Below are 57,671 nucleotides of genomic sequence, written 5' to 3'. Positions count from 1 at the left end.
AGGGAATAATCCTGGCGGTAGTGTAAAAGATAGAGCCGCTTACAATATGATTAAATCTGCTCTAGATTCTAAAAGAATTGATGCCAATTCTAAGCTAATTGAAGCTACAAGTGGAAATACAGGTATTGCTTTAGCAATGATTTGTAGTGTTTTTAAGTTGAATATTGAACTGGTAATGCCAGAAACAGCTACAAAAGAACGTGTACAAACTATGCGTGCTTATGGTGCTAAAGTAACATTACATCCCGATGGAATTGAAGGTGCTAGAGATTATGCCACACATAAAGTTGAAAATGAAGGTTACTTTTCATTTAATCAGTTTGCAAATAATGACAATTGGAAAGCACATTATAAAACAACTGGTCCTGAAATTTGGAGAGATACAGAGGGTACAATTACCCATTTTGTGTCTTCAATGGGAACTACAGGAACCATAATGGGAACCTCTACGTTTTTGAAAGAACAAAATGCAGACATAAAAATTGTAGGTGTGCAACCAACAGATGGTTCTAAAATTCCAGGTATAAGAAAATGGCCTTTAGAATATTTACCTAAAATATTTGATGCCTCTAAAGTCGATCAAACTATTGAAGTCAGTAAAGATGAAGCTGTAGAAATGACAAGACGATTAGCTAAAGACGAAGGCATTTTAGCAGGTATGAGTAGTGGAGGAGCTACAGCTGCTGCTTTAAAATTAGTGAAAGATTTAAAAAGCGGAATCGTAGTTTGTATTATTTGTGATCGCGGCGATCGGTATTTGTCCTCGGACTTATTCGAGTAGGTATTAATCTATCTCAATTCATTGGTGACGCTAAGAGGTTCTACTGTTTCTAGAAATAAAATCCAAAACTGCCTGTAATACCAAAAGGCCTCGCATCTGGTCGGTCTAAGTAGTTTCCTCTAAAGTTAAAATCTAATCGTAGAACTTTAAAAATATTAGCAACTCCAAAGCTGTATTCGTAGTAAATTTGCGAATCTGGTGCAATTAGTGGAATTTCTGCCGGATTTCCTGTAGTATTTAAAGCAATGTTTTCATCTGAGAGTTCTCCCCAAACTCCTCTAACGCCTACTATAGCTCTAAGGTTTTGTTTTTTTAAGAATGGTATTCGTGAAAATATGCGGCCATTAAAATTGTGTTCTACATGCACAGAACTGTATGTGTCAGTGACAAATTCGTAAAAATCTAACTGAGAAAATGTATTGTAAATAGAGAAATACGATTGGTTACCAGGAACAACACTAAGTAAACCAAGCGGAACTTCACCAAAGGTTTTCCCTAATTCTACTGAGGTTGTTAACCTTCCAAAACCACCGAGTTGCCATGGCTGTATATACGAAAACTGTACTTTTGTGTAATCAAAATCACTATCAAACAGGTTTTGATATCCTTGACTTATTTGAGCAAACAAGGTAGCAAATTTGTCGTTCTTATTTCTTCGTTCTACTCCAAAACCTGTCATCTGTCTATTTGGGAAATAGGAAAGAGACAATCGAGATTCAAATTGTTTAATCTCAGACGAAATACCAGAAGGTGAATCGGGATCGAGATAATCTAAACTAAAGGTCGGTGACGCTGAACTCAATTTACGAACGCTACCATCTACGCGAATTTCAAAATTCCTTGCAGGCTCTATAGAAAACCCAAGATTGGTGAGGTTGATATTTGATAATTTATCATTAGTACTTGTACCAATTACGGCAGAAGACGCCAAACTACGACCCAATACATCCGATGAGCTTGTTAAACTTGCCCCAATTTGCTCTATATCTCGTCTATGACCACCAAAAATTGTAAATCGAGAGCGTTTATCCAATAGCCATTTACCCGAAATACCATGTTTTACTTTATCATCTTTAAATCCATAAGCCAAAAAGCCTTCTAGTCTCCACATATCATTTTGACCAAAGTAGGTTCGTCCTCCTCCACGGACTCTAACACCTTCGACGTCATTATATCCAAAAGTTGAAAAAATAGGACCGTAATCTAAATTAATAGAAGGAAACTCTATATAACCAGAAGCTAGAATACTTCCTAAGTTATATAAGCGTTTAAATTTTTTCACTGTTTTTAGCGTATCCAACATTTTGTAAACGCCTTTTTCATCTTTGCTTAAGGCTTCAAGTCTATTGGTTTGCCAAAAATTATCTTCTCGGTTGTATACGTCTTCATTGTAATTATAAACAACCTTTTCATAAAACTTAGGGTCTTTTGGTTGATTGAATTCGTAATTATCATAGATTGTGGTTCGTTTCCCATAAACACCTCTCGATTTTTCTTTTTTGTTCATGGCAAAATCAGAAAGGAAATAATCGCGTTTAATAAGAAATACGGAATCGTTTAAGACCTCAAACTCTTGTTCAATATAAATTTCCTTAACCCAGTTTATATTGGCACTTTTAGACGCCTGAAGATTAATTTCTTTAATAGCATAGGTTGAGTCATTTACCCAGAAATCCCCTTTAAAGGTCAATTCGTTTTTTCGTCTTGGGTAATACACAATGTTATAACACCATTTATCGTCTATAAAAGCACTATCTGATAATACGTAATTATAAGTTTGAACTCCAGTTCTACTCAATGGACTAACAAAACTTTTATCGAAGAACTCTAAATAATTATCATACACATTATATTCGGAATATAAATCGTCTATAAAGTCTATAATAATCTGATTATTACTAAATCCTGAGTTTTTATTTCCTTTTAATTCTTCGTGTTCTTTATTAAGGCTATTATCTCCAGAAATTTTCTTTACGGATTCATTTAAGAAAATGGGTAAATAGGTTTTTCCGGTAACCTTAGAGGTGTCTACTTCATTAAATACAAACTCCATACCTTTAAAAAGTTTGCTCTTTATGAGAGCACTATCAATAGTGTTCAGGTCAAATTCAACTTTTTCGTATTGGTCGTACTGGTATTGTTTAAACTGGCTTAAACCATTTTGTCGTTTGCGTTCCCATATTTTTTTAAGAATACGAATTGCGGGATTTTCTGAAGCTTTCTTAGACTGCTTACCAGTAACAATAAGCACTTCATCTAAGGAGGATTCCTCTTCTTTAAGTGTAAAATTTAGTTCGTAGTTAACACGTTTAGTTAAAGGTGCTTCTAACATTTCGAAGCCTACGAAAGAAATTATTAATGTGTCCCAATTGTTATCAGATTCAAGGTAGAATTTACCATCTTCATTGGTAATGGTGCCTTCTGTAGAACCTTTAAATATAACATTGGCAAATGGAATTGGTTGGCTGTTTTCATCAAAAACATGACCGCTAACTTTGGTCTGCGCTAAGGCAGAAAAAAATCCAAGAACTAGAAATGGAATAAGTAGGTTTTGTCTCATATTAAAAAATAAACTTCATCAATAACCATGCTAAAAATAAGTTAGAGGGTTACTAATGAAGTTTACTAAACGCAGAAATCTGCAATTTATTTACTTGTACATAACTTTTTTCACTGCTTTAACAACATCGTCACTGTTAGGTAACCATTCTGCCAATAAAACAGGTGAATAAGGTGCAGGTGTATCTGCTGTATTTATTTTAACGATTGGTGCGTCTAAATAGTCAAAAGCTTCAGATTGTACTAAATACGTGATTTCTGTAGCCACATTTCCAAAAGGCCATGCTTCTTCTAATATTACTAAACGATTTGTTTTCTTAACAGATTCTAAAATCGCTGCTCTATCCATTGGACGAACGGTACGTAAATCGATTATCTCACAAGAAATACCTTCTTTTTCTAATTCGTCTGCAGCTTTGTATGCTTCTTTAATGATTTTACCAAAAGACACAATGGTTACATCTGTACCTTTTCGTTTAATATCTGCAACTCCAAGTGGTAATACATATTCTCCTTCAGGTACTTCACCTTTGTCACCATACATTTGCTCACTTTCCATAAAAATAACAGGATCGTCATCTCTAATAGCTGCTTTTAATAATCCTTTTGCATCATATGGGTTTGATGGTACAACTACTTTTAATCCTGGTGTATTAGCAAACCAATTTTCAAAAGCTTGAGAGTGTGTTGCACCTAACTGACCAGCAGAAGCTGTTGGACCTCTAAAAACAATAGGACACTTAAATTGGCCACCAGACATTTGTCTAATCTTAGCCGCATTATTTATAATTTGGTCAATACCAACTAAAGAGAAGTTAAACGTCATATATTCTACAATCGGTCTGTTTCCAGTCATTGTAGATCCAATAGCTATACCTGCAAAACCAAGTTCTGCAATAGGTGTGTCAATAACGCGTTTTGCGCCAAATTCATCTAACATACCTTTAGATGCTTTATAAGCACCATTATATTCTGCTACTTCTTCACCCATAAGATAAACGCTTTCATCTCTGCGCATTTCTTCGCTCATAGCTTCACAAATAGCTTCTCTAAATTGAATTGTCTTCATTATTTTGTTTTTAATCGAATAGCAAAAATAATAATTCTATACTATATAACCCCATTAAAAGTAGTGTGAAAACATAAAAATTTGTGAAGATTTATTTTTTATAAGATTTATAGGAATGCGAATTGGAGCATTTTATTTTTAGGATGATAGAATTGTCGGATAATCATCAGAATTTCTGAGTTTTTTTGAAAAATTGACAGTTTTATCGAAAAATATTGAGTTTTTACAAAAATTACTATGCGTGCATAGTAAAATTCAAATTATTATTTTTATCTTCGTACTCAAGAAAACAGACGTTTAAAATAAATCATTTATATATGAAAATATTAGTATGTATTAGTCATGTTCCTGATACAACCTCAAAGATTAATTTTACAGATGGCGATACAAAATTTGACACTAATGGTGTTCAGTATGTCATTAATCCAAATGATGAATTTGGTCTAACACGCGCCATGTGGTTTAAGGAAAAACAAGGAGCAAGTGTAGATGTTGTTAATGTTGGTGGGGCAGAAACAGAACCAACTTTAAGAAAAGCTTTAGCGATTGGTGCAGATACTGCAATTAGAGTAAATACACCTGCAACAGATGGTTATGCCGTTGCTAAGCAATTGGCAAAAGTGGTTAACGATGGTGGTTATGACTTAGTAATTGCTGGAAGAGAATCTATTGACTATAATGGAACTATGGTTCCTGGTATGTTAGCTGCAATGGTTAATGCTAATTTTGTAACTAACTGTATTAGTTTAGAAGTCGACGGAACCAACGCAAAAGCGGTTAGAGAGATTGATGGAGGTAAGGAGACAGTTAGCACATCGTTACCATTAGTAATTGGTGGACAAAAAGGATTGGTAGAAGAGAGCGATCTTCGTATTCCAAATATGAGAGGGATTATGATGGCGCGTAAAAAACCATTAAATGTTGTTGAGCCAACTGATGCAAATGCAGAAACTAAAGTAGTGAGTTTTGAAAAACCAGCACCAAAAGGAGCTGTTAAATTGGTTGATGCTGATAATATAGACGAATTAGTAAACTTACTTCATAACGAAGCTAAAGTGATTTAGTGAAACTAAATTATTCCGAACTTGTTTCGGAAGCTCATGGAGTTAAAAGGAAATAATAATAAGTTCCTGAATCAAGTTCAGGAAAAATTTTATAAATAAAATTTTATGTCAATTCTAGTATATACAGAATCCGAAAACGGAAAATTAAAAAAGGCGGCTTTAGAAGTTGTCTCTTATGCTAAAGCTGTTGCGGACCAAATGGGAACAACAGTAACGGCAGTTGCTGTTAATGCAGACAACACAGAAACGCTTGGAAACTACGGAGCATCAAAAGTACTTTTGGTAAAAGACGAGTCTTTAAACGTATTCAACGCACAAAAATATGCCGCTATTTTAGAAGGTGCTGCTAAAACTGAAGGAGCAAAAGTAGTTGTGGTAAGTGCCAGCGCCAATAGTAAATATGTAGCACCATTGTTGGCGGTTGGGTTAGATGCAGGTTATGTATCTAATGTGGTAGAAGCACCATCTAGCGTGTCTCCGTTTACAGTAAAACATTCAGCATTTACAAATAAAGCATTTGCGAACACAGAAATTACAACAGAGGTAAAAATTGTAGGTATATCTAATAACTCATTTGGGTTAGTAGAATCTGGTGGTAGTGCTTCGGTTGAAGATTTTTCACCTTCAATTCCAGATTCTGGTGTAACTGTTGAGTCTGTTGATAAAGCAACTGATAAAGTAAGTATTGCGGATGCCGAAATTGTGGTATCTGGAGGAAGAGGATTAAAAGGTCCAGAAAATTGGGGAATGATTGAAGAGCTTGCTGAAGTTTTAGGAGCAGCAACCGCGTGTTCTAAACCAGTTTCAGATTTAGGATGGAGACCACATGGCGAACACGTTGGACAAACAGGAAAACCTGTAGCATCTAATTTGTATATTGCCGTTGGTATTTCTGGAGCGATTCAGCATTTAGCAGGTATTAATTCGTCTAAAGTAAAAGTAGTCATCAATACAGATCCAGAAGCACCTTTCTTTAAAGCTGCAGACTATGGAGTGGTAGGTGACGCCTTTGAAGTGGTGCCGAAATTAATAGAAAAGTTAAAGGCTTTTAAAGCTGCTAACGCATAATTTATTGAAACGCTAATTTAAATCGTTACGTTATGACGCATTTAAATTGGGGCGTTGAATACAAACATCTTAGTTTAAAAAAAACCTCTCGGCTTGCTCAGAGGTTTTTTTTTACTACCTTTAAAGTTCAATGCCAAATCAATAATTAGATCGATGAGGTATAAATAGGGACTGTTTAAATTTAGAAGCACTCTTGTTCACTTGCGTTTTATCGAAAGTATCAGGAAAATTAACCAAATCTGCACAATGCAGTTGGTAAAGTCCAAATTTAAACAGTTCTTTGTGTTTTATAAATTATGAGTTTAGTACGTTTAAATATAAAGGGGATTTCTTACAGTCAGACCCAAAATGGTGCCTACGCTTTAATACTTAACGAAGTAGATGGTGACCGAAAATTACCAATAGTTATTGGTGCATTTGAAGCCCAATCCATTGCAATTGCTTTGGAGAAAGAAATTCGACCTCCGCGTCCTTTAACTCACGATTTATTTAAAAACTTCTCTGATCGTTTCGATATTGTTGTTAAGCAAGTTATTATTCATAAGTTGGTTGATGGTGTTTTTTATTCGAGTTTAATTTGCGAACGCGATAAAATCGAAGAAATTATCGATGCTAGAACTAGTGATGCTATTGCGTTAGCTTTACGTTTTCAGGCACCAATATTTACCTATAAAAATATTCTAGATAAAGCAGGAATCTACCTTAAAGTCAACCCAAAAAAGGAAGACGAAGAAGAGCAAGATAGTATTCTTGTCGATGATCTTATTGTTGAAGAAATTGAAGCTGCATCAGCAGAACAAGAAGGTTATAAAAATAAATCTCTCGAAGAACTCAATACACTTCTCGAAGAAGCCGTTAATAATGAAGATTATGAAATGGCTGCTCAGTTAAGAGACGAAATTTCCAAACGCTAACTAACACATCTTTTTATGAATCAGTTTTTCAAGGCTTTTCTGGCTATTTTTATTAGCCTTTCATCAATAACAGCACAAGAACTTGAAAAAACATGGGAGTCAACAACTTCTGAAAACAGCTATTCTACTTTAGAATTTAAAAAGGGAGAATTCAACTTTTCTTCAAACACGGTAGATGATTTAACAGGAGATTATATGTACCAAAATAATTTGTTGGTACTGTATCACAATGATTCGTTAAACTCTATTAAGCGATATAAAATTACAGAACTTACAGATTCTACTCTGGTTTTCTCTGGAAATGAGATGCGTTTTAATTTAGTGTCAAAACAAAATAAAACTATAGTTACACCTGCGTCTATTAAAGGAGAAATTATTCCAAATCAAGGGTTTTCTTTTAGCAGTTTATGGCGAGGCATATTAGGAATGGTAACCTTAATTTTTATTGCTTTTTTATTTAGTAGTAATCGAAGAGCTATTAATTGGAAAACGGTTGGTATTGGGTTAATTTTTCAATTAGTAATTGCTATTGGAGTTTTAAAAATAGATTTTGTAAAAACAGTTTTCGAATTTATAGGGCAAGGTTTTATAGCTATACTTGGATTTACGCAAGCTGGAAGTGAATTTTTATTAGGAGGCATGTTAGATGTAAACTCTTTTGGTTACATTTTTGCTTTTCAAGTATTACCAACAATTATATTCTTTTCGGCTTTAACTTCAGTGCTATTTTATTTAGGACTAATTCAAAAAGTTGTAAAAGGGTTGGGCTGGTTATTATCGAAAGTACTAGGTATTTCTGGTGCAGAAAGTTTAAGTGTTGCGGGAAATATTTTCTTAGGTCAAACAGAAGCTCCTTTATTAATAAAAGCCTATTTGGAGAAAATGAATAAGTCTGAAATTCTCCTAGTAATGATCGGTGGAATGGCTACTGTAGCAGGTGCTGTTTTGGCTGCTTATATTGGGTTTTTAGGAGGGGAAGACGAAGCGTTACAATTGTTTTATGCTAAACACTTATTAGCAGCGTCAGTAATGGCGGCACCGGGAGCTATTGTAATTTCTAAAATTTTATTTCCACAAGTAGAAGATGTTAATACAGATGTTGCCGTTTCAAAAGAAAAAATAGGTTCTAATATATTGGAAGCAATAGCTAATGGAACAACAGAAGGTCTAAAACTAGCTGTAAACGTTGGTGCTATGCTTTTAGTATTCGTAGCGTTTATTGCTATGATTAATGGAATTTTAGGTGGTCTTGCTGGATTTGATGGTATTGTTATTGAAAAGTGGAATGTGAATTGGCATTTTACATCACTTAATGAAGTCATTGCAGCAAATACACCATACCAGAGCCTGTCTTTAGAGTTTCTTTTAGGCTATTTGTTTGCTCCTTTAATGTGGCTTATTGGTGTAGCAAAAGAAGATATGGCTTTAATGGGGCAGCTTTTAGGAATTAAATTAGCTGCAAGTGAATTTATTGGGTACATTCAACTTGCAGATTTAAAAAATGTAGCAAACGCCACACACCTTACTTATGAGAAGTCGATTATAATGGCAACGTATATGTTATGTGGTTTTGCGAACTTCGCATCTATTGGAATTCAAATTGGTGGTATAGGTTCTTTAGCACCAGGTCAACGTACACAGTTGTCTAAATTTGGTATGAAAGCCTTAATAGGAGGAACAATCGCTTCTTTAATATCTGCTACTATTGCTGGGATGATAATAGGGTAACAAATTCCTGCGAAGGCAGGAATCTAAAAATTATAGTTAATAAGTAATCATAGATACTCAAGCATCAAAATATAATATTTGATGCTTTTTTTTTATTTTCGCTTCAAGCCATGTTGAATTTATTTTCAGCATTCAATTACATCAATATTTTAGTTTAATTTAAAGAGATTCCCACTTTCGTGGGAAATGTTATGAAACAATATCACGACTTAGTAAAACACGTTTTTGCAGAAGGCAACGAAAAAGGAGATAGAACAGGCACAGGAACTACAAGTGTTTTTGGTTACCAAATGCGTTTCGATTTAAGTGAAGGTTTTCCAATGGTGACCACTAAAAAGTTACACCTAAAATCTATTATATACGAATTACTTTGGTTCTTAAAAGGAGATACTAATACCCAATATCTAACCGAAAATGGTGTTAGAATTTGGAATGAATGGGCTGATGAAAATGGTGATCTTGGCCCTGTTTATGGTCACCAATGGAGAAATTGGGCAAGTGAAGAAATTGACCAAATTAAAGAGGTTATTTCAACTTTAAAAAATAATCCAAACAGCCGTAGAATGTTAGTTTCTGCGTGGAACCCTTCGGTATTACCAGATACATCAAAATCGTTTTCTGAAAATGTAGCTAATGGAAAAGCAGCATTGCCTCCATGCCACGCGTTTTTTCAGTTTTATGTTGCAGATGGTAAATTATCTTGCCAACTCTATCAACGTAGTGCAGATATCTTTTTAGGTGTGCCTTTTAATATTGGTTCTTATGCTTTGTTTACTATGATGATGGCGCAAGTGTGTGGCTATGAAGCAGGTGATTTTATTCATACGTTTGGTGATGCACATATTTATAACAATCATAAAGAGCAGCTAGAATTACAATTATCGAGAGAAATTAGACCATTGCCTAAAATGATTTTAAATCCTGAGGTAACCAATATATTCGACTTTAAGTTTGAAGATTTTACGTTGGTCGATTACAACCCACATCCACATATAAAAGGTAAAGTTGCCGTGTAAGATTATTTATGAGAAATAGTATTTTAGCTGTTGTTTTTTTTTGCGGCTTGTTATTAAATGCCCAAGAAAAGGAAGATGCTACATACCCTGTATATAGAGGTTGTGGTAAGGATTTAAGCTTTGAGGAGACTAAAAAGTGTTCTACAGATAAGATACTAGATTATATTAAAGTGAGTTTTAATTATGAACTCGCAGATAAAGTCTTTCCAACGGAATTAAACACTAATTTTCAAGTAGAATTTACTATTAATAAAAAAGGTAAAACAGAACAAATCAATGTAAAGGCGCATCATAAAGCTATTGCTGTAGATGTGATTCAGCTTATAAAACGTATGCCAAAATTTAAAGCACCAGGCACTCGAAATGGTGAAGCTGTTGAGACGCATTTTAGGGCGTTAATAACGGTAAGGTTGTTAGGGTAAAATATAAAAAAGCGTTCCGAATTACATCAGAACGCTTTATTTATGTCGTGTTTGTATTGAAATAGCCTATAAATTGATGACACAGTTTTCTTCTCCTGCAAATTCGTTGAATGCATAAGAATCCGCTTGATCATCATTAGTGTAAATACCATCGACTAGGTATCTAAACTCATAAGAGTTATCTTTCTCTAAATCAACAGTCCCTTTAAAAGTACCGTTTTTTAATTTCTTTAGTTCAGTAGCTTCAGTATTCCACTCGTTAAAGTTTCCAACAACTGCTACACTTTTTGCCTCTTTTGCAGGCACAGAAAATGTTACCTTACAAACTGGCTTACTTTTTAAATACTGCTTTTTAATTGCCATAATAATATGAAATATGAATTTATATATAGGTACAAAAATATAAAAGAAAAGTGCAAAATATATTTATTAAACCTCTAAAACCTAAAGAATTATCAATTTCTTAATATTGGAAATGTTTTTTATTATTCCGTGTAATTTAAAACCTTTAAACTATAGGATTGATAACAAAGAATAGATTTGCTTGATTGCTGATAATCAGTTATATCGTTTTTACGTGTTGAGATATGTGAAACTCTTGAAATCACAATACAAATTTTGTAAAAAAACAAGTATCTTTATCTTTATTAAATGACGATTATGTTTGGTAAAAAAAAGGAAGCTACGACTATAGATAGAGATCAGTTAGAGCTTATTGAAAATGCTCAAAAACGCATAAAACAAAAGAAGCGTTTGTATATTCATTTTGTGATTTTTTTAATAGGATCAGTGTTTTGTATTGTAGCAAACAACTTTTTAGGGATTGGAGATACATTAATAATTGCTGGTCAAGGTTGGTGGTTTTATGTTGTATTAGCTTGGCTACTCATTCTTATATATCATTTTATAAGTGTTTTTATTACTAATAAGTTTATGGGTAAGGATTGGGAAAAACAGCAACTCGAAAAATTAGTTAATAAGCAACAAGAACGCATCGATAAGTTAAAACAGAATTTTGAAAAAGAAGAATCTAAGATAGCTCAAAGCCAGGTGTATAAAGAAACCAAAGAAAACGCGTTGGCTAAAGAAAAAAAAAAGGCCTCTGAGTTAACTATTATTGTTGCGGCAGGTGAAGACAACGCTATTGGCAAGGATAATGATTTAATATGGCACTTAAGTGACGACCTCAAAAGGTTTAAATCCTTAACAAATGGTCATCATATAATTATGGGAAGAAAGACTTTTGAGAGCTTTCCGAAGCCACTACCAAACCGTGTACACGTTGTAATTACAAGACAAAAAGATTACAAGGTTCCAGAAGGTGTTATTGTAGTTAATTCATTAGAAGATGCTCTCGATGCTGCAAGACGCGACAAACAACCATTTATTATTGGAGGTGGTGAAATCTATAAACAAGCTATGACTTTAGTAGATAAGCTTGAAATAACACGTGTTCATGCAGAATTTGAAAATGCTGACACCTTCTTTCCAGAAATTGATGAAACATTATGGAGTGAAGTCGATAGAACTTCGCACGATGTTGACGAAAAACACGCCTATGCATTTTCGTTTATTACGTATTTACGGAAATAGAATAATGTTATCACGCTGTATAAAAAAACACCCTAACTACTTTATAAGTTAGGGTGTTTTCATTTATCAATAGTATTGAAGCTTACTAAATTTCGAAAGCTGCTTTTACTTTGTCAACATAATCCAATTTCTCCCAAGTAAACAATTCTACATCTAAAGTAATAGGTTCACCATTGACTTGCTGAAATGATTTGCTTACCACTTCATGTTGTCTTCCCATGTGGCCATAAGCAGCAGTTTCGCTATACATTGGTTGACGCAATTTTAAACGATCTTCAATTGCTGCAGGTCGCATATCAAATAGCTTTTCAACTGTTTTAGCAATTTCACCGTCGGTTAAATTAAAATGACATGTACCGTAAGTATCTATAAAAATTCCCATGGGTTCAGCCACTCCAATGGCATAAGAAACTTGCACTAAAACTTGGTCACATAAACCTGCCGCAACTAAATTCTTAGCAATATGTCTTGTAGCATATGCAGCACTACGGTCTACTTTACTTGGATCTTTTCCTGAGAATGCGCCTCCTCCATGTGCACCTTTTCCACCATAGGTATCAACAATAATCTTACGACCAGTTAAACCAGTATCTCCGTGTGGTCCTCCAATTACAAATTTTCCTGTTGGATTAATATGGTAAGTAATATCATCATTAAATAAATGCTGAATATGTTCTGGTAATTTAGCTATAACCCTCGGAATTAGAATTTTAACAATATCTTTTCTAATTTTAGCCAACATAGTGTCATCTGCATCAAACTCATCATGTTGTGTAGATACCACAATGGCATCGATGCGTTGAGGGACATTATCATCACTATACTCAATAGTAACCTGACTTTTAGAATCTGGTCTTAAGTATGTTATGTCTTTGTTTTCACGACGAATTTCGGTTAATTCTTTTAAAATTCGGTGTGATAAATCTAAAGCTAAAGGCATAAAATTTTCAGTTTCGTTTGTTGCGTAACCAAACATCATACCTTGATCTCCTGCGCCCTGTTCTTCTTTAGATGTTCTATCTACACCTTGATTAATCTCTGGAGATTGCTCGTGGATCGCAGATAAAACTCCACAAGAATTACCATCAAACATATACTCACTTTTAGTATAACCTATTTTGTTAATCGTGTCTCTTGCTATCTTTTGCACGTCTAAATAGGTTTGTGACTTTACCTCACCCGCAAGTATAACCTGCCCTGTAGTTACTAAAGTTTCGCATGCAACTTTAGATTCAGAATCAAAAGCTAAAAAATTATCAATTAAAGCATCACTAATTTGATCTGCTATTTTGTCTGGGTGGCCTTCAGAAACACTTTCTGAAGTAAATAAATATGGCATAATTCCTTTTGTTTAGATTAAAAAACTTTAGATTGCTGGGTCGCTAGAGAAGTAGAAAACTTACTGCTTTAGCATTTTTTATTCTGAAATAATTTCAGAATCTGCTCCTTAAGAACAGGTACTGAATCGATTTCAGCACTAGAGGTTGCAATCAGATCAAATTTTTCCTCTTAATTTTTGATGGTACAAAAGTAGAAAAATTATATGGAATGAAATTTTATTTTAGTTTTTTTATGTTTTTATTCCTAAATATGTCTTTTTTTAGATGTTATTTTGTAAAATAGAATTATCAAATCATTACCATTTGTTTTTTCACTAGTAATTGTTTTTATTACTAACGCGTTGTACGACTTCAAACCCGTCAGGTGGTATTAAACAAGAGAACCTGTTTTAGCAATAGACGTAATGATGTTGGTGATAATTTTTATTATTAGAGTAGGAAAAAAGTGATGTTGTAAACACTTTAAATATGGTTAACCGTGGCTATAATGTTGGTGGACAATACATATATTTTAAAGCTGGAATTCTTCAAGGAAAATATTCTGGTAATGATGATTATAAACAGGCAACTTATTATGCTGTAAAAAAATTGCATACTACAAATTAGCATTTAGCTTCTAAAATACTTATAATAACATAATGCTTTCAAAGAAAACAAAATACGGAATTAAAGCTTTAGTGCACTTAGCACGATTAGAAGATCGTTCACCTGTGCAAATTTCTACAATTTCGAAAACAGAAAATATTTCTCAAAAATTTTTAGAAAGTATATTATTGACCTTAAGAAAAAATGGGATTTTGGGTTCTAAAAAAGGTAAAGGTGGTGGCTATTACTTATTAAAGGATCCTAAAGAAATCCCGATGACAACTGTAATGCGATTGTTAGAAGGGCCAATTGCCATGGTGCCTTGCGTAAGTTTAAACTTCTACGAAAAATGTGCAGATTGTAAAGACGAAGACGCTTGTGCTGTAAATAAATTAATGCTAAAAGTACGAGACAATACCTTAGAAATATTCCGGAATACAACCTTGGCCGATCTGTCTCATTATTAAATTCTAATTTTTTTAATCTTTTTTTTTCGAAATTATTACAGCCTTAATTGGAAATAATTTCTATGTTTGCATTACTCTAGTAAATCTATAGGGTAAAAGGATTAAAATTAATAGCAATTTATGAATAGAGTAATACAAGCAGATCTAAATTTGGAAAACGACCAGCAAGTTTCTACTGCACCTAAAGAAAATATAAAAAGAAGTATTGTAAAAACAATTAGTTGGAGGATTGTCGGAACAATTGCAACCGTAACTATTTCTTATCTCTTAACTGGCACATTAGCACTAGCATTTTCAATTGGAGGTATAGAATTAGTGTCTAAAATGGTGCTTTATTTCTTTCATGAGCGTACGTGGAATTCTATTAAATGGGGAAAATGATACAAATAGATATAGACGTTTGGAATAAAAAATTACGGGATAAAACTCCTGTTGAGATAGCAGAATGGGCGTTAACCTTGTCCAATAATAACATTGTAAGCACAAGCTTTGGAAAGTATTCTTCGGTTTTATTGAGTACGATGTCTAAACTAGATAAAGATATTAGAGTGGTTTGGTGCGACACTTTATACAATCAGCCAAGCACATACGAGCACGCTTCTAATCTAATAAAGAAGTATAATCTAAATATGCTTAAGTATCAAAGTTTATATACTAAAGAAGAAATTGAGGCGAGTATTGGGTTACCAAGTTTAGAAGATGATAACCATGCGATTTTTTCAGAAGCAGTGAAACTCGAACCCTTTAGACGTGCCTTAAAAGAGCAGGATCCAGACATTTGGTTTACGAACATTAGAGTGAGGCAAACGGAATATAGAGATAAGAAAGATATTTTAAGTTTTAGTAAAGATGGAATTCTTAAAGTGAGCCCATTTTACTATTGGAGCGATGCCGATTTAGATGCCTATATAAAAGAAAATCAGTTAACTAAAAACAGTTATTACTTCGATCCAATTAAAGCATTACTTAACAGAGAGTGCGGTATTCACTTTCAATAAATATTAATAAAACCCTTACTTGGCCCAAGTAAAGGATCTTCTCAAACTATGTTTATCATATTAACATAAAGGGAAGTTAGAAGAGGCTTTTAGCAGTGAAAAGTTTTAGAACAGAATTAGAAAACCCGGTCGTAGAAAAAGATATCATAGACTTAGCTAATAAAATTGAGCTATTTAACAATGGTAAAGTAGATGAAGAAAAATTTCGAAGTCTGCGATTAGCCAGAGGGATTTATGGTCAGCGCCAAGAAGGTGTACAAATGATTAGAATTAAATTGCCTTATGGTAAAGTTTTAAGTCACCAATTGCGTCGTATTTCTGAAGTTTCAGATACATATTCTAGAAGTCGCTTACATATTACAACGCGTCAAGATATCCAGATTCATTATGTAGATATTAACAAAACTCCAGAACTTTGGGCAGAATTAGAGCGCGATAATGTAACCATAAGAGAAGCGTGTGGAAACACGGTAAGAAACGTTACTGCAAGTGAAACGGCAGGTATTGATGTTAACGAACCATTTGATGTGTCACCTTATGCAGATGCATTATTTAAGTTCTTTTTACGAAATCCTGTTTGTCAAGAAATGGGTCGAAAATTTAAAGTATCCTTTTCAGCTTCAGATGAAGATACAGGATTATCATACATGCACGATTTAGGTTTTATTGCGAAAATTGAAAATGGTATAAAAGGTTTTAAAGTGATGTTAGGTGGAGGATTAGGTTCTCAACCAAGACATGCCGATGTGTTCTATGAATTTTTACCTTCAGATAAAATTATTCCATTAATGGAAGGTGTTCTAAGAGTTTTTGATCGCTATGGTGAACGAAAAAGTAGAGCCAAAGCACGACTTAAATTCTTGATAAAAGATATCGGTTTAGAAGATTTTAAAGGTCTAGTTGAAGAAGAACAAAATGCCATAGAATTTAAAACTGTAGCGATAGACGAAGCTAATTACAACGTTTCAAAACCAGTTTCTGTAACAGCACCAAAAGTAGAAATAGAAAATACTAAAGCGTACAACTTATGGAAATCTACTAATGTAGTGCCTCAAAAACAAGAGGGTTATGTTGCTATAGGAATTAAGGTGCTTTTAGGAGATTTTTATACAGATAAGGCGCGCAAATTAGCAGATTTGGTTGAGAATTATGCTGCTGGTGAATTACGATTGAGTTTGCGTCAAAACATTTTAATTCCCTTTGTAAAAGAAGAATTACTGCCTTTTTTCTATACCGAATTAGAAACGTTGGGTTTTGTTGAAGCAGGTTATAATAAAGCTGTCGATATCACAGCATGTCCTGGTACAGATACATGTAATCTAGGAATTGCAAATAGTACCGGAATTGCAGAGGAGTTAGAACGTGTTATTAAATCTGAGTATCCTCAATATTTAGAAAATTCTGATTTAGTAATAAAAATCAGTGGTTGTATGAATGCATGTGGACAGCACAATATGGCAGATATTGGTTTTCAAGGCATGTCAATTCGTACAAAAGATAAATTAGTTGCTCCAGCACTACAAGTACTATTAGGTGGAGGAAACTTAGGAAATGGAAGTGCATATTTTGCAGATAAGGTGGTTAAAATTCCAAGTAGAAGAGGACCAGAAGCCTTACGCAGAATATTAGATGATTTTGAAGCAAATGCAGATGGCAAACCCTTTGTTGACTATTATAAAACTCAAGGTGAAAAGTATTTTTACCACTTACTAACCGATTTGTCTAATACAGAAAACCTGACTCAAGAAGATTTTATTGATTGGGGAACTAATGAACAATACGTTAAAGCCATCGGAATTGGTGAGTGTGCAGGAGTTGTTATCGATTTAATCGCTACACTTTTTTTAGAAAGCGATGAAAAAATTGAAGAAGCAAAAAAAGCGTATGCTAACCAAGTGTATTCTGGAGCTATTTACGAAGCGTATCGCTCAATGGTGAATTCGGCAAAAGCCATTTTACTGTCAGAAAACATAAAAACGAATACGCAAGCGGGTATCATTAAACAATTCGATGAACTTTTTGTAGAAACGAAACGAATAGATTTAGGAACCTCTTTTTCTGATCTTATTTATCAGATTAAAGTATTTCCTCCTTCAAAAGAATTTGCCAAAAATTATATTAACACAGCACAACAATTTTTAGGAAGCGTAAGAGCTTTTAGAGATGAACAAGTTGTAGCATAACACTAATATTATGACACCAAGATTAACCATAGTAGGCGCAGGTCCAGGGGATGCAGACTTAATTACTTTGAAAGCAATAAAAGCTATTAAGTCGGCAAACGTCATTTTGTACGATGCATTAGTTAATGTAGAATTGCTAAAATACGCTTCACCAAAAACCGAATTTATTTTTGTTGGAAAACGTAAAGGATGTTATGCTTATCAACAAGAACAAATAAATGAGTTAGTCGTACAGCGTGCCTTAAGATTTGGCCATGTCGTTCGGTTAAAAGGTGGAGATCCTTTTATTTTTGGTCGTGGAGCAGAAGAGTTAGATTATGCCAAGGAATATGCAATTGAAGTTGCTGTAGTTCCTGGTATTTCATCTTCAGCTGCTGTACCAGCATATCAAGGTATTCCATTAACAAAACGAAATGCTTCAGAAAGTTTTTGGGTAATTACAGGAACCACAAAATCACATAAAATTTCTGGAGATATAGCACTCGCAGCAAAATCCACAGCAACTGTGGTTATTTTAATGGGCATGAGTAAGTTGTCAGAAATTGTTCAAATTTTTTCTAATGAAGGACGCTCTGGTACAGCCATTGCTATTATTCAAAATGGTACACGGCCAAATGAAAACGTTGGTATCGGAAAAATCTCAAACATTGAATCTATTGTTGAAGAAAAGCAATTAGCTAATCCTGCAATTATAATTATAGGTGAGGTGGTTAATCAACGTGTAGACCTTTCTAATATTTATTCGCAAGCAGATTTGGCTCTGGCGAGTTCAAAAAAACAAGTCGCTTAAGTATGGAACGAAATAATTTGTATCCCATTTTTCTTAAAGCAAAAAACCTCAATGTCTTAATAGTTGGAGGAGGCCATGTGGCAGAAGAAAAATTAACCTTCCTGTTAAAATCCAGTCCAGATGCCAATGTCACTATGGTAGCACCATTATATAGAGATGGCACTATAGCTGTGGCTAATACAGGGCATGTAACTCGCGTAGACGACACTTACAACGATGGGTATTTAAAAGGTCATCATATCGTCATTGCAACAACAGATAATCCAGATGTGAATATGAAAATATATCAGGATTGTCGCTCACAAAACAAGTTAGTTAATGTGGCAGATAATCCACCGTATTGCGATTTTTATATGGGAGGTATTGTTACCAAAGGCAATGTAAAAGTGGCCATTTCTACCAATGGACAATCGCCAACTACAGCAAAACGATTACGTCAATTTTTTGAAGATGTCATTCCAGAAAATATAGATGATTTAGTAAAGAATCTCAATATATACAGAAAAACAATAAAAGGTGACTTTGAGCAAAAAGTCGAAAAGTTAAACGAATTCACTAAAGGTTTAGTCGAAAAAATATGAATTATGATTAAAACAGATATACTTATTATAGGAGCAGGACCAACAGGTTTATTTACCGTATTTGAAGCCGGATTGTTAAAATTAAAGTGCCATTTAATTGATGCCTTACCACAACCTGGTGGTCAGTGCTCTGAATTATATCCTAAGAAACCGATTTATGATATTCCAGGATTTCCGGAGATTTTGGCTGGCGATCTAACTTCAAATTTATTGGAACAAGGGAAACAATTTCAGCCTGGTTTTACCTTAGGTGAACGTGCCGAAACGATTGAAAAATTAGAGGACAGAAGCTTTATTGTGACGACGAATAAAGGCACACAACATCATGCGCCTATAATTGCAATTGCAGGAGGTTTAGGGAGTTTTGAGCCAAGAAAACCACAATTAGAAAATATAGAAAAATATGAAGATAACGGTTTGGCATACTTTATAAAAGATCCAGAAGTATATCGCAATAAAAAAGTGGTGATTGCAGGTGGTGGAGATTCTGCTTTAGATTGGAGTATTTTCTTAGCAGATGTGGCTTCAAAAGTAACTTTAGTGCACAGACGAAATGAATTTAGAGGTGCTTTAGATTCCGTAGAACGCGTGCAAGAATTAAAACTAATTAATAAAATTAACATCATTACACCAGCAGAAATTACAGAATTACATGGCGAGAATAAAATCGAAGGAGTTTCTGTGACTAAAAATGGTGAAACAGAATTTATAGAAGCTGATGAATTTATTCCTCTTTTTGGATTGTCGCCAAAATTAGGTCCAATAGGTAATTGGGGACTTGAGATTGAAAAAAACGCCATAAAAGTAGATACATTAGATTATCAAACTAATATTCCGGGTATTTATGCCATTGGAGATGTCAACACTTACGAAGGGAAATTAAAACTAATTCTTTGTGGTTTTCATGAGGCAACTTTAATGTGTCAGTCAGCATATAAAAGATTAAATCCTGGTAAGAAGTTTGTTTTAAAATACACAACTGTTAGTGGAATAAATGGTTTTGATGGTTCAAGAAAAGAATCACCAAAAGCCGTAGTTAAAGCAATTTTATAAAAAAGTAAAGCTGTTTGATTTTCGAAAATTCTATCTGCTTTAGAGATTAATTAGATAACTATTTCTTAGGCTTTAATTAACAAAAGAAAATTGATTTAATCTGATATTTGCACTTTATTATTAAGCCCTTAATCATGAAATTAATAAATAAGTATAAATCAGATTTTAAGTTTGTGTTACAGCTTTTGGCGTTAACAGTGATATCATTAATCGCGACTTTATTTGTGTAAAGTCTTGTAGGTTAATTCACTAGTGAATTGTAATTATTGACTATTTTTGCAGCTCAATAATTGCCATGCGACATCTATTATGTTTAATTGTATTACTACTATCTATAGGACTCTATGGACAAGAAGAAACGAACAGTTCATATTTTGATCTCAATTATATAGGAGGCAATATAGCACTTCATAATAACAGTATTCTTCATTTAATTAAAGGGCATCCCGAAGGTTTTGTTTTTAGCTGGAATAAAAAAACATTTGGAAACGAAGCATGGGAACATCGATTTAATTATCCAGATTATGGAGCGTCTCTAATTTATCAAGATTTAAAGAATGAAACATTAGGAAACACCATTGCCCTATACGCACACTATAATTTCTATTTTTTTAAACGGCGTGTCATGTTGCGTCTTGGTCAAGGGTTAGCATATGCCAGCAACCCTTATGATAAGATTGAAAATGCAAAAAATGTGGCCTTCGGATCAGATATTTTAAGTTCAACATATATCATGTTGAACTATAAGAAAGACCGTCTTTTTAATCGTTTTGGTTTTCAAACAGGATTGGCTTTAACGCACTATTCTAATGCTAATGTTAAAGCGCCAAACACAAGCGTAAATACTATAAATTTTAATTTAGGTCTAACGTATCATTTAGATACTGAAGATCCAGAATTTAGTGAACCTATTGCTGAAGAAAAGTACACGGAAAAGGTGAAATATAACTTAGTATTTAGATCTGGAATTAATGAAAGTGATGTTATTGGTAGTGGCCAATTTCCATTTTATGTGTTGTCTGGTTATGCCGATAAGCGTTTAAGCCATGTTAGTGCTATTCAGTTTGGTGCAGATGTGTTTTTTTCAAAATTTTTAAAGGAATTGATCTACTTTCAATCCGTTTCGTTTCCTGAGGAAAATGTAAGTGGTGATGAAGATTATAAGCGTGTTGGCCTTTTTGCTGGTCATGAATTGTTTATAAATAGAATGTCTATTGAAACACAGTTAGGTTATTATGTTTATTATCCATTTGATTTTGAGGGAAGAACCTATATTAGAATAGGTTTAAAACGGTATTTTGGTAAAAAACTATTTGGAGCTATTACCTTAAAATCACATGGAGCAAAAGCTGAAGCTGTAGAATTCGGTATAGGAGTAAGATTATGAGAAAATTAGTTTACATATTTAGCTTGTTTATATTAGCTTGTAATAGCGAAGATGCCTACGATTGTTTTCAAACCTCAGGAAGTATCATTCAGCAAGAGGTTTCGGTATCTAATTTCAATCGCATGCTTGTTCATAGAGATATTGAAGTAATTATAAAAGCATCGCCAAATTATAAAGTAACCATTGAAACAGGTGAAAATTTAATTAACGATGTAGCGGTTGAGGTCATCGATAATCGTTTGGTTTTAACAGATCATAATTCATGTAATTTGGTAAGAGATTATGGTATCACCAAAATATATGTTGAAACACCAACACTTACAGAAATAAGATCTTCTACACAGTATGATATTTCATCTGATGGTGTTTTAAATTATGACTCACTAACCTTACTTTCTGAAGATTTTAACGAAACAAATGAATTCACTGTTGGCGATTTTAGGCTCAATATTAGTTCTGAAAACCTTTCCATATCATCTAATAATCTGTCGTTTTATTATATAACTGGAACTGTAGACAATCTATTCGTTGGCTTTTATGCAGGTGCAGGCCGTTTTGAAGGTGAAAATTTAAGTGCTCAAAATGTACGTGTTTATCATCGTGGTAGTAATGATATGGTTGTAAATCCGCAACAAACCTTAACAGGTCAACTTTATGGAACAGGTGATTTGATTTCAGTTAACCAACCAACCACAGAAGATGTTGAACGTTTTTATACTGGAGAATTACGTTTTCAATAATTATTAATATTTGAACTTTATGAAAAACACATCCTTGTTAGTATTGCTTTTTATAAATGTTCTGGTTTGTTTTGGGCAAAACGAAAGAGATATCGTAATTCACGATTCAATTTACCCAATACTTTATCAAGCTGATAAATACCCTCAGGTCAAAAAAATGGTTTTAAATCTCGAAAAACAATATGGATTTGAACCTGAGCTAAAACACACATTAGTCAATCAAAGTTATAAGAATAATGATATTGAATTTTTTAAAAATGAAATAGCCATTCTAGTAAAGGAGTATGGGTTTCAGCTCATTTATTTAGACGGTAATGAATCTTATTACGATGCTATAGTTAGCGGAGAATTATCCGAATGGTTTAAAGATATGTTTCTAACAAATCATTTTATTTGGCTCAAAAACAATTTTGAAAAACAAATAGATTTAAAGAAACTCAACGAATTAAAAACAAAAGACCAAATCGTTAATCGTTTTGCAATTAAACTAAGAACTGAAATTGCATTAGATTCACTTCAAATGGTAGCACATTCCAAACTGATTAATAATTTTTTCTTTGAAAACATTTCAGACCTTAATCAAATAACGGTTAAATATCAAAATTACCCAACCGGAAAAACTTTTGCTTTAGTTCAAAATAGTTTTGGAGTTACTGAGTTTCATAATATGCAAGTGAAAGAAAATTTGAAGCGTTTTTGGGTGTTATTTTATCCATATTATAAAAAAGCATATTTAAATAATGAGATTTCATATATCTATTTTAAAAATTATGATAACTGGAGTTTCGTTAATTTTAAAACACAACGCTTCGGATTATTAGCTATAGAAAGTGTTCCAGAACTGTTTAATAAAGACGGATTAACAGAAGCACCAATTGAAGATTTAGATTTCTATAAGCGTATAAAAACAGAATTTAATTGGGATTAAATAACCCACAAGTACAAGAATTCCTTCCTTTTGGGATGGCTAGGATGGGCTTCTATTTACTGGTCAATTCCCTAAATAAACTTTCTAAACTTGCATTCTTCTGATTCAGTTGTAAAATTTTCAACTCATTATCATGTGCAAAATCAAACACATGAGAACGCATGTCTTCTTTTGTAGAAAATGTAATTTCGTAAACAAAACTATGTGTGTTTTTTACCGCTTTTACTTTTGGTAATTTTAGCAAAAAGGCATCTTCCACTCTAAAGTCAAATTCAACAATCACAATTTGTTCTTGGCCATCACGCAAATCTTTCAAATATTTATCAGCAACAACTTCTCCTTTATTGATGATAATAACACGGTCGCACATGGCTTCAACTTCTTGCATAATATGCGTCGATAAAAACACCGTTTTTTCTTTTCCTATGCTTCTAATTAAGTTTCTAATGTCTACTAATTGATTTGGATCTAAACCGGTTGTAGGTTCATCTAAAATTAAAACGTCCGGATTGTGCAGTAAAGCATTGGCCAAACCAACACGCTGTCTATAACCTTTAGAAAGCTGACTTATTTTTTTGTGTGATTCAGGTTGTAAACCCGTAAGTTCAATAACGTCTTCTATTCTAGATTTAGAAGTGCCATAGACATTCGCGTTAAAATTCAAATACTCTTTAACGTACAAGTCCGTATAAAGCGGATTGTGCTCCGGTAAATACCCAACACTAGTTTGTACAGCCTTCTTGTCTGAAGTAATATCAAATCCATTCACACTTGCAGAACCTTCTGTAGCATCAATATACGTGGTTAAAATTTTCATCATAGTAGATTTTCCGGCACCATTTGGTCCTAAAAAACCTACAATTTCAGCATCATTTACTTTAAAAGAAACATTGTTAAGTGCTTTCTGATCTTTGTACAGTTTGGTTATGTTTGAAACTTCGATTGACATACAATTAGAATTTATTCAAAAATAGGTATTTCCGAATATTGTATAGCAATTATTAATAATTCTTTAAATTTTTGAAATTTTTTCCAAAAAAACAATGCAACAATTTTGATTTGTAAAAATAATAATTACATTAGCCACATAATTAAAAGATTTCCACGGATGTGGAGAATAAATATGAACATATCTAGAACATATTATAACTGGTTTTATTTCTTTTTTAGCTAAAGGAACGAGACTGAGTATGTTTTATTTAAAATATAGTTTTAAAAGTCTCGATTTAATCGAGACTTTTTTTATGCCAATTTTTAAGGAGTTGATAAATAAGAAAGATAAATTGTGAATAAACCAATAGCAATACAAGGAATTAAGGGATCATTTCATCACGAAGTTGTTCAGCATTATTTTAATGTTGATGCAGACGTTGTTGAATGTATGACGTTTGATCGTGTGATTGATACCTTACTCGAAGGGCAAACCGATGAAATTGTAATGGCGTTAGAAAACTCTATTGCAGGCTCAATTATACCTAACTATGCTTTAATCGATACACATCAATTAAGTATTGTTGGTGAGTGCTATTTAGATATTCAGCATCATTTTTTGGCTTTAGAAAATCAATCTATTGGAGATATTTTAGAAGTGCATTCGCATCCTATGGCATTATTGCAATGTAAGGAGTTTTTTAGAAGTTATCCGCATATAAAACTTGTAGAAGCTAAGGATACAGCAGATGTTGCTAAGCAAATTTCTGAACAGAATTTAAAAGGTATTGCAGCCATAGCTAGTAAAAATGCAGCACAATTATACGGTCTTAATGTTTTGGCAAAAAGCATTCAAACTATAAAACACAATGAAACGCGTTTTGTTATTGTGAGGCGAGAAAGTAACAGAACAGATAATAATGATATTAATAAGGCATCGTTAAAATTTGAATTAGATCATAAACGAGGAAGCTTAGCAGCATTGTTAAATGTGTTGAGTGACTGTAAACTTAACCTTACTAAAATTCAATCGTTGCCAAAAATAGATACACCTTGGAAATATGCCTTTTTCGTGGATGTTACTTTTGGAGATTACAAAGATTACGATAAAGCCAAGTCTATTATAAGTTTAATGGCTGAGAATTTTAAAGTATTAGGAGAATATAAAAATGCAAGACTATGATAGAAGTTGCAAAACGTTTACAAAAAGTTGAAGAATACTATTTCTCTAAGAAATTGAGAGAAGTCGCGTTTTTAAAATCGCAAGGTAAACCTATTATTAATTTAGGAATTGGTAGTCCAGATTTAGAACCTCCTATTAAGGCCTCAATGTTACTTCAAGATAGTTTAGCTGAAGAAAAAGCACACCAATATCAAAGTTACCAAGGCTTACCAGAATTGAGAGATGAGATTGCAAACTTTTATAAAACACATTATCAGGTTAATTTAAGTTCAAAAGCTGAAGTATTGCCATTAATGGGTAGCAAGGAAGGCATAATGCACATTTCTATGGCTTTTTTAAATAAAGGTGATAAAGTGTTAATTCCTAATCCTGGTTATCCAACCTATGCTTCAGTTACCAAACTTTTAGAAGCAAAACCTGTGTATTACGGTTTAAAAGAAGACAATAATTGGGAGCCAGATTTTGCCGCTTTAGAACGTTTAGATTTAAAACGTGTAAAAATAATGTGGATTAATTATCCGCATATGCCAACAGGTGCAAATGCCACCAATAAGTTTTATGATAAGGTAATTGCGTTTGGGAAACGTCACGATATTTTAATCGTAAATGACAATCCGTATAGTTTTATTCTCAATGAAAAACCTATAAGTATTTTGAGATACAAGGATGCTAAAGACGTCTGCTTAGAGCTAAATTCTTTGAGTAAAACATTTAATATGGCTGGTTGGCGTGTTGGCATGTTAGTAGGTAATTACGATTTTATAAGTGCCGTTTTAAGAGTGAAAAGTAATATGGATTCTGGTATGTTCTATGGCATACAAAAAGGAGCTATTGAAGCTTTAAGATGTTCAGAATTGTGGTTTAAGAGTTTAAACAGTGTGTACCAAACACGTAGAGAATTAGTGTGGAAATTAGCCGAAAGACTTAAATGTACTTATGATGAACATGCATCAGGGCTGTTTGTTTGGGCAAAATTACCACCAAACTTAAAATCTGAAGAATTTACAGATTTGGTGCTAAAAGAGCATTCAATATTTATTACGCCAGGAACTGTTTTTGGTAGTAATGGTGAAGGTTATGTGCGATTTTCGTTATGTGCAACAGAAGAAGTTATTGAAGAAGCTATAGCGAGAGTTTAAAAAAATAATGGTTACAAATTGAGGTAACTCGTAAAAAGAAAAAATTAAAAGTGAATACTATTTTTATCATAGGAGTTGGGTTAATTGGAGGAAGCTTCGCTTTGGATATTAAAAAATTACACCCAGAGAGTACTATTTTTGGTATAGATAATAATGAAGCGCATCTCGATGAAGCAATTGAGCTAAAGATTATAGACCAAAAAGCTAAATTTGAAGATTTAGAAAAAGCAGATTTGGTCATCTTAGCCATTCCTGTAGATGCAACTTTAACAATTTTGCCGAAAGTTTTAGATCATGTATCAGACAACGCTATTGTATTTGATGCTGGTTCTACCAAAGAAGATATTTGTTTTTCGGTAAAGAATCATCCAAAACGTCGAAATTATTTAGCAGTGCATCCTATTGCTGGTACAGAACATTCTGGTCCAAAAGCAGCGATTCATAATCTATATAAAAGCAAAACCAATATTATTTGCGAAGTTGAGGACACAGCCTTTAAACTTCAAGAAAGAGCATTGGAATTGTTTTCAGAATTAGGAATGCGTATTCGTTATATGAATCCTAAAGCACACGATAAACATATTGCTTATGTGTCGCATTTATCGCACATCAGTGCATTTATGTTAGGAAAAACAGTGATTGATAAAGAAAGAAACGAACGCGATATTTTTGATATGGCTGGTAGTGGATTTGAAAGCACAGTACGATTAGCAAAAAGTTCACCAGCCATGTGGGCACCTATTTTTAAGCAGAATAAAACGAATGTTATTGAAACATTAGATGAATATATTTCCAATTTAAAACATTTCAAAACATTGATGGAAGACGGTGATTTTGATGCTGTGTTTGAAGAAATGGAAACCACAAATCATATAAAAGACATATTAAACGGAATACAATAAATAACTAAAAAACAAATTTCAAAATCCACATTCCAAGAACTTTATAAGTAAAAACCATTGGAATTTAGGTTTTGATTTATTGAAATTGATTTAAAAATTATGGAAAACAAAAAAGAAATGAGAACCTGGTTAGATGATATGAAATTAGATCATCCAATAGTAATTGCAGGTCCATGTAGCGCAGAAACAGAAGAGCAAGTGTTAAAAATAGCACACGAGCTAAAAGATACAGATGTTAATTATTATAGAGCTGGTATTTGGAAACCAAGAACACGTCCTGGTAACTTTGAAGGTGTTGGAGCTTTAGGTTTAAAATGGTTGCAAAAAGTAAAAGAAGAAACAGGAATGAAGACCTGTACGGAAGTTGCCAATGCAGCGCATGTGAAATTAGCATTAGAGCATGATGTTGATTTATTATGGATTGGTGCACGTTCTACGGTAAGTCCATTTATAATGCAAGAGATTGCTGATGCTTTAGAAGGAACCGATAAAATTGTATTGGTTAAAAATCCAGTAAATCCAGATTTATCCTTATGGTTAGGTGGTATTGAACGTTTATACTCTGCAGGAATTAAAAATTTAGGAGCTATCCATAGAGGGTTTTCAACATATGAGAAATCTAAATATAGAAATATACCAGAATGGCAATTAGCCATTGAGTTTCAAAATAGATTTCCAGATTTACCTTTAATTAATGATCCATCGCATATCACAGGAAATAGAGATATGATTTTAGAGGTTTCTCAAACAGCCTTAGATCTTAATTTTGATGGCTTAATGATAGAAACACATTTCGATCCTGAAAATGCTTGGAGTGATGCTGCACAACAAGTAACACCAAGTAGTTTGGTGCAGATAATGAAAGATTTAAAGATCAGAAAAGAAACAGATCCTGAAGCAGAGTACAATGCTGAACTCAACAATTTAAGAGCTCAGATTGATGTTGTTGATAACCAAATTATTGAATTGTTAGGAAAACGCATGAAAGTTGCTGATGGTATCGGAACCCTTAAAAAACAAAAGAATGTTGCTGTTTTACAAAGTAAACGTTGGAATGAAATTTTAGGAAGTATGGTGCTAGAAGGAGAAGAAAAAGGACTAAGTGAAGAGTTTATTTTACGTATGTTTAAAGCTATTCACCAAGAATCTATTAATCATCAAGAAAAGATTATTAATAGTTAGAAGTGTATTACAAGTATGAAAAAAGGTTCGCAATTTTTGCGAGCCTTTTTTATTTGGTGCGTTTACTAATTGAAACGTATCGTTTACGAATTGGTTGTTTTTTAAGTTTTGGTTTCTAGATAGGTTTGGTCTATTATCCAAAACCAATCACTCATGAAAAAAATGACTTTATTTATCCTAGCATTAAGTTTAAGTGCAATTGCTTCTGCACAAATTACAGTAACAGGAATTGTTACCAATGATTCCATCCAATTAGAATCAGCAAGTGTAATGATTAAAAATTCAACCAACGGAATTGCTACGAATAACAAAGGCGAATTTAAACTTGAAGCTAAAAAAGGAGACACATTATCTGTGTCGTATTTAGGGTATGAAAGTAAAGAACTAGTCGTAAATTCTGATAAATATTTAACTGTTAAGTTAATAGAAGGTGGTAGCCTTGAAGAAGTTGTTATTAATGGTTATTTTAATTATCGAATAGGTTGTTCAGGAATGTTTAGTGAAGTCAAACAAATTGTGGATATCTCGAATGAGAAAAAACTAAATCTCTTCCCAAACCCATCATCGAACGGAATTTTTCAATTAATGTTGGTCAATAATTACAGTAATGTATCTATTTCAATAGCAGATATGTCCGGAAAAATCATTCAAAATACAACACAGCAAAAGTTTGGTAAAAAAGGAACTATTGATTTGTCAACGTATCCAACAGGTATCTATATCGTAAATATTATAGCTGACGGAAGTCGATTAGAACCTATAAAAGCCATAAAAAGTTAAAAATTGGCTCGTATATTTTGCGCGCTTTTTTGTTCCATTAAACAATAATGACCATCTTTGTTGTAATGACAGGAACAGTATATAAATCTACAGGCAGTTGGTACACTGTAAAAACCTTAAACGGTAAATTCTATGAATGTAGAATTAAAGGCCGTTTTAGGTTAGATGGTATTAAAAGTACCAATCCAATTGCTGTTGGCGATAAAGTAGAATTCGATCTTGAAACAAAAAATAATACTGAAACAGGTGTTATTAATCGTATTGAAGAGCGCAAAAACTATATTGTTCGTAAATCAGTTAACCTTTCTAAGCAAACGCATATTATTGCAGCTAATATCGATCAGGTGTTTTTGTTGGTAACCATAGATAATCCGCCAACATTTACCACGTTTATTGATCGGTTTTTAGTTACTTCTGAGGCATATTCTATTAATACAGTTCTATTATTTAATAAAATAGATAGCTATGATGAGGACACCTTACTCGAAGTAAAATATCTAGCCAGCATTTATAGAGACATAGGTTACGAGTGTATTGGGATTTCAGCAACCACAGGGAAAAATATAGACAAAGTAAAAGCGTTAATGAAAGGTAAGGTGAGTATGTTCGCTGGTCATTCAGGAGTTGGTAAATCGACTTTAGTTAATGCTATTGAGCCATCCTTAGACTTAAAAACAAAAGCAATTTCTACACAACATAGTCAAGGACAGCACACTACCACATTTGCAGAAATGTTCGATCTTAGTTTCGATGCTGTCATTATTGATACACCAGGCATTAAAGGTTTTGGAGTTGTTGATATGGAACGGGAAGAAGTTGGTGATTATTTTCCTGAATTTTTCGCACTAAAGCAAGATTGTAAATTCAATAATTGTATTCACTTAAACGAACCAAAATGTGCCGTTAAAGATGCCTTAGAAGCTAATGAGGTGTCTTATTCTAGGTATAAAAGTTATCTTCAAATTTTAGAAGGCGAAGATGAGCATTACAGAACAGATAATTGGGAAGAAAATTAGTATTTAGTGTAAATCCGCTAACCTGCAAGGTTTTCAAAACCTTTTAGGTTTAAAAAACGATTCCCATTTTCAAGGGAAATGATATGAAAATAGTAATACAAAGAGTTTCTGAAGCTTCGGTTGTTATAAATAATTCTGAAGTAGCAGCTATAGAAAAAGGATTGGTAATTTTGTTAGGTATTGAGCATGACGATTCTCAAGAAGACATCAAGTGGCTTTGTAATAAAATAACAAATCTTCGTATTTTTCCAGATGAAAACGATGTAATGAACACCTCTCTAAAAGCTGTTAATGGAGATGTTATTTTGGTGAGTCAATTCACACTTCACGCCAGTACAAAAAAAGGAAATCGCCCGAGTTATATTAAAGCAGCAAAACCAGATGTTGCTATTCCGATGTATAATGATTTTATTAAAACACTTCAAGAGCATTTAGGGAAACCGATACAAACAGGAGAGTTTGGAGCAGACATGAAAGTGCAGTTAGTTAATGATGGTCCTGTAACGATCATTATCGATTCTAAGCATAGAACGTAAAAACCAATAGGTAAATCTTAGGATATATGCTTTTAACCATAAAAAAAACTGAATATGAATATTAAAAACGCACAAAAGGAAGTTGACGATTGGATAAATGAACATGGTGTAAGGTATTTTAATGAACTTACAAACATGGCACAGTTAACCGAAGAAGTTGGTGAAGTGGCTCGTATTATAGCAAGACGCTACGGAGAGCAAAGCGAAAAGGAAAGTGATAAAGATAAAGATCTAGGTGAAGAATTATCTGATGTAATGTTTGTTGTATTGTGTTTAGCAAACCAAACGGGAATAGACTTACAAGCCGCTTTTGATAAAAAAATGGATAAAAAGGCAAAACGAGATCACAACAGACATCACAATAATGATAAATTAAAGTAATTTTGTCATTCATTTTTTATTTAGAGCTTTCTTATGGACATTAGAATCCAAAAATCAAAACTTCATAATCACCAAAAGATTCAAATTACAGGATCAAAAAGTGAATCAAATCGCTTACTGTTGCTTCAGGCTTTGTATCCTCAAATAAGTATCAACAATGTATCTAACTCAGACGATTCTGTACTCATGCAAAACGCATTGGTTTCAGAAGACGAATTAATAGATATTCATCATGCTGGTACTGCTATGCGGTTTTTAACAGCGTATTTCGCTATTCAAAAGGGTAGAGAAACCATTCTTACGGGATCGCCTCGTATGAAAGAACGTCCAATTAAAATTTTGGTCGATGCTCTAAAAATGTTAGGTGCAGATATCACTTATTTAGAAAATGATGGTTTTCCACCTATAAAAATAGTAGGAAGTGAATTAACAAAGCACAAAGTCACTTTACAAGCAAACGTTAGTAGTCAGTATATTTCGGCATTATTACTAATTGCGTCTAAACTAGAAAACGGATTAGAACTAACCTTAAAAGGGAAAATAACCTCTGTACCATATATTAATATGACCTTGAGTTTGTTGCAATCTATTGGAGTTGAAACGAGCTTTATTGAAAATACAATAACTGTAAAACCTCAAACCACAAACCTCAAACCACAAACCTTAACTGTTGAGTCCGATTGGTCATCAGCATCATATTTTTATAGTCTAATCGCATTAAGTCCTGTTGGTACTGAAATTACGATTGCAGCCTATAAAGACAAAAGTTTACAGGGTGACTCTGTATTAGCTACTATTTACAAGGAATTTGGAATTACTACGACTTTTAAAGACGAATCTATAAGGCTTCAAAAAATATCAAATCCTGATAAAAAGTTGAAAGTTGAATTAGATTTAAAAAATGCACCAGATATTGCGCAAACCATTGCTGTTACGGCATTTGGTTTAGGGTTAGAGTGTTATATGATTGGATTACATACCTTAAAAATTAAGGAAACAGATCGCTTAGTAGCGCTTAAAACTGAATTAGAAAAGTTAGGTGCTCAAGTAGAGATTACAGACCTTTCTTTGCACTTACAACCATCGGAAAATCGCAATAGTAATATTAAAATTGCAACTTACAATGATCACAGAATGGCAATGGCTTTTGCACCTTTAGGTTTAAAAGTGCCAATTGATATTGAAAACGCTGATGTGGTGAGTAAGTCTTATCCTCAATTTTGGGAAGATTTTAAATCCATTGGCTTCAATTTAAAATAATCCCTCATTTACTTGACAACGCCTATCTCGAGATTGTATATTTGCAATTCGCTAAAAAAAATAAAAAGACACATATGAAATTATCACATTTCCATTTTGACCTTCCTGAAGAATTACTTGCCGAACGTCCTGCAGAACACAGGGACGAATCGCGATTAATGGTGCTTAATAGGGCAGAACAAACTATTGAACACAAACAATTCAAGGATATTATCGATTATTTTGATGAAGGTGATGTGATGATTATGAATGATACCAAAGTGTTTCCAGCACGTTTATTTGGTAATAAAGAAAAAACAGGCGCACGTATCGAAGTGTTTTTACTTCGTGAATTAAACCAAGATCAACGTCTTTGGGATGTATTGGTAGATCCTGCTCGTAAAATAAGAATTGGTAATAAATTGTATTTTGGTGAAGATGAGACATTAGTTGCCGAAGTTATTGATAACACAACCTCAAGAGGTAGAACATTACGCTTCCTTTATGATGGTTCTTACACAGACTTTAGAACAAAATTAACCCAACTTGGTGAAACACCATTGCCAAAATATATTAATAGAGAGGTAGAGCCAGAAGATGAAGAGCGTTACCAAACTATTTATGCAAAAAATGAAGGCGCTGTAGCAGCACCAACAGCAGGTTTGCATTTTTCTAAACACTTATTAAAACGTTTAGAGATTAAAGGCGTTAAAACAGCTGAAGTTACTTTACATGTTGGTTTAGGTACATTCAATCCGGTTGAAGTTGAAGATTTATCGAAACACAAAATGGATAGTGAAGAGATCATCATTAAACAAAATTCGGCAGATACGGTAAATAACGCTATTGAAAATAGAAAGCGCGTATGTGCTGTAGGTACAACATCAATGCGTACAATTGAAAGTTCTGTATCATCAAACGGAAGATTAAATGCATTTGAAGGATGGACCAATAAATTTATATTTCCACCGTATGATTTTAGCATCGCTAATTGTATGATTACAAACTTCCATACACCAAAATCGACATTGTTAATGATGACATCGGCATTTGCAGGTCATGATTTTATGAAAAAAGCATATGAAGAAGCTGTAAAAGAAAAGTATAAGTTCTATTCTTATGGTGACGCTATGTTAATCATCTAATTACGAATAACATCTATTCTAAAAGCCTCTTTATTGAGGCTTTTTTATTTTAAGGGAAAACCTAAATTCATTTCATTACTTTTGCAAAATATGGAAGCCAAAAAGAAAGACATACGCGCATTAACGAAAAAGCAACTCAGAGATTTCTTTGTAAAACAAGGAGATAAAGCTTTTAGAGGTAACCAGGTTTATGAGTGGTTGTGGCAAAAGTCTGCACATAGTTTTGAAGATATGACCAATGTATCTTTAGAAACCAGACAAATGCTAGAAGATAACTTTGTTATTAATCATATAAAAGTAGATCAGATGCAACGTAGCTCTGATGGTACTATTAAAAATGCGGTTCGTTTACATGATGATTTAGTGGTAGAGTCGGTTTTAATTCCCACAGCCACCAGAACCACAGCTTGTGTGTCGTCTCAAGTAGGTTGTAGTTTAGATTGTAGGTTTTGTGCAACATCGCGATTAAAACGTATGCGTAATTTGAATCCAGATGAAATATACGACCAAGTTGTTGCTATAGATAATGAAAGCCGATTATATCATAACAGACCATTAAGTAATATTGTGTTTATGGGAATGGGAGAACCCTTAATGAACTACAATAATGTGCTTAAGGCTATAGATAAAATCACCTCGCCAGAAGGCTTAGGGATGTCACCAAAACGAATTGTGGTGTCAACCTCTGGAGTGCCAAAAATGATAAAAAAGATGGCAGATGATAAGGTGAAATTTAAGTTAGCCGTATCATTACACTCGGCCATAGATGAAATTCGTACCTCAATAATGCCATTTAACGCTACATTTCCGTTATCCGATTTAAGAGAGGCATTACAATATTGGTACGCAGCTACAAAAAATAGAATTACGTACGAGTATGTGGTTTGGGATGCAATTAACGATAAACGAAAAGATGCCGAAGCTTTAGTAGAGTTTTGCAAATTCGCACCAAGTAAAGTCAACCTTATTGAATACAACCCAATAGATGATGGTGAGTTTCAGCAAGCCCATTCAAAAGCGATTGATATGTATGTTTCTGTTCTAGAGGCAAATAATATTACGGTTACTGTAAGACGAAGTAGAGGTAAGGATATTGATGCTGCTTGTGGACAGTTGGCTAATAAAAGTTAAAGTTGTAGTATTTTTTCTGCTTATTGTAAATTTGTTTTACCTTTCAATTTAATTTAAAAAAACACATATATTATGAGAACAAAATTACTTTATTTATTATTTATCGTTCCATTTATTTCATTTGGGCAAACTATTGAATCTGAAACTTTTGATGGTTTGTCTTTAGGGAGTATTTCAGGACAAGGTACTTGGCAAAGCCAAATAGGCAATGGTGATGGCTCGACGACCAATATGACCGAAGCTAATTTAGCTGTAACGACAGGGGGTGTTGCTTCCACTAACGGTTTTACTATTACAGGACCAAATGGTGATTCTGGATCAGCATTTATATGGAATGATGGATTTGCAGGCGCTTGGGCATCAAGAACATCAGGTAACGATATAGTTGAAGTGGAAGTTTCAGTTAATCCTGGAGCTGTTGGAACTTCAAAAAATACTTTTGGTGTTTATATTTATAACGCTGACTATACTAAAGTATTAGCTGGTTTTATTGTCGACGCTGATACTAATACTTTATCAGTTATAGCATATAGTCTCCCTACAGGTGAGCTATCTCCAGGTAATTTTACATACGGTTTGGCAGCAGCTCCAGGTTTGGCATTAGCATCTAATACTTGGTCTAAAGTTGGTGTTAGTTATAACACAATTACTGGTGAGGTTTTAATTGATAGCGATGCAATAACGGGTGGTCCTTTAGGTCTTCCAACGAATGTTGCTGTTGACACACCGGCAGAAGTGGATTTTGTTGTTGCCTCAGGAAGTTCTACAGCTGGAGGTGCAAACACAGCTTCTACCACTATGATTTTTGATAATTATGAGGCTAGGGCAACAGCAAGTAATACTTTATTGAATACAGAAGAGTTTGAATTGAATTCAGTTGGGCTTTATCCAAATCCAGCGAAAGAGTCAATTACTCTAGCTTCAGATATTTCAATTAAAAATGTTGAAATTTTTAATAGCCTAGGTCAAGTGGTTCTTACGAAAAATTCTGATTTTAGTAATACGAATGTATTTGATATTTCTAATCTAACTTCAGGGGTTTATATTATGACTATTAACTCAACTGATGGTGCTTCACAAACTAAGAAATTTATTAAAGAGTAATATTTCTTTTTCTTATTAATACTATAACAGAGGACTTAATTTATTAAGTCCTCTGTGCTTTTAAAAGATGTATAGACTCTATTTATAGGAAACAGTCGTTTTATAAACAAAGCTATAGTGCTTTGTGAGTTTTGAGGGTCTTAAAGTTTCTTCAATATTCATTTTTGATAAATATATACCATCATTTAGAACCGAATTATCTATATGTTTCTTTTTGGTTTTTTAATATGTAATGATAAAAATGTTTGAAATCATGTGTTTTAAACTGAAATTTAGATAGAATTTGTATTAATAGTTTATTGATAATATTCATGCATATGCTTTGTAATTTTGCAATAGTACTGTTGCTCATTATCTTATTGATATTTATAATGTGGACTATTTAGTTCTATAAAATAGGACATAAAAAAAGCGGCAAATTGCCGCTTTTTTCAGTTGTAATTATGAACATTAAAAGTTAATTTTTAACAAACTTAATTGTTTTATAATTTCCTTCTATATTTACTTTAGCTAAATACACACCGTCAGTTAAAGATGAAATGTTTAAAGATTCTGTGGTGTTAGACAAAGATTTTGTCATAACGTTTTGTCCAAGAATAGAATATATTTCAATGCTTGTTAAAGCCATTGCAGACGACTCAAAATTAAGTGTCTTTAATTCGCTGTTGTAATAATGTGTAAATGTGTTTGATTCAAAATCATTAACGCTAAGTGTAGAGGAAATAGCAATATTATCAATATTCAATGCAAATTGATCAGATACATCGTGATGTCTGAAAGCAAAATATACATTAGATTCCCCTGCAAATGCGCTAAGGTCTAGAGTTCTACTAACAAATACTCCATCACCACCATTTTCACCTACAATTTCATTAAAAGTTGTTGTACTAGCTGTAAAATCTGAAATCTCGTTACCAGTTGCAACATATACAGTGTAGTTTTCATCAGCCCAACTTGCATCGACACCTCGTGCATCCCATGATAATTCTAAATTATCAGTTGCACTGTATGCTGAAAAGTCAAAAGATTGTGAAATTAACCAATTATCAGGGAATAATGCGCCACTGGCGTACGAAGCAGAGACTAACATAGGGTTGCCATCAGGAGTATCATCATCATCTGAGTCGTAATCAGCTACGAACCATCCATTGCCATCTCCATCAGCATCAACTGATTCCCAGCAGGCTATTAATGTATTTGGAACTGAGAAATCATCTAAAAAAGGTAAAGAATTTGAGCAAGAAATTGCTTCCTCTGTTATTTCAAAGTCAAAACCTTTATCAGACCAGGTATCATCCCAATGTATATAATAAGTGGTGCCGTTTTCTATCGAAAAGCTAGCTGTGCTTAAGAAATTAAAACTGCCTACGTCATCATTACCTCCTATACAGGTTAAGTCACTACAAGTACCACTAAAAATACTTAAACGTGTATCCTCACTGTTAGTAACTCCATCATTTTGCGCTAAATCTGAAGTTATTGTCACAACCCCATCAACAGTAGCTGTGTAAGAATACCATGCACCGAATCCACCTGGGAAAGTATAGCAGCCTCCATTTGCAGTTCCTTCTATAGTGCCAACAGAAGTTACTCCAACAGTAGCATCTATAGCTGTTTCGCATGTGTCTTGAGCGTTACTTAAGTTAAATGCCAAAAAAGTGAACATCATTAATGTAATTTTTTTTCATATGTTTTTAGTTTTAAGATTAGTTTTAAATATATAGTTTTTTTTAATGGAAAATAAGGTAACACTGTATATTTACATTTTAGGTAATTTACAATCACGATTATTTGTAATATTGTAAAATATGAGTGCATTATTGATTTAAATGAAAATAACAGAACAAATAAAACAACCTATCGCCTACGAAATGGAACTTTTCGAACAGAAGTTTCAACTCGCTATGGCAAGTAAGGTCGCGTTACTTAACAGGGTTACACATTATATCGTAAACCGAAAAGGGAAACAAATGCGACCAATGTTTGTGTTTTTGGTAGCTAAAATGATGAATAATGGAGATATAAGCGAACGTACCTATAGAGGAGCTTCCGTTATTGAACTTATTCATACAGCAACCTTAGTTCATGATGATGTTGTAGATGATAGTAACAGGCGACGCGGTTTCTTTTCAATAAATGCACTTTGGAAGAATAAAATTGCGGTTCTTATTGGCGATTTTTTATTATCCAAGGGCTTACTACTTTCCATTGATAATAATGATTTCGATTTACTAAAAATTATCTCAGTTGCGGTTCGCGAAATGAGTGAAGGTGAGTTGCTTCAAATCGAAAAAGCCAGACAATTAGATATTACAGAAGACATTTACTACGAAATAATACGCCAAAAAACAGCAACGCTTATTGCAGCGTGCTGTAGTTTAGGAGCTGCATCTGTAAAACCCAATTCGACAGACGTAGAAACCATGCGAAAATTTGGTGAGCTGATTGGTATGGCATTTCAGATTAAAGACGATTTGTTCGATTATGGCAAAGAAGCCATTGGTAAGCCAACAGGTATTGATATTAAGGAGCAAAAAATGACATTGCCTTTAATTTATGTTTTAAACAACTGCACCAAAAAAGAAAAAGCCTGGTTAATTAATTCGGTTAAAAATCATAATAAAGATAAAACCCGAGTTAAAGAGGTTATTAATTTTGTAAAAGCTAATGGAGGGCTAGATTATGCCGTTTCTAAAATGAAAGCATTTCAAGAAGAAGCCTTAACTATTTTAGCAAATTACCCAGAATCACCATATAAAGCGTCTCTTAAGCTTATGGTGGATTACGTGATTGATAGAAAAAAGTAAGATATAAGCATCTGTAATTCAGTTCAATAAAAATTATTTTAATTATTTTTCACTTCCCAGGCAACCCTTGGTTACAAAATTGCGTCTTTATAAATAGAAAGGCATCTGAACGTATTCAGAACTTAAACTAAACCATGAAAGTTATTCAACTTCATAATTCCGATAGCTATCGGAACGAAAAAAAACTCATACAGAGCGCAGCGAAACAAAATCGCGAAGCACAGCATGTATTGTATCAATTGCATGCGCCAAAAATGTTGAGTGTGTGCAGGTATTATATAAAAGATGTGTACCAAGCAGAAGAGGTAATGTTGAATGGTTTCTTTAAAGTTTTTAAAAATCTGAAGTCGTTTAAAAATAAAGGTAGTTTTGAAGGATGGATTAGGCGTATAATGGTTCGTGAATCTATTTCGTATTTAAGACAACAAAAGAACATAGAGTTTGCAGTAGAAGACGACTATTTAGATCAGGATTCATCTAATAACATTAACTCTAACATCGAAGTTGCAGAAATACAGCAACTCATAGATGGTTTGCCAGAAGGTTACCGAATGGTGTTTGTAATGTACGCGATAGAAGGGTATAAGCACAATGAGATTGCCGAATTATTAAAGATTTCTGAAGGCACTTCTAAATCACAATTATTTAAAGCAAGACAGATGCTTCAAAAGAAATTAAAAGAATTAAATAGTAACAGTTATGGCTCCAATTAAGTTTGAAGAAAATATAAAAGACAAGCTAGAAAACCGAAAGATAACACCATCTTCTGAAAGTTGGTCTAAACTATCGGAACGCTTAGATGCAGAAGACAATACGTCTAAACAACCTATCTTTTGGTGGTTAAGTATTGCTGCCGGATTATTACTTATGATAGCGGTTTCTATACAATTTTTTAGCAGTAATGAGTCGGAAAAGGTATTGCCTAAAATGGTTGAAGAAGAAGTGATTAATAAACAGTTACAGAACGAACAGCTAGCGCCAAACCCAAAAGAATCTATTGAGTTAGCTAACGAAGAAAAAAGCACAGAAGAAACAGAAGCGGTTGTGCCAACTATAAATAATTCAAAGATTATAGATTATAAAGAAGTAATTAATCAAAAGCCAAAGTCTCAAACCCAACTTGTAAATGAAACTCAACCTGCAGAGACACCAATTAAAAAAAACGAGGAAGCGCAATTGCATAATGAAGCAAAGCATCTCTTAGAAGAAGCAAAGTTGAAATTGGCAGTAGCAGAAGCGATGGCAACTATAAAGTCTGAGGATACGTCAGTAACTGACAGAGAGATAGATTCGTTATTAAAACTAGCAAGTAAAGAGCTGTTTAGAGAAAATTTACAAAAAAAAGCCACTAGAACAGTAGACGCAAAAGCACTATTAATGAGTGTAGAAGACGAAATGGGACAGTCTTTTAGAAGCCGAGTTTTTGAAGCCCTAAAAGAGAGTTACGAAACTGTAAAATCAGCAGTTGCAGATCGAAATAATTAAGTTCCTGCGAAAGCAGGAATCTCATCAAAGAAACTTGAAACAAGAATTAAAATAAATCATCAATAAATCAATTAATCAAAAAACGAACAATTATGAATACAATTACCAGATTAGTAGTCAGTTTAATGTTAACGCTAACATTTACAACATTACAAGGGCAAGACGTAAAAGTTGATAGTACAAACACGTCAGCAACCCAGTTAAAAATTAATACACTAAAACAGCTCAAAACAACTATTGAGAATGAAGAACGCGAATTTTTAAAATCTGAAATCGAAGCGATTAATAACCGTTTGGATGCTGGGAAAATAACAGCGTCAGAAGCTGAAGATTTAAAGAAGGAAGCTGCAAAAAACAGGGCATTAAATATTGAAAACCGTTTAGCTATTATAGATAATAAAATAGCCTTGCTAGAGCGTAACGATGACGATTATATGACCGAAGACGGTGAAGGTGATCAATTTGTGTTTAGAATTGGTGGTGCAGAAGAAGCTAATGAAACTTTTATACACTTTGGTGAAAAATCAAATGAAAAGCCAAGAAAGTACGATAAACGCACAACCACGAGTATTGTTTTAGCATTAGGGTTTAATAATGCTATAATTGAAGGGCAAGATCTAAGTGATACGCCATACCAATTAGAAAAATCTGGTTTTTTTGAATTAGGATATGCATGGAAAACGAGACTTTTTGAAGATACTAACTTTTGGAGGTTAAAATACGGTTTCTCTGTACAATGGAATAAATTTGAAATGGATGATAATAATTATCTAGTGAATACTGATGGTGAAATTTCACTTCAAGAATTCCCTTTAGATTTAAATAAGGCAGTTTTTAGAACCACAAATCTAGTATTCCCAATGCACATAGAATTTGGACCTTCTAAAAAGATAGAAAAAGAGAATTACTTTAGATACTCTACACACAAACAATTAAAAGTAGGCTTAGGTGGTTATGCTGGTATTAATATTGGAACCATGCAAAAATTAAAGTACAAGGAAGATGGAAACAGAGTGAAAAATAAACAACGCGGTGGTTTTGAAGTCAACGAATTTGTATATGGATTAAGTGGATATGTGGCTTTTGGTGATATGGCAGTATATGTAAAGTATGATCTTAATCCCTTATTTAAGGACCAAGAGGTAGAACAGAATAATATTTCATTAGGTATACGTTTTGATATGGACTAATTCATCAATCAATCAATCAATCAATCAATCAATCAATTTTTGAGTGTTAAGGAGCCTTAATCTATAATGGATTAAGGTTTCTTATTTAGTATTAATTGGATACAAATTTAAGTCCTACGATAGAAATTATTAATGTCGAGATAAAAAATAACCTCCAAAACGTGGCAGGCTCTTTAAATACAAAGACGCCAACAAGTACAGTGCCTACAGCTCCGATTCCTGTCCACACAGCATAAGCGGTTCCTATGGGCAATTCTTGTGTGGCTTTTACAAGCAATAACATACTAATGCTTAAACAAACCAAGAAACCAATATACCAATACGTAGTTTCGATGCCTGTAGATGCTTTAGCTTTTCCTAGGCAGGCTGCAAAAGCAACTTCAAATAATCCTGCAATGATTAATAAAATCCAATTCATTTAATATTAAATTTCTATGATGATACGCAAACCAGTATCCTGTACAAAACCGAAGGTCATTCTTTTAAATGACAAAGTCAAATTTTAAAACTGAAAAAGCCTTAATCAAATAAATGATTAAGGCTTTTTTTTTCGTTTTCTAAGATGATTAAAACGGTTATGCCGGAATTTTCATTGTTTGTTTTACTTTGGTATTTGTAGTCGTTGTTTCAAATTGATTAGAGGTGTTTTTCTCCCCTCCAGCTTTTAAGGCTTTATCACCTGCAAAGAATGTTTTGTGGTCATCACCAAGATCTGAACCTGCCATTCTTTGGTGCTTAACACAAGACACACCTTTTCGAATTTCTTGGCGTTGTACCTCTCTTACATACGCTAGCATGCCATCTTCTCCAAAATAACCCTCGGTTAAATCATTCATGTGAAGCGCTGTGGTATGATAGGTTGGTAGAGTGATTAAGTGATGAAAAATACCAGCTTCTTTAGCACCATCCATTTGAAAGGATTTTATTTTTTGATCAGCACGATGGCATAATTCTGAACCATCATATTGCGCATCCATCAAATTGTTTTGATCGTAAGCCGTCATGTTTTCTCCTTCTAATAGCATTTCTTCATAAACTTGTTTTCTAAAGCTAAGCGTCCAATTAAAAGAAGGTGAATTGTTATAAACCAATTTTGCATTAGGAATCACTGCTTTAACTCTGTTGACCATATGTGCAATCTGTCTCACATTTGGTGTTGGAGTTTCTATCCAAAGTAAATCCGCTCCATTTTGAAGACTTGTAATGCAATCTAAAACCACACGATCGATGTTCGTCCCTTCTTTAAATTTGTACAATCCATTCGCTAGTCGTACAGGACGCACTAATTTACCGTCTCTTTTTAAAAGTACATCATCTTCCTTGGCCTCGGTAATTGCAATTTCTTCAGCTTCAATAAATGCTAAGTATTGCGACGCTAAATCACCAGCTTCTTTACTTACAGGAAGTTTTTGCGTTAATCCAGCACCTTCAGAGTCTGTTCTGGCTACAATAATGCCATCTTCAATTCCTAGTTCTAAAAACGCATAACGAACAGCGTTTAGTTTCGCTACAAAATCTTCGTGAGGAACGGTAACTTTTCCATCTTGATGTCCACATTGTTTTGCGTCGGAAACTTGATTTTCAATTTGAATCGCACAAGCACCAGCTTCAATCATTTTTTTAGCGAGTAAATAAGTCGCTTCTTCATTACCAAAACCAGCATCAATATCTGCTATGATTGGAACAACGTGTGTTTCAAAATTGTCAATTTCATCTTGTACATTTTCACCGTTTTCTAGTCTTCTGAATAAGTCATTTAGTGCCACAGCATCTGCTTGACGTAAGAACTCATAAATTTCTTTTATTAATGCAGGTACAACAGTTTTTTCGTGCATAGACTGGTCTGGTAATGGTCCAAATTCAGAACGTAAAGCCGCTACCATCCAACCTGATAAGTATAGATATTTTTTGTCGGTTGTTTTGTGATGTTTTTTTACAGCAATCATTTTTTGTTGTGCAACAAACCCATGCCAGCAACCTAATGATTGTGTGTATTGTGAAGGATCGGCATCATAATCTGCCATATCTTTTCTCATAATTGCTGCTGTGTATTTTGCAATATCCAAGCCAGATGTAAAACGATTTTGAGCTACCATCCTTGCAGCGTTTTCAGAATTTATAGAATTCCAAGTCGCACCATATTTTGCTTTTAGATTTCTAATCGTGTCTAGAGCTGAACTGTAATTTGTTTGTGATAAATTTTTCATAATTTTGTAATACGTTATTTATTATTAATAATTAGATCCTGTTGATTGTTGCCGCAATCGCAGGATTGTTTTTTTAAATATGTTGGTAAGCAGGAAGCGTTAAAAACTCTTCAAATTCTTCTGATAGTACCAGTTTGTCAAAAAGGCTGATGGCGAGTTCGAACTTGGTGTTTTTAATATTGTCTTTGCCAACTTCTTTCACGATTTTTGCAACTTCATCATTAAAGATGTCGCTATACATTTCTAAGTTAAATTGTCTGCCATCGTCTAAGATGACTTCGTTTTTTAGCCACTGCCAAACCTGAGTTCTAGAGATTTCTGCTGTAGCTGCATCTTCCATTAAATTATATAGTGCAACAGCGCCATAACCTCTTAACCAAGCTTCAGTATATAAAATGCCTACATTGATATTTTTTCTAATACCAGCTTCAGTTACAGTGCCTTTTGGAAGCTCTACTAAATCTTCGGTTGTAATATGGACATCGTCTCGTGTAACATGTAATTGATTTGGAGTTGGCATGTGTTTGTTAAACTCTTGCAGTGCCACGTCAACTAAAGCTGGATGTGCGACCCAAGTACCATCATGTCCGTTTTTAACTTCGCGCTCTTTGTCTTTTCTTACTTTTTCTAAAGCAGCTGCATTGGCATCTTCGTCATTTTTAATTGGAATTTGAGCTGCCATTCCACCAATAGCTAAAATTCCTCTTTTGTGACACCGCTGAATTACCAACTTAGAATAGGCATCCATAAATGGAGTGGTCATGGTCACTTGATCGCGATTAGGAACTACGAAATTCTTGTGGTTTCTAAACTTTTTAATGTATGAAAAGATGTAATCCCAGCGTCCACAGTTTAAGCCAACAATATGATCTTTGAGTTCATAGATTATCTCATCTAATTGAAAACTTGCAGTTATGGTTTCTATTAAAACTGTTGCTTTAAAAGTGCCTTTTGGTACGTTAAGGTAGTCTTGAGCAAATTCAAATACGGCGTTCCACCATCGTGCCTCTAAATAATGCTCGAGTTTTGGAAGGTAAAAATAAGGGGCGGTGTTATGCTCTAGCATGGTTTTGGTATTGTGAAATACATAAAGTCCAAAATCCACTAAACTTCCAGAAGCTTCTTCGTTGTTAATTAAGATGTGTCGTTCGTTTAAATGTAGTCCTCGAGGTCTCACCAATAAAACAGCAGTTTCGTCATTTAATTCATAAGATTTTCCACGCTTAGAATCTACTAAATCAATGGTCTTTTTATTGGCATCAATTAAATTTTGCTGGCCTTCAATGGTATTTTTCCATGTTGGTGCATTACTATCTTCTAGATCTGCCATAAACGTTTTGGCACCTGAATTTAAAGCATTAATCACCATTTTTCTATCGACGGGCCCTGTGATTTCTACACGTCTATCTTGTAAGTCGTGAGGAATAGAACCTGCTGTCCAATCTTTCTCTCGGATAGCTTTTGTTTCAATAGGAAACGTAGGAAACTTACCAGCGTCAAAAATAGCTTGTTGTTTTAGTCGTCTGTTTAATAATTCTAATCGCTTAGAATTGAATTTTTCATGAAGGGCAATTAAAAAATTAAGTGCTTCATCGGTAAGAATTTCTGGATAGTAATTACTAACGTTATTTGCGAAAGTAATCTGCTCTGGTTTTAGAAGTGTGTGTGCCATAATATTTAAATTTATAAGACAATAGTATAACAAAGTTTTTAAAAAAACAAGCGAACGTTCGCTAAAAATGTATTTTCGCAAATTATTCATGTTCGCAAATTTGCTTATATTTGCTAATATGGAAGAAGATTATATAAAGTTGGTTTTTGGGTTAAAGCTAAAGCAGATAAGGACTGATAAGAATTTGTCCCTCTTTGGTTTATCTAAACTTTCAGGATTATCTAAGTCGTATTTAAATGAAATAGAAAATGGAAAAAAATATCCTAAACCAGATAAAATTGCGACACTTTCAGAAAAATTAGACGTACCTTATGATCAGATGGTATCTCTTAAATTAGATAAAAACCTAGCTCCAATTGGCGATTTATTACAGTCAAAAATCTTAAAGGAAATACCTTTAGAGTTATTTGGAATTAAAGAAAGTAACTTAATAGATATTGTCGCTAATGCGCCAGCAAAGGTTAATGCGTTTATTAGTACAATTATTAAAATTGCTAAACATTATAGTTTTAGTAAAGAGAGCTTTTATTTGGCTTCCGTGCGTTCTTACCAAGAGGCTAATAATAATTATTTTGAAGATTTAGAGCAAAGTGTTTTGAAGTTTGCCAAAGCATATCATGTAGATTTGAATAAAAAAGTAACCTCAAGTGATTTAGCTGAAATATTAGTTGAAGAATATGGGTATAATATTCAATCTAACGAACTTAGTAGATATGAAGCTCTGGGAAAGTTAAGGTCTATTTTTGTTCCTAAAACCAAAACCTTATTATTAACAAACGAAATAGATGAGGCGCAACGAACCTTTATCTTTGCAAAAGAGTTAGCGTACAATTATCTAGAGATTGAGGACCGTTTATATACGTTTCCATGGATAAAATTTGATAGTTTCGATCAGGTGTTAAACAATTTTTATGCCTCATATTTTGCAGGTGCTTTAATAATTCCGCGTGAAAAAATCAGTAACTATTTAAAAGATATTTTTGCAGAAGATCGTTTTGATGCCGCATTGTTTACACAAGCCATTGAGGCATTTAATGCGTCACCAGAATCATTTTACCAGCGTTTAACTAATGTTTTGCCTAAGGCATTTAATATTCAAAATTTATTCTTTTTAAGATTTACACATAAGGCTAAAAGTGATAAGTTTTACCTTAAGAAAGAATTACATTTATCACATCAGCATTCTCCTCATGGCAATGAAACCGAAGAACATTACTGTAGGCGTTGGGTCTCTTTAAAAGTTTTGAAAGATATTAGTAAGAGCAAGAAGAAACACGAGTTTGATTTGCAGATTTCTAATTATGAAAATGATGGCATGAAGTATTTAGTGCTATCCTCTGCGACAAAAGATCCATTTAAAGATAAGCAGTATCGCAGTATAAGTATTGGCTTGTTAATTAATAAACAGTTACAGCGTAAACTTAATTTCCTAGACGATCCTAAAATCGATATTCAGAATGTAAACGTAACTTGTGAGCGTTGTGATATTATGGACTGTAAGCTCAGGCAAGTGCCTCCTGTTGTTTTAGATAAAAGTGCTAAGAATAAGAAAATTGAGACTATAGTAGAAGAATTGAATGAAAAATTTAGTTCATAACTAGTGCTGTTTAGCTAAGATTAAAGTTTGAAGAAAGTTTATTTAAACGCGAATGACACGTTAAATCTTCTTATAAATTTTTAAAACAATTTCTTTGTATTAAATTTACCAACTTGTCATTTCTGATTTGTCAGAAATCTATAAACATCAATATTTAACCAATAAAAAAAGTTCTTGTTATATCAGGAATAATAGAAAAAATTGATCTCACAAAACTCCATAGCACAAGTATTTGAAACCGCTCGCGTAGAAGAGGTGATTGGTGATTTTGTTCAACTCAAAAAATCGGGAAGTAACTTCAAAGGTTTAAGCCCTTTTAGTGATGAGCGCTCTCCTAGTTTTATGGTGTCTCCAGTAAAGCAAATTTGGAAAGATTTTTCAAGTGGAAAAGGTGGAAATGCGGTAACTTTTTTAATGGAGCACGAACATTTTACCTATCCTGAAGCTATAAAATATTTAGCTAAAAAGTATAATATTGAAATAGAGGAAACGGAAAGAACCGACGAGGAAAAGGCGCAAGCAGATACGAGAGAAAGTTTGTATTTAGTGAGTGAGTATGCCAACACCTATTTTCAGAAAATTTTACATAAAACAGATCAAGGAAAAGCCATAGGTTTAAGCTATTTTAAAGAGCGTGGTTTTACTGAAGAAACCATTAAGAAATTTGAACTTGGTTATTCCTTAGACGAATGGCAAGCCTTCACAGATGATGCGTTGGGTAAAGCGTATCAGCTCCAATATTTAGAGCAGACAGGTTTAACCATTGTAAAAGGTGAAAAACGTTTCGATAGATTTAAAGGTCGTGTGATGTTTCCTATTCACAGTATGAGCGGACGGATTTTAGGTTTTGGAGGGCGGATTTTGGTTAACGATAAAAAAGCTGCAAAATATTTAAATTCACCTGAAAGCGAAATCTATCATAAAAGTAAAATTTTGTATGGTTTGTATCATGCAAAACAGAGTATTGCAAAGGAAGATAATTGTTATTTAGTTGAAGGCTATACAGATGTTATTCAGTTTCATCAAACTGGTATAACCAACGTCGTATCTTCTTCTGGTACGGCGTTATCACCAGAACAAATTCGCTTAATTAATAGACTTACAAATAATATCACCGTGCTTTTTGATGGTGATGCAGCCGGAATTAGAGCCTCCATTCGTGGTATCGATTTAATATTAGAACAAGGTGTTAATGTTAAAATCTGTACGTTTCCAGATGGTGAAGATCCTGATAGTTTTTCAAAATCGAATACATTAGAAGAACTTACAGATTACCTCGATACAAATGCAAAAGATTTTATTCAGTTTAAAGCTTCTCTATTAGTAAAGGAAGCTGATAATGATCCGATTAAAAAGGCAGAGACCATTCGCGAGATTGTAAATAGTATTTCAAAAATTCCAGATCAAATTAAGCGCGAAATTTATATTCAAGAATGTGCTCGCATTATGGATATAAGTGAAAACGTTCTGTTTAGCACTTTGGCACAAATTAATAAGAAAGATACTCAAGGCGCAAACAAATCCTATCAGCCAGAGGAAAAGCAAGCGTTTCAAGTTGTTAAAAATGAACCACAGTCAAAACAAAAAGTAGATGTTCAATATGAGTTAGAACGAAAAATCATAGAAATTTTGATGCTCTATGGTGATAGAACAGAGCAGTTTGAAGACTTAATTTTACAAGAAGACGAAAATTCTGGGGAGTTGCTTTTAGAACCAACAATGCATGAAACGCGCGTGTTTGAAAAAGTCTATTTAGACCTTCAAGAAGATGAAATGCAATTTTCTAATCCGCAATTTAAAACACTTTATTATTCTATTGTAGATAAACTGAATCAAGACGAGGGTTTTTCAACTAAAAACTTCGTCAATCAATTAGATCAAGAATCTGCAAGTACAGTGACAAGTATTTTAATGGAGGATGAGCGTTATAATCTCCATGATTGGGAGCGCAACCAGATTATACCAAAAGAAAAGAAGGATTCTGTATCTCAATTAGTGAGTCAGACGATTCTTAGTTTACGTTGCCATCTTATTGATAAAAAAGTTGCTGAATACAAAACTGAAACCTTAGACGCAAACGCTGATACACGAACCATAATGGAAGATGTAAAAGATTACGTTGGTCTTAAAATGCTATTATCTCGTAAACTTGGTAAAGTTCTTGGTTAACAAATGCCTCGTTAAGTTAAATTGTGATGCTTAGCTTGATGGATTAAATCTACAATATTGGTTACATTAAGTTTCTTAAACAATCGTGCTTTGTACGTACTTACTGTTTTTTCGTTAATATCTAACTCTTGCGCAATCTCTTTGTTTTTACGACCAATAGAAAGTAATTTTAAAACTTCAATCTCTCTAGTAGACAGTTTTTTGAACATACGGCTTCTGCTTTTTCGAGTATCTTCATAGCGATAGTGTTTATCCATTTTTTCACTAAGGGATGTTTCTCCAGCGCTAATTTTTCGAACTGCAGTTTCAATTTCGTCAACACTAGCTCCTTTGTTTAAGTAGCCAGATGCGCCTGCTTTAATAGTGCTTATGGCGTAAATCTCTTCGGGCTGGTGGCTAAACATTAAAACTTGAACCGATTTGTTTTCTTTTTTTATGGCTCTCAGTGCCGTAATTCCATTAAGTTCTGGTAAGTCGATTTCAGATATAATAACGTCAACGTGGTTGCGTCTTACAAATTCAAAAATCTCAATGCCGCTTCCTAAACTACCGATGACTTTAAAATCTGCTTTGCTGTTTAGAAATAGTTCTAATCCTGTTCTCACAATAGGATGACTGTCTACAATCAGAATATGTATCATGATAATATTATTTTGGTTTTTGGTTAATAAATACTTTGATGCGCTATTATCAAATACTTTGTGGAGACTTGTTAAGTAAAAATAGTTAAAAATTAAATAAATTAGCTATTTTATTCACTGAAATGCAAAAATTATTTTAAATTATTAGGGATTTCGCAAACAGGTATTGGGTTCATTTTGTGTTTGTTGGATGAATTGTAGCCTAGATATATGTCAATAACCTCGCGTTTTCGACCTTCAAAATCTGATGCTGTTTTTCCGTTTTCTGTAACGTGCATTGCCCATTCTAATTCTGGATAAGAGGCACCAATTTGATCTTCATCACTACGTGCATCGCCAAATAATCCATCACTAGGCGCTGCTTCTATAATTGATTTGGGTACATCTAAGTACTTACCAACAGTGTAAACTTCAGACTTTAATAAATCTGCAATGGGACTTAAATCAACTCCACCATCACCATATTTTGTGTAAAATCCTACTCCAAAATCTTCAACTTTGTTCCCGGTTCCGGCTACTAAAAGTCCTAAAAGTCCGGCGTGATAGTATAAGGTTGTCATCCGTAAGCGTGCTCTTGTATTGGCTAATGCCATGTCTACAGTGGCTTGTTTGCCGTCTAGGTTAACCTCGGTTTTAAACGCTTCAAATACAGGTGTTAAATTAACAACCGTGTCTTTAACGTTAGGAAACTGACGTTTTAAATGAGCAATGTGCTCTTGCGCTCTGGTGACGTGACTTGGTGCTTGGTGAATAGGCATTTCTATACACAAAACGTCTAACCCTGTTTTTGCACATAGCGTTGAGGTGACGGCAGAATCAATTCCTCCGGAAATTCCTACAACAAAACCATTAACTTTAGCTTTTGTAGCATAATCTTTTAGCCAGTTTACAATATGGTTAACTACATTTTCGGTTTGCATAATTTTTATTTTTTAAAACAAAGAAGTGTACCTTTGCACAACAAAAATAACGCAATAGAGTTAGGATTAAAAATATTTTACCAAATGCAAATTAGAATTTACTTTATTTTAATATTAGGATTTATCATGCTTTCATGTGATGGGGAATCTGAAGTTGAAAAAGAAATCGCTAAAATTGAAGTAGATCTTAATGTAGATCGTTTTGAAAACGTATTTTTTGAAGCAACACCCTCAGATTTACCTCAAATAAAAGAAAACTATCCTTTTTTCTTTTCTGAGCGTATGCCAGACTCTCTTATGATTCAGAGAATGAATGATACTTTACAGAACGAAATAGTGCAAGAGGTGAATCATACCTTTAAAGATTTTAGTACTATAGAAGCAGATTTAGTGGCTTTGTTTCAGCATCTAAAATATTATGACAAAGTGTTTTCTGTACCAAGAGTCATAACTTTAACCAATAATGTGCAGTATAGAGATAAGGTGATTGTTACAGATAGTATTGCGTTGATAGCGTTAGATAATTATTTGGGTAAAGAACACAGGTTTTATGTTGATGGAAATATCCCAGCGTATTTAGCTGAAAATTTTAGAAAGGAACAAATTGTAGTTGATTTAGCTGATGGATATGCAAAGAAATATGTTTTTCAGACGGATAGAAAACAATTGATCGATGAGATGATTTACTTCGGAAAGCTTCTCTATTTCAAAGATGTTATAATTCCGTTTAAAACAGACGCCGAAAAAATTGGGTACTCTGAAGATCAGATAAAATGGGCCGAAGCAAATGAAAGTCCTATTTGGAGTTATTTTATTGAAAAGGAATTATTGTACAGCACAGATCCTAAATTACCAAACCGTTTTATTGCGGATGCTCCGTTTTCAAAGTTTTATCTCGAATTAGATAATGAGTCTCCAGGACGATTAGGTCAGTATATTGGCTGGCAAATTGTAAAAGCTTATGCAGAAGTTTCAGGAGACGATCTGATGAAAATTATGCAAACAGCGCCTAAAGAAATATTTACAAAATCTAAATTTAAACCCAAAAAGTAATGTCTAAAGTTATAAAATCTAAAATAGTATTAAACGTTGAACTCGATGAGAATAGAGTTCCAGAGAAACTAAATTGGTCAGCCCAAGATGGTGGAGTTAATAATGAAGAGGCTAAGGCGATTATGTTGTCCGTTTGGGATAGTAATGAGCAAGAAACGTTGAAAATAGATTTATGGACTAAAGATATGCCTGTAGATGAAATGAAAGTGTTTTTTCATCAAACTTTAGTAACCATGAGCGATTCATTTTTAAGAGCAACTCAAGATGAAAAAATGACTGGAGATATGAAAGATTTTTGTGATTATTTTGCCGAAAAACTAGAGCTTAAAAAGTAAGCTTAATTATTTGAGATATTTTCCACTTTATAGTAAGGAACTAAATTAAAACTATCTGACTCAATGTTCATATAATTTGTTTGGTTCATTCTTTTGTGTCGTGCAAAATTAGTTGTATCATATATTTCCCAAACCGTTAGTTCATTTAACTGACCCGATTTGGTTTTTCGGTCAATTTCATTCTTAAGAATCATGCGGTCAACGGTCTTTTGGTCTGCTATTTTTAGCACCTTTTCAGAACGTATGCCATTGTTCATTTTGTAAACCACCCAGTATTTCGAATTGTTCGTTTTAGAATCCTCTGCTCTTGTTTGTGGTTGTCTTGGTAATGTAGATTTTGCTGCTTCAGTTGGATATGAAGGAATCCTATTGCTAATGAGATCAGTTTTTTGTGTGTTAATAGTCCGCTTTGATGTTTCAGTCACAGGTGTTGCCTTTTTTCCCGATAAGCTCAAGTCTGTTCGACCTTTGTTATTTTCAGTTCCAAAGAGTGTTTGGTGGGTTAAAGAATCTAATCTTGCAGGTCCTTTTATATATGTTTTAAGTTTTTTAGGTGCATTTTCAGCACTAGCAATTATGTTTTTTGGTTTTATTATTTTATTGTGATTAAGGCGATGAGGTCTAGCTATTAATGGGGTAGGTTCTTCTAAGTCAAACGATTCATTTCTTAATAATGTTATAATAATTAACTTGTCTCGTAATACGGCTTCAATGGCATAACGCCCAACAGGTATGTCGGAAATTTTTATTTGCGCTACTGTATCTTTAACCTTTATGACGCGTTCAAAACCTTCTTCATTAAAAACCATAAGTTCGTAGATAGTACGGTCGCACTTAAAGGCAATACTGTCTTCTGTTTTGTTGAGGTAGTGTTTAAGCTCTTGAGCTCGTGTATTCGTATTTTGAAGTAATACAGATTTTTGACCATAAACTATGGATGACAAAAATAACAATACAATAAAGTATAGTAGTCTCATAATAAGTAGGTTTTTGTTTTGGGAAACAATTTTATCATCAAACAAATCCTATAATTTGTTTTAACATTATAAGCAAAGTTATTTACTTTTTAGTGTGTTACATTTTATTATAGATACGTGGTACGTTTTTTAGTTAATGTGCTGTGTCTATCGATATAACACATATATATCGTATAAGATGCTGTAGTCGTCCTGTTTAAAAGGGTCTAATTTTGTTGTTAATAAGCTCTAACAGTTAGAAATACGACTATAAATTTTGAATATTTTGACTGGTCATAAAATAAGGGGTTGGGTTAAATATATCTGTAGCCGATGAGTACACAAATTCTGGGTTAGAAACCTGATTTTCCATAAATTCACTTTTGTCGTAAACTTCCCAGATGGTTAACTTATTTAATTTTCCAGAATCACTTTTTACCTCTAATTTATGCCTAAGAATCATAGCTTCCACGGATTGCTGATCCACTAAACGCATTGTTTTACTAGAGCCGCTATCATTGTTTATTTGTGCTTCGGTCCAGAAATATCGTTGATTTTTTCTGTTCTCGTGTTCTGAGTTCTGACGAGTTAACAAAAACGCAATGCTTGTTTTAGGAGTACTCTTAATGACCTTTAATTCTTCATCTAACATCATGCCTTTGCCTTCTATCATTTGATTAGTGCTGAGCGATTTGTTAGAATAAGAACTGTTGTAATTTCCGTATTTTATTAATTCTATAATTATTACCTTGTTTGCTAATTTGGTTTCTATAACAAATTCTCCTATTGGTAAATCTTTTAAAGAAATCTGTGCCTTATTAGCTTCTACTGTTGTTATTAAATCGTACTCACCATTAAAAATTTCAACATTTTTAATTTTAGTATCGCACTCTAGCATTAAGCTATCCTTAGTAGTGTTTAAACCGTGTAATAACTCTTTAGCTTTTGGATTGGTGTTTTTGATTAATGTAATATTTTGACCATAACTAATTGAGGTCAGAAGTAGGACGAGTAATATACTTATGTTTTTAATCATAATAATCACTATTTTTATGTTTACGGGCTTACAAATAGTTTGTTTTTGGATAACACTACTTGCGTATATAGAGACTAATTTAGGGCCTAAATACTTAGCTTGCACTTATATAGGGTGTCTTGCGTTTTTCATAGATAATAAACAGTCACTAACGATGTAAAGCAAAAAAACAAGATTTAATTATGCCTAATTTAAGGTGTGTTGAACTGTAATTTGTTTAAATTAGCTTATGCGAAAAATTGTATTTGGTGTCATAATTACCTTAGTTGTTTTATTCACATTTAAATATTGTGAAGACAAAAAAGAAGCTGAAATTGTTATAGAAGAACACAGTGCTTTAATTCAAGAACAAATTAAAAATGTTGGAAAATTAGTAGTCACCGAAGGGCACTTTTCTGAAGTCTTTAGTTATAAGAATTCTAAAGCTATTTTTGGAGATTTAATGTCCGCTGAAAAGAAAGCATTAGTCGTTGTTAATGCAGATGTCACTGTAGCTTATGATTTAAGTGAAATTGAATATAAAATTGATGAAACTACTAAGACCCTTCAAATTACAAGTATTCCTAAAGAAGAAATTAAAATCAATCCCGATTTTGAATATTACGATGTACAAGCCGATTTCCTAAATCAGTTTGAAGCAAAGGATTATAATAATATTAAGGATACTGTAAAAAAATCCTTGATGAAAAGAATTGAAGCGTCCGACTTAAAATCAAACGCCCAAAATAGATTAATAACTGAGTTATCTAAATTTTTGATATTAACTAAATCCTTAGGATGGACGTTACAATACAATGAAAGCCCAATTGAAGATGTAATTCAGTTACAGAATTTTGAAGGTTTGGTAGATTAGTTCTTAAACTAACTTTCGTTGCAAGCTGCTTATGCCACCACCATTTATGGCATCAATACCATTAGATTTTAACATACTCGAAGCACTGCCAGAACGCATACCACTTGCACAATAAGCAATTACAGGTTTGTTTAATTTTTTAATTTCATCAATTCTATTACCCAATTCTTGAACAGGAATATGTAATGCGTTTTTTATATGTCCACCTTCATATTCACTTTTGGTTCTAACATCTAAAATAATAGCACCTTTTTCAATGTATTCTGCAACGTTATTAGTCGATTTCCCAAATAGTGCATTTAATAATCCCATAGTATTTAATTTTTGTCAAAACTCGTAAAAGCATTCAAGATGAAACGTAACCAAAGTTACATTATTTTGATTTCAACTCAAAAATCTTCTTATTTTAGTGCTCTTCAATAGTTATGAAACCAGAAACCAGACAACAAGAAATCATACGCGTAGCCGCTAAGCTCTTTAAAGAAAAAGGTTATAGTGCGGTTACCATGCGCCATTTAGCTACGGCAATGGATATTAAGGCAGCGAGTCTTTATAATCACATAGAGTCGAAACAAGACATATTAGAACGTATTATCATTTCTTTAGCGGAAACCTTCACACAAGGCATGAAGCAAATTAGTGAGTCCAATGAAACTTGCATCAATAAGCTTAAAAAAATTATTGAACTACACGTTCATATTTCAAGTAAAAACAGCTACGGTATGGCATCCTTAAATAACGATTGGATGCATCTCGAATCACAACTAACTTACTACAAAAAACTACGCAGCGATTATGAAAACGACTTCAAAACCATTTTAGAAGACGGTATAAAATCAGGAGAAATTATCCATGCAAAACCAGATGTCATGATGTTTTCCATACTCACTACATTACGTTCGCTTTATATCTGGATTCCAAAGAAAGAGGTTATTAATCTCAAAGAATTAACGGACGACCTAAGTAATATTCTCATTAATGGTATTGCCAAAGAATAGCTAATAAATTATTATTTTCTTAGTCAATGGCATTCAGAAAATCGAATTAACAAAAACTTTAGAATATATTTTATAACTTTGTCAAGTAAACTAACAAGTGTTAGTTGTGTAAAATTGATATAGAATATGAAATTGAAGGTATTCAGTTTCAAATTCTAGTTCAAGTTCGATTTCAAATTAGATGGCAGAATTTCACAAATTAAAAGTCGAAGACATATATAAGGAAACAGAGGACACCTCTGTCATCACTTTCCATGTGCCTTCAGAATTACAAAACGCATTCAAATTCAGGCAAGGGCAACATTTAACCTTAAAAGCTGATATTGATGGCGAAGACGTACGACGTTCCTATTCCTTATGCTCAAGCCCTGAAGAAAAGCTTTGGAAAGTCGCGGTAAAATTAATTCCAGGCGGAAAATTCTCAACCTACATTAATAACGAGCTCAAAGCCAATGACGATATCGAAGTCATGGCACCAAGTGGCACATTCGGAGTAGAAGTCAACGCCAAAAAAGCCAAAAACTATCTATTTTTCGCAGCAGGAAGCGGTATCACACCAGTCTTGTCTATGGTAAAAGCACATTTACAAGCCGAACCAAATTCAACATGTAAGTTATTTTACGTCAATAAAACCGCAAAATCCATTATCTTTAAAGAAGAATTGGAACAACTGCGAAACAAATATTTCGGACGGTTAGAAATCTATTATTTCCTGACTAAAGAACGAAGAGATATCGAACTATTCAACGGAAGATTCGATGACGATAAAATGAAAGTCCTCACAAAAACCTTCATCGATATTCCAGACACCAGCGAAGTGTTTCTCTGTGGTCCAGAAAAAATGGTCAATTACGTGAGCGACTATTTAATCGCAGCCGGATTACCAAAAGAATTCGTGCATTTTGAGCTCTTTGTAACCGGACTTTCAGACGAAGACATCAAGCGAGCAGAACGCTTAGCAAAACAAAATGTAGAAGGAACAGAAATCACAATCGTAGATGGCGGAAAAGAATTTTCCTTCACTATGACCAAAGAATACGACAACATCCTCGACGCAGCCCTTGGCGCAGGAGCCGATTTACCATTCGCCTGCAAAGGAGGCGTGTGCAGCACCTGCAAATGCGAAGTCAAAGAAGGAGCCGTGGAGATGAAAATAAATTACGCATTAGATGATAAAGAAGTCGCACAAAATCTGGTGCTAAGTTGCCAATCCGTACCAACAACCGATAAAGTTGTGGTCGATTTTGACGTGTAACAAATTCCTTTGAAAAAAGGAATCTCGTGTGGTTATCCTGCAAAGTTTCATGATGGCTGAGCGTAGTCGAAGTCAAAACCTTGTAGGTATTATAAGTTCATTAAAATAACAATTTGGGCGTTACTCTACTTCGCAAAAAAAAGCTACGTAGAGTCGGGCTTTCCGCTATATCTTTTTTACTTGTTCTCGATACAAAATTGAAAAAAGGCAATTTCACTCGAACTGACGTAAAAAAGGATGTCGCTACAATCCCTAACGCACTTGTCTGCTAACAAAAGGCAAGACTAAAAATTAGTGTTTATTTATAAGTGCTATTATTAAAAAAAATATAGTTAGAAACTCTTACCTGTAAGGTTTCCAAAACCTGACAGGTTTCTAAATCAAGAACAATGAGTGAAGAACAAATAAAAAATCTAGAAAAACAGTTCGAAGAACGTATCGCAAGAGACGAAAAAATCGAACCCAAAGACTGGATGCCAGAAAAATACCGAAAAACACACATTCGTCAAATGTCGCAACACGCCCATTCCGAAATTGTAGGTATGCTTCCAGAAGGCAATTGG

At 33.5% G+C, this 57,671-nt stretch carries 57 protein-coding genes (2 of these 57 cut by a window edge); 43 read left to right on the top strand and 14 right to left on the bottom strand.

From position 1 onward, the window contains the following. Positions 1 to 781 carry the 3' portion of a cysteine synthase CysM gene (cysM, locus tag ITJ86_RS09880; RefSeq protein ID WP_195871479.1) on the top strand. Its footprint begins 98 nt before the window's first position, so the window shows 781 of its 879 coding nt (coding positions 99-879); its start codon lies off the left edge, out of view; the stop codon is at positions 779 to 781. A gap of 49 nt (positions 782 to 830) precedes the next feature. Here the strand turns inward: cysM and ITJ86_RS09875 are convergent, their stop codons facing one another. Together ITJ86_RS09875 and ITJ86_RS09870 are read right to left on the bottom strand one after the other, a co-directional pair. Beyond that, positions 831 to 3,341, bottom strand: a complete 2,511-nt coding sequence (locus ITJ86_RS09875) for a DUF5686 and carboxypeptidase-like regulatory domain-containing protein (protein ID WP_195871478.1) — start codon at positions 3,339 to 3,341, stop codon at positions 831 to 833. Positions 3,342 to 3,431: 90 nt separating this feature from the next. Then, positions 3,432 to 4,409: a pyruvate dehydrogenase complex E1 component subunit beta gene (locus ITJ86_RS09870; RefSeq protein WP_195871477.1), complete on the bottom strand. Its 978-nt coding sequence runs from the start codon at positions 4,407 to 4,409 to the stop codon at positions 3,432 to 3,434. Between the two features lie 317 nt (positions 4,410 to 4,726). Here ITJ86_RS09870 and ITJ86_RS09865 point away from each other — a divergent pair, with 317 nt between their 5' ends. From ITJ86_RS09865 to ITJ86_RS09840, 6 genes are all read left to right on the top strand, one after another. After that, positions 4,727 to 5,473, top strand: a complete 747-nt coding sequence (locus tag ITJ86_RS09865; protein ID WP_195871476.1) for an electron transfer flavoprotein subunit beta/FixA family protein — start codon at positions 4,727 to 4,729, stop codon at positions 5,471 to 5,473. A 105-nt stretch (positions 5,474 to 5,578) separates the two neighbouring features. Next, the gene (locus ITJ86_RS09860) at positions 5,579 to 6,541 is read left to right on the top strand and encodes an electron transfer flavoprotein subunit alpha/FixB family protein (RefSeq protein ID WP_195871475.1); all 963 of its coding nucleotides are present in this window, start codon (positions 5,579 to 5,581) and stop codon (positions 6,539 to 6,541) included. A 296-nt stretch (positions 6,542 to 6,837) separates the two neighbouring features. Next, positions 6,838 to 7,455 (top strand): bifunctional nuclease family protein, encoded by a 618-nt coding sequence (locus tag ITJ86_RS09855; protein ID WP_195871474.1) that lies wholly within the window; start codon positions 6,838 to 6,840, stop codon positions 7,453 to 7,455. Positions 7,456 to 7,470: 15 nt separating this feature from the next. Continuing rightward, positions 7,471 to 9,183 carry a nucleoside transporter C-terminal domain-containing protein gene (locus ITJ86_RS09850; RefSeq protein ID WP_195871473.1) on the top strand — a complete coding sequence of 571 codons (1,713 nt, stop codon included), beginning with the start codon at positions 7,471 to 7,473 and terminating at the stop codon, positions 9,181 to 9,183. Positions 9,184 to 9,374: 191 nt separating this feature from the next. Further along, entirely contained in the window at positions 9,375 to 10,199 is an 825-nt protein-coding gene (locus ITJ86_RS09845; protein WP_195871472.1) for a thymidylate synthase, read from the top strand. Positions 10,200 to 10,207: 8 nt separating this feature from the next. Beyond that, positions 10,208 to 10,621 (top strand): energy transducer TonB, encoded by a 414-nt coding sequence (locus ITJ86_RS09840; RefSeq protein WP_195871471.1) that lies wholly within the window; start codon positions 10,208 to 10,210, stop codon positions 10,619 to 10,621. Positions 10,622 to 10,687: 66 nt separating this feature from the next. Here ITJ86_RS09840 and ITJ86_RS09835 read toward each other — a convergent pair whose 3' ends face one another. After that, a complete protein-coding gene (locus ITJ86_RS09835; RefSeq protein WP_195871470.1) occupies positions 10,688 to 10,984 on the bottom strand; it encodes an isoamylase early set domain-containing protein in 297 nt (98 codons plus the stop codon). Positions 10,985 to 11,281: 297 nt separating this feature from the next. On the opposite strand from ITJ86_RS09835, the gene ITJ86_RS09830 reads away from it, so the two are divergent. Continuing rightward, a complete protein-coding gene (locus tag ITJ86_RS09830; protein ID WP_195871469.1) occupies positions 11,282 to 12,214 on the top strand; it encodes a dihydrofolate reductase in 933 nt (310 codons plus the stop codon). Positions 12,215 to 12,299: 85 nt separating this feature from the next. Here the strand turns inward: ITJ86_RS09830 and metK are convergent, their stop codons facing one another. Then, a complete protein-coding gene (metK, locus tag ITJ86_RS09825) occupies positions 12,300 to 13,553 on the bottom strand; it encodes a methionine adenosyltransferase (protein ID WP_195871468.1) in 1,254 nt (417 codons plus the stop codon). Positions 13,554 to 14,022: 469 nt separating this feature from the next. Between metK and ITJ86_RS09820 the strand changes: the two genes are divergently transcribed. From ITJ86_RS09820 to ITJ86_RS09770, 11 genes are all read left to right on the top strand, one after another. Further along, positions 14,023 to 14,160: a hypothetical protein gene (locus ITJ86_RS09820; protein ID WP_195871467.1), complete on the top strand. Its 138-nt coding sequence runs from the start codon at positions 14,023 to 14,025 to the stop codon at positions 14,158 to 14,160. 32 nt (positions 14,161 to 14,192) lie between these two features. Next, positions 14,193 to 14,606: an RrF2 family transcriptional regulator gene (locus ITJ86_RS09815; RefSeq protein WP_195871466.1), complete on the top strand. Its 414-nt coding sequence runs from the start codon at positions 14,193 to 14,195 to the stop codon at positions 14,604 to 14,606. A 120-nt stretch (positions 14,607 to 14,726) separates the two neighbouring features. Next, a complete protein-coding gene (locus ITJ86_RS09810; RefSeq protein WP_195871465.1) occupies positions 14,727 to 14,987 on the top strand; it encodes a DUF2061 domain-containing protein in 261 nt (86 codons plus the stop codon). Continuing rightward, positions 14,984 to 15,604, top strand: coding sequence for a phosphoadenosine phosphosulfate reductase domain-containing protein (locus ITJ86_RS09805; protein ID WP_195871464.1), 621 nt, complete (start codon positions 14,984 to 14,986; stop codon positions 15,602 to 15,604). Before ITJ86_RS09810 ends, ITJ86_RS09805 begins: the two co-directional genes overlap by 4 nt. Before the next feature lie 95 nt (positions 15,605 to 15,699). After that, positions 15,700 to 17,787 carry a HEPN domain-containing protein gene (locus tag ITJ86_RS09800; protein WP_195871463.1) on the top strand — a complete coding sequence of 696 codons (2,088 nt, stop codon included), beginning with the start codon at positions 15,700 to 15,702 and terminating at the stop codon, positions 17,785 to 17,787. A gap of 10 nt (positions 17,788 to 17,797) precedes the next feature. Next, entirely contained in the window at positions 17,798 to 18,577 is a 780-nt protein-coding gene (gene cobA, locus ITJ86_RS09795; RefSeq protein ID WP_195871462.1) for a uroporphyrinogen-III C-methyltransferase, read from the top strand. Between the two features lie 2 nt (positions 18,578 to 18,579). After that, complete coding sequence (locus ITJ86_RS09790) at positions 18,580 to 19,158, top strand: precorrin-2 dehydrogenase/sirohydrochlorin ferrochelatase family protein (RefSeq protein WP_195871461.1); 579 nt, start codon at positions 18,580 to 18,582, stop codon at positions 19,156 to 19,158. Between the two features lie 3 nt (positions 19,159 to 19,161). After that, complete coding sequence (locus ITJ86_RS09785; RefSeq protein WP_195871460.1) at positions 19,162 to 20,211, top strand: NAD(P)/FAD-dependent oxidoreductase; 1,050 nt, start codon at positions 19,162 to 19,164, stop codon at positions 20,209 to 20,211. A gap of 295 nt (positions 20,212 to 20,506) precedes the next feature. Beyond that, a complete protein-coding gene (locus tag ITJ86_RS09780) occupies positions 20,507 to 21,598 on the top strand; it encodes an acyloxyacyl hydrolase (protein ID WP_195871459.1) in 1,092 nt (363 codons plus the stop codon). Then, positions 21,595 to 22,338 carry a head GIN domain-containing protein gene (locus tag ITJ86_RS09775; protein ID WP_195871458.1) on the top strand — a complete coding sequence of 248 codons (744 nt, stop codon included), beginning with the start codon at positions 21,595 to 21,597 and terminating at the stop codon, positions 22,336 to 22,338. Before ITJ86_RS09780 ends, ITJ86_RS09775 begins: the two co-directional genes overlap by 4 nt. A gap of 19 nt (positions 22,339 to 22,357) precedes the next feature. Continuing rightward, on the top strand, positions 22,358 to 23,266 hold the full coding sequence (locus ITJ86_RS09770) for a hypothetical protein (protein ID WP_195871457.1): 909 nt from the start codon (positions 22,358 to 22,360) through the stop codon (positions 23,264 to 23,266). Between the two features lie 52 nt (positions 23,267 to 23,318). Here the strand turns inward: ITJ86_RS09770 and gldA are convergent, their stop codons facing one another. Continuing rightward, a complete protein-coding gene (gldA, locus tag ITJ86_RS09765) occupies positions 23,319 to 24,215 on the bottom strand; it encodes a gliding motility-associated ABC transporter ATP-binding subunit GldA (protein ID WP_195871456.1) in 897 nt (298 codons plus the stop codon). Between the two features lie 336 nt (positions 24,216 to 24,551). On the opposite strand from gldA, the gene ITJ86_RS09760 reads away from it, so the two are divergent. From ITJ86_RS09760 to ITJ86_RS09705, 12 genes are all read left to right on the top strand, one after another. Then, positions 24,552 to 25,379, top strand: a complete 828-nt coding sequence (locus ITJ86_RS09760) for a prephenate dehydratase (protein WP_195871455.1) — start codon at positions 24,552 to 24,554, stop codon at positions 25,377 to 25,379. Next, a complete protein-coding gene (locus ITJ86_RS09755; protein WP_195871454.1) occupies positions 25,376 to 26,518 on the top strand; it encodes a pyridoxal phosphate-dependent aminotransferase in 1,143 nt (380 codons plus the stop codon). Before ITJ86_RS09760 ends, ITJ86_RS09755 begins: the two co-directional genes overlap by 4 nt. A 50-nt stretch (positions 26,519 to 26,568) precedes the next feature. Next, positions 26,569 to 27,420 (top strand): prephenate dehydrogenase, encoded by an 852-nt coding sequence (locus tag ITJ86_RS09750; RefSeq protein WP_195871453.1) that lies wholly within the window; start codon positions 26,569 to 26,571, stop codon positions 27,418 to 27,420. A 99-nt stretch (positions 27,421 to 27,519) separates the two neighbouring features. Continuing rightward, a complete protein-coding gene (locus ITJ86_RS09745) occupies positions 27,520 to 28,602 on the top strand; it encodes a bifunctional 3-deoxy-7-phosphoheptulonate synthase/chorismate mutase type II (RefSeq protein WP_195871452.1) in 1,083 nt (360 codons plus the stop codon). 153 nt (positions 28,603 to 28,755) lie between these two features. Further along, positions 28,756 to 29,382, top strand: a complete 627-nt coding sequence (locus ITJ86_RS09740) for a T9SS type A sorting domain-containing protein (protein WP_195871451.1) — start codon at positions 28,756 to 28,758, stop codon at positions 29,380 to 29,382. A 65-nt stretch (positions 29,383 to 29,447) separates the two neighbouring features. Beyond that, positions 29,448 to 30,398: a ribosome small subunit-dependent GTPase A gene (gene rsgA / locus ITJ86_RS09735; RefSeq protein ID WP_195871553.1), complete on the top strand. Its 951-nt coding sequence runs from the start codon at positions 29,448 to 29,450 to the stop codon at positions 30,396 to 30,398. An 83-nt stretch (positions 30,399 to 30,481) separates the two neighbouring features. Continuing rightward, the gene (gene dtd, locus ITJ86_RS09730; protein ID WP_195871450.1) at positions 30,482 to 30,934 is read left to right on the top strand and encodes a D-aminoacyl-tRNA deacylase; all 453 of its coding nucleotides are present in this window, start codon (positions 30,482 to 30,484) and stop codon (positions 30,932 to 30,934) included. 54 nt (positions 30,935 to 30,988) lie between these two features. Next, a complete protein-coding gene (locus ITJ86_RS09725) occupies positions 30,989 to 31,315 on the top strand; it encodes a nucleotide pyrophosphohydrolase (RefSeq protein ID WP_195871449.1) in 327 nt (108 codons plus the stop codon). A gap of 33 nt (positions 31,316 to 31,348) precedes the next feature. Continuing rightward, positions 31,349 to 32,575 carry a 3-phosphoshikimate 1-carboxyvinyltransferase gene (locus tag ITJ86_RS09720; protein WP_195871448.1) on the top strand — a complete coding sequence of 409 codons (1,227 nt, stop codon included), beginning with the start codon at positions 31,349 to 31,351 and terminating at the stop codon, positions 32,573 to 32,575. Positions 32,576 to 32,649: 74 nt separating this feature from the next. Then, on the top strand, positions 32,650 to 33,699 hold the full coding sequence (gene queA / locus ITJ86_RS09715) for a tRNA preQ1(34) S-adenosylmethionine ribosyltransferase-isomerase QueA (RefSeq protein WP_195871447.1): 1,050 nt from the start codon (positions 32,650 to 32,652) through the stop codon (positions 33,697 to 33,699). A gap of 90 nt (positions 33,700 to 33,789) precedes the next feature. After that, a complete protein-coding gene (rlmN, locus tag ITJ86_RS09710) occupies positions 33,790 to 34,830 on the top strand; it encodes a 23S rRNA (adenine(2503)-C(2))-methyltransferase RlmN (RefSeq protein ID WP_195871446.1) in 1,041 nt (346 codons plus the stop codon). A 72-nt stretch (positions 34,831 to 34,902) separates the two neighbouring features. Next, positions 34,903 to 35,934 (top strand): T9SS type A sorting domain-containing protein, encoded by a 1,032-nt coding sequence (locus ITJ86_RS09705; protein ID WP_195871445.1) that lies wholly within the window; start codon positions 34,903 to 34,905, stop codon positions 35,932 to 35,934. Between the two features lie 457 nt (positions 35,935 to 36,391). Here the strand turns inward: ITJ86_RS09705 and ITJ86_RS09700 are convergent, their stop codons facing one another. Beyond that, positions 36,392 to 37,603: a T9SS type A sorting domain-containing protein gene (locus ITJ86_RS09700; protein WP_195871444.1), complete on the bottom strand. Its 1,212-nt coding sequence runs from the start codon at positions 37,601 to 37,603 to the stop codon at positions 36,392 to 36,394. A gap of 160 nt (positions 37,604 to 37,763) precedes the next feature. On the opposite strand from ITJ86_RS09700, the gene ITJ86_RS09695 reads away from it, so the two are divergent. The 4 genes from ITJ86_RS09695 (at position 37,764) to ITJ86_RS09680 (ending at position 41,416) form a co-directional block, all read left to right on the top strand. Next, positions 37,764 to 38,741, top strand: a complete 978-nt coding sequence (locus tag ITJ86_RS09695; RefSeq protein WP_195871443.1) for a polyprenyl synthetase family protein — start codon at positions 37,764 to 37,766, stop codon at positions 38,739 to 38,741. Positions 38,742 to 38,875: 134 nt separating this feature from the next. Next, a complete protein-coding gene (locus tag ITJ86_RS09690; protein ID WP_195871442.1) occupies positions 38,876 to 39,454 on the top strand; it encodes an RNA polymerase sigma factor in 579 nt (192 codons plus the stop codon). Then, positions 39,441 to 40,226 (top strand): hypothetical protein, encoded by a 786-nt coding sequence (locus tag ITJ86_RS09685; protein ID WP_195871441.1) that lies wholly within the window; start codon positions 39,441 to 39,443, stop codon positions 40,224 to 40,226. Before ITJ86_RS09690 ends, ITJ86_RS09685 begins: the two co-directional genes overlap by 14 nt. Positions 40,227 to 40,318: 92 nt before the next feature. Further along, a complete protein-coding gene (locus ITJ86_RS09680) occupies positions 40,319 to 41,416 on the top strand; it encodes a hypothetical protein (RefSeq protein ID WP_195871440.1) in 1,098 nt (365 codons plus the stop codon). 91 nt (positions 41,417 to 41,507) lie between these two features. On the opposite strand, the gene ITJ86_RS09675 is transcribed toward ITJ86_RS09680, so the two are convergent. The 3 genes from ITJ86_RS09675 to aceB form a co-directional block, all read right to left on the bottom strand. Next, the gene (locus ITJ86_RS09675; protein WP_195871439.1) at positions 41,508 to 41,834 is read right to left on the bottom strand and encodes a DMT family transporter; all 327 of its coding nucleotides are present in this window, start codon (positions 41,832 to 41,834) and stop codon (positions 41,508 to 41,510) included. Between the two features lie 157 nt (positions 41,835 to 41,991). Further along, positions 41,992 to 43,623 (bottom strand): isocitrate lyase, encoded by a 1,632-nt coding sequence (locus tag ITJ86_RS09670; protein ID WP_195871438.1) that lies wholly within the window; start codon positions 43,621 to 43,623, stop codon positions 41,992 to 41,994. A 73-nt stretch (positions 43,624 to 43,696) separates the two neighbouring features. Beyond that, a complete protein-coding gene (gene aceB, locus ITJ86_RS09665; RefSeq protein ID WP_195871437.1) occupies positions 43,697 to 45,295 on the bottom strand; it encodes a malate synthase A in 1,599 nt (532 codons plus the stop codon). Positions 45,296 to 45,413: 118 nt separating this feature from the next. Here aceB and ITJ86_RS09660 point away from each other — a divergent pair, with 118 nt between their 5' ends. Both ITJ86_RS09660 and dnaG read left to right on the top strand, forming a co-directional pair. Next, a complete protein-coding gene (locus ITJ86_RS09660; protein WP_195871436.1) occupies positions 45,414 to 46,892 on the top strand; it encodes a helix-turn-helix domain-containing protein in 1,479 nt (492 codons plus the stop codon). A gap of 201 nt (positions 46,893 to 47,093) precedes the next feature. After that, a complete protein-coding gene (gene dnaG / locus ITJ86_RS09655; RefSeq protein ID WP_195871435.1) occupies positions 47,094 to 49,061 on the top strand; it encodes a DNA primase in 1,968 nt (655 codons plus the stop codon). An 11-nt stretch (positions 49,062 to 49,072) separates the two neighbouring features. Here the strand turns inward: dnaG and ITJ86_RS09650 are convergent, their stop codons facing one another. Further along, complete coding sequence (locus ITJ86_RS09650; protein ID WP_195871434.1) at positions 49,073 to 49,702, bottom strand: response regulator; 630 nt, start codon at positions 49,700 to 49,702, stop codon at positions 49,073 to 49,075. A gap of 131 nt (positions 49,703 to 49,833) precedes the next feature. After that, positions 49,834 to 50,622 (bottom strand): NAD(+) synthase, encoded by a 789-nt coding sequence (nadE, locus tag ITJ86_RS09645; RefSeq protein WP_195871433.1) that lies wholly within the window; start codon positions 50,620 to 50,622, stop codon positions 49,834 to 49,836. 84 nt (positions 50,623 to 50,706) lie between these two features. On the opposite strand from nadE, the gene gldB reads away from it, so the two are divergent. Both gldB and gldC read left to right on the top strand, forming a co-directional pair. Then, entirely contained in the window at positions 50,707 to 51,675 is a 969-nt protein-coding gene (gldB, locus tag ITJ86_RS09640) for a gliding motility lipoprotein GldB (protein WP_195871432.1), read from the top strand. Continuing rightward, positions 51,675 to 52,010, top strand: coding sequence for a gliding motility protein GldC (gene gldC / locus ITJ86_RS09635; RefSeq protein WP_195871431.1), 336 nt, complete (start codon positions 51,675 to 51,677; stop codon positions 52,008 to 52,010). The genes gldB and gldC overlap by 1 nt, the downstream gene beginning before the upstream one ends. Positions 52,011 to 52,012: 2 nt before the next feature. Here the strand turns inward: gldC and ITJ86_RS09630 are convergent, their stop codons facing one another. After that, the gene (locus tag ITJ86_RS09630; RefSeq protein ID WP_195871430.1) at positions 52,013 to 52,987 is read right to left on the bottom strand and encodes a hypothetical protein; all 975 of its coding nucleotides are present in this window, start codon (positions 52,985 to 52,987) and stop codon (positions 52,013 to 52,015) included. 247 nt (positions 52,988 to 53,234) lie between these two features. Beyond that, positions 53,235 to 54,002 carry a hypothetical protein gene (locus ITJ86_RS09625; RefSeq protein ID WP_195871429.1) on the bottom strand — a complete coding sequence of 256 codons (768 nt, stop codon included), beginning with the start codon at positions 54,000 to 54,002 and terminating at the stop codon, positions 53,235 to 53,237. A 229-nt stretch (positions 54,003 to 54,231) separates the two neighbouring features. Between ITJ86_RS09625 and ITJ86_RS09620 the strand changes: the two genes are divergently transcribed. After that, positions 54,232 to 54,855, top strand: a complete 624-nt coding sequence (locus ITJ86_RS09620; RefSeq protein WP_195871428.1) for a DUF4230 domain-containing protein — start codon at positions 54,232 to 54,234, stop codon at positions 54,853 to 54,855. 3 nt (positions 54,856 to 54,858) lie between these two features. Here the strand turns inward: ITJ86_RS09620 and ITJ86_RS09615 are convergent, their stop codons facing one another. Continuing rightward, positions 54,859 to 55,167, bottom strand: a complete 309-nt coding sequence (locus ITJ86_RS09615) for a rhodanese-like domain-containing protein (RefSeq protein ID WP_195871427.1) — start codon at positions 55,165 to 55,167, stop codon at positions 54,859 to 54,861. 113 nt (positions 55,168 to 55,280) lie between these two features. On the opposite strand from ITJ86_RS09615, the gene ITJ86_RS09610 reads away from it, so the two are divergent. The 3 genes from ITJ86_RS09610 to paaA form a co-directional block, all read left to right on the top strand. Continuing rightward, entirely contained in the window at positions 55,281 to 55,853 is a 573-nt protein-coding gene (locus ITJ86_RS09610) for a TetR/AcrR family transcriptional regulator (RefSeq protein ID WP_195871426.1), read from the top strand. 181 nt (positions 55,854 to 56,034) lie between these two features. Next, complete coding sequence (locus tag ITJ86_RS09605; protein WP_195871425.1) at positions 56,035 to 57,108, top strand: FAD-binding oxidoreductase; 1,074 nt, start codon at positions 56,035 to 56,037, stop codon at positions 57,106 to 57,108. A gap of 389 nt (positions 57,109 to 57,497) precedes the next feature. Then, on the top strand, positions 57,498 to 57,671 hold the start of the coding sequence (gene paaA, locus ITJ86_RS09600) for a 1,2-phenylacetyl-CoA epoxidase subunit PaaA (RefSeq protein WP_195871424.1). The gene runs 783 nt beyond the window's last position; the window shows 174 of its 957 coding nt (coding positions 1-174); it begins with the start codon at positions 57,498 to 57,500; its stop codon lies off the right edge, out of view.

The organism is Winogradskyella marina, from assembly GCF_015645385.1.
Taxonomy (GTDB): Bacteria; Bacteroidota; Bacteroidia; order Flavobacteriales; family Flavobacteriaceae; genus Winogradskyella; species Winogradskyella marina.
Note: the sequence above shows the minus strand (reverse complement) of the source record. Positions and strands in the feature narration are given on the sequence as shown.

Coding starts and splice junctions, on each gene's coding strand:
- ITJ86_RS09875 (WP_195871478.1), bottom strand. CDS start 3,341: ATGAGACAAAACCTACTTATTCCATTTCTAGTTCTTGGATTTTTTTCT.
- ITJ86_RS09870 (WP_195871477.1), bottom strand. CDS start 4,409: ATGAAGACAATTCAATTTAGAGAAGCTATTTGTGAAGCTATGAGCGAA.
- ITJ86_RS09865 (WP_195871476.1), top strand. CDS start 4,727: ATGAAAATATTAGTATGTATTAGTCATGTTCCTGATACAACCTCAAAG.
- ITJ86_RS09860 (WP_195871475.1), top strand. CDS start 5,579: ATGTCAATTCTAGTATATACAGAATCCGAAAACGGAAAATTAAAAAAG.
- ITJ86_RS09855 (WP_195871474.1), top strand. CDS start 6,838: ATGAGTTTAGTACGTTTAAATATAAAGGGGATTTCTTACAGTCAGACC.
- ITJ86_RS09850 (WP_195871473.1), top strand. CDS start 7,471: ATGAATCAGTTTTTCAAGGCTTTTCTGGCTATTTTTATTAGCCTTTCA.
- ITJ86_RS09845 (WP_195871472.1), top strand. CDS start 9,375: ATGAAACAATATCACGACTTAGTAAAACACGTTTTTGCAGAAGGCAAC.
- ITJ86_RS09840 (WP_195871471.1), top strand. CDS start 10,208: ATGAGAAATAGTATTTTAGCTGTTGTTTTTTTTTGCGGCTTGTTATTA.
- ITJ86_RS09835 (WP_195871470.1), bottom strand. CDS start 10,984: ATGGCAATTAAAAAGCAGTATTTAAAAAGTAAGCCAGTTTGTAAGGTA.
- ITJ86_RS09830 (WP_195871469.1), top strand. CDS start 11,282: ATGTTTGGTAAAAAAAAGGAAGCTACGACTATAGATAGAGATCAGTTA.
- metK (WP_195871468.1), bottom strand. CDS start 13,553: ATGCCATATTTATTTACTTCAGAAAGTGTTTCTGAAGGCCACCCAGAC.
- ITJ86_RS09820 (WP_195871467.1), top strand. CDS start 14,023: ATGGTTAACCGTGGCTATAATGTTGGTGGACAATACATATATTTTAAA.
- ITJ86_RS09815 (WP_195871466.1), top strand. CDS start 14,193: ATGCTTTCAAAGAAAACAAAATACGGAATTAAAGCTTTAGTGCACTTA.
- ITJ86_RS09810 (WP_195871465.1), top strand. CDS start 14,727: ATGAATAGAGTAATACAAGCAGATCTAAATTTGGAAAACGACCAGCAA.
- ITJ86_RS09805 (WP_195871464.1), top strand. CDS start 14,984: ATGATACAAATAGATATAGACGTTTGGAATAAAAAATTACGGGATAAA.
- cobA (WP_195871462.1), top strand. CDS start 17,798: ATGACACCAAGATTAACCATAGTAGGCGCAGGTCCAGGGGATGCAGAC.
- ITJ86_RS09790 (WP_195871461.1), top strand. CDS start 18,580: ATGGAACGAAATAATTTGTATCCCATTTTTCTTAAAGCAAAAAACCTC.
- ITJ86_RS09785 (WP_195871460.1), top strand. CDS start 19,162: ATGATTAAAACAGATATACTTATTATAGGAGCAGGACCAACAGGTTTA.
- ITJ86_RS09780 (WP_195871459.1), top strand. CDS start 20,507: ATGCGACATCTATTATGTTTAATTGTATTACTACTATCTATAGGACTC.
- ITJ86_RS09775 (WP_195871458.1), top strand. CDS start 21,595: ATGAGAAAATTAGTTTACATATTTAGCTTGTTTATATTAGCTTGTAAT.
- ITJ86_RS09770 (WP_195871457.1), top strand. CDS start 22,358: ATGAAAAACACATCCTTGTTAGTATTGCTTTTTATAAATGTTCTGGTT.
- gldA (WP_195871456.1), bottom strand. CDS start 24,215: ATGTCAATCGAAGTTTCAAACATAACCAAACTGTACAAAGATCAGAAA.
- ITJ86_RS09755 (WP_195871454.1), top strand. CDS start 25,376: ATGATAGAAGTTGCAAAACGTTTACAAAAAGTTGAAGAATACTATTTC.
- ITJ86_RS09745 (WP_195871452.1), top strand. CDS start 27,520: ATGGAAAACAAAAAAGAAATGAGAACCTGGTTAGATGATATGAAATTA.
- ITJ86_RS09740 (WP_195871451.1), top strand. CDS start 28,756: ATGAAAAAAATGACTTTATTTATCCTAGCATTAAGTTTAAGTGCAATT.
- rsgA (WP_195871553.1), top strand. CDS start 29,448: ATGACAGGAACAGTATATAAATCTACAGGCAGTTGGTACACTGTAAAA.
- dtd (WP_195871450.1), top strand. CDS start 30,482: ATGAAAATAGTAATACAAAGAGTTTCTGAAGCTTCGGTTGTTATAAAT.
- ITJ86_RS09725 (WP_195871449.1), top strand. CDS start 30,989: ATGAATATTAAAAACGCACAAAAGGAAGTTGACGATTGGATAAATGAA.
- ITJ86_RS09720 (WP_195871448.1), top strand. CDS start 31,349: ATGGACATTAGAATCCAAAAATCAAAACTTCATAATCACCAAAAGATT.
- queA (WP_195871447.1), top strand. CDS start 32,650: ATGAAATTATCACATTTCCATTTTGACCTTCCTGAAGAATTACTTGCC.
- rlmN (WP_195871446.1), top strand. CDS start 33,790: ATGGAAGCCAAAAAGAAAGACATACGCGCATTAACGAAAAAGCAACTC.
- ITJ86_RS09705 (WP_195871445.1), top strand. CDS start 34,903: ATGAGAACAAAATTACTTTATTTATTATTTATCGTTCCATTTATTTCA.
- ITJ86_RS09700 (WP_195871444.1), bottom strand. CDS start 37,603: ATGATGTTCACTTTTTTGGCATTTAACTTAAGTAACGCTCAAGACACA.
- ITJ86_RS09695 (WP_195871443.1), top strand. CDS start 37,764: ATGAAAATAACAGAACAAATAAAACAACCTATCGCCTACGAAATGGAA.
- ITJ86_RS09690 (WP_195871442.1), top strand. CDS start 38,876: ATGAAAGTTATTCAACTTCATAATTCCGATAGCTATCGGAACGAAAAA.
- ITJ86_RS09685 (WP_195871441.1), top strand. CDS start 39,441: ATGGCTCCAATTAAGTTTGAAGAAAATATAAAAGACAAGCTAGAAAAC.
- ITJ86_RS09680 (WP_195871440.1), top strand. CDS start 40,319: ATGAATACAATTACCAGATTAGTAGTCAGTTTAATGTTAACGCTAACA.
- ITJ86_RS09675 (WP_195871439.1), bottom strand. CDS start 41,834: ATGAATTGGATTTTATTAATCATTGCAGGATTATTTGAAGTTGCTTTT.
- ITJ86_RS09670 (WP_195871438.1), bottom strand. CDS start 43,623: ATGAAAAATTTATCACAAACAAATTACAGTTCAGCTCTAGACACGATT.
- aceB (WP_195871437.1), bottom strand. CDS start 45,295: ATGGCACACACACTTCTAAAACCAGAGCAGATTACTTTCGCAAATAAC.
- ITJ86_RS09660 (WP_195871436.1), top strand. CDS start 45,414: ATGGAAGAAGATTATATAAAGTTGGTTTTTGGGTTAAAGCTAAAGCAG.
- ITJ86_RS09650 (WP_195871434.1), bottom strand. CDS start 49,702: ATGATACATATTCTGATTGTAGACAGTCATCCTATTGTGAGAACAGGA.
- nadE (WP_195871433.1), bottom strand. CDS start 50,622: ATGCAAACCGAAAATGTAGTTAACCATATTGTAAACTGGCTAAAAGAT.
- gldB (WP_195871432.1), top strand. CDS start 50,707: ATGCAAATTAGAATTTACTTTATTTTAATATTAGGATTTATCATGCTT.
- gldC (WP_195871431.1), top strand. CDS start 51,675: ATGTCTAAAGTTATAAAATCTAAAATAGTATTAAACGTTGAACTCGAT.
- ITJ86_RS09630 (WP_195871430.1), bottom strand. CDS start 52,987: ATGAGACTACTATACTTTATTGTATTGTTATTTTTGTCATCCATAGTT.
- ITJ86_RS09625 (WP_195871429.1), bottom strand. CDS start 54,002: ATGATTAAAAACATAAGTATATTACTCGTCCTACTTCTGACCTCAATT.
- ITJ86_RS09620 (WP_195871428.1), top strand. CDS start 54,232: ATGCGAAAAATTGTATTTGGTGTCATAATTACCTTAGTTGTTTTATTC.
- ITJ86_RS09615 (WP_195871427.1), bottom strand. CDS start 55,167: ATGGGATTATTAAATGCACTATTTGGGAAATCGACTAATAACGTTGCA.
- ITJ86_RS09610 (WP_195871426.1), top strand. CDS start 55,281: ATGAAACCAGAAACCAGACAACAAGAAATCATACGCGTAGCCGCTAAG.
- ITJ86_RS09605 (WP_195871425.1), top strand. CDS start 56,035: ATGGCAGAATTTCACAAATTAAAAGTCGAAGACATATATAAGGAAACA.